This is a genomic window from Microbacterium sp. 10M-3C3, assembly GCF_003931875.1.
GTDB lineage: Bacteria > Actinomycetota > Actinomycetes > Actinomycetales > Microbacteriaceae > Microbacterium.
The window spans coordinates 1,415,065-1,470,915 of sequence record NZ_CP034245.1; the positions used below are offsets into that span (position 1 = coordinate 1,415,065).

The window sequence follows — 55,851 nt, forward strand, 5'->3', positions numbered from 1 at the left end:
CAACCGGTTCCTGGTCGCGTTGATCTTGTCGATCCCGATCACCTTGTGGTCTCCGATCGGGCGGGAGGTGATCGGATTCGAGGTGCCGGCCCCGTTCGGGCTGCGGGACGACGTGTTCATGCTGATCCTGTCGCTGCCGGTGATCTTCTACTCGGCGTGGATCTTCTTCGACGGCGCCTACCGAGCGCTGCGGGCGAAGACCCTGGACATGATGGTGCTCGTCGCGGTCGGAGTCGGTGCCGGCTGGCTCTACAGCCTGATCATCACCCTGACCGGCGGCGGCGAGGTGTTCTACGAGGCCGCGACCGTGCTGGCCACCTTCGTGCTCCTGGGCCATTGGGTGGAGATGCGGGCCCGCGGCGGGGCGAACGACGCGATCCGCCGACTGCTGGAGCTCGCGCCGGCCCGCGCCGTCGTGCTCCGCGACGGCAATGAGGTCGAGATCCCCACCTCCGACGTCGTCCCGGGCGATCTGATGCTGATCCGCCCCGGCGCGAAAGTCCCCACCGACGGCACCGTCGAGGAGGGCGAATCCGAGGTCGACGAGTCGATGGTCACCGGCGAATCCATGCCGGTAGACAAGGCCCCCGGCGCCGAGGTGATCGGCGCGACCGTGAACACCGTCGGCACCCTGCGGGTGCGGGCCACGAAGGTCGGCGCCGACACCGCGCTGGCGCAGATCGTGAAGCTCGTGCAGGAGGCGCAGAACTCCAAAGCCCCCGGCCAGCGCCTCGCCGACCGGGCCGCGTTCTGGCTGGTCCTGGTGGCCCTGATCGGTGGCACCCTCACCTTCCTGGTGTGGTTCCTCGCCGGGGCTGAACTGCCGATGGCGATCCTGTTCGCCATCACCGTCGTCGTCATCACCTGCCCCGACGCGCTCGGCCTCGCCACCCCGACGGCGATCATGGTCGGCACCGGGCTCGGTGCCAAGCGCGGGGTGCTGTTCAAGAACGCCTCCGGGATCGAGACCTCCGCCCACATCGACACGGTGGTGCTGGACAAGACCGGCACTCTTACCAAGGGGGAACCGGAGGTCACCGATTACCTCCCGGTCGGGATGGACGACCTCGAGCTGCTCTCCCTCGCCGCCGCACTCGAGCGGGAGTCCGAGCATCCGCTGGCCAAAGCGATCGTGCAGTACGCCGACCGCCGGGACATCCCCCGCCGCACCGCGACCGCCTTCCGCAACGTGACCGGCCAAGGCGCGACCGCCACCGTCGACGGCAAGCAGGTCGTGCTCGGCAACGCCCGCCTGATGGCCGCCGAAGGCATCGACATCTCCCCGGTCGCCGCGCAGCAGCAGGCCCTCGCCGACGGCGGACGCACCGCGATCATGTTCGCCGTCGACGGGCAGATCGCCGGCGTCATCGCCCTGGCCGACGCGCCGCGCGACACCGCCAAAGCCGCCATCGACGCCCTCCACGAACAGGGCATCGAGGTGGCCATGCTCACCGGCGACAACAAACCCACCGCCGACCGCATCGCCGCACTGCTGGGCATCGACACCGTGATCGCCGACGTGCTCCCCGAAGACAAATCCGCCAAGATCGCCGAGCTGCAGAAAACGGGCAAGAAGGTTGCGATGGTCGGCGACGGCGTCAACGACGCCCCCGCGCTGGCCCAAGCCGACCTCGGCATCGCGATCGGCGCCGGCACCGACGTCGCGATCGAGACCGCCGACGTCGTCCTGATGCGCTCCGACCCGCTGGACGTGGCCATCGCGCTCAAGATCGGCAAGGGCACGCTGCGGAAGATGCGGCAGAACCTCGGCTGGGCCGTCGGCTACAACGCGATCGCCCTCCCGATCGCCGCCGGCGTGTTCTACCCCGCGTTCGGGATCATGCTCACCCCCGAGATCGCGGCGATCAGCATGTCCGGCTCCTCCGTCATCGTCGCCGTCAACGCCCTCCTCCTCAAGCGACTGCGGCTCCCGGCACAACCCAGCGCAAGCGCCGCGCCAACCGCTGTGCTCGCGAACGAGGTGCAGCCGTGAGCACGAGTCGTCCTGTGCTCAGCGCGTCCCTCACCCGCCGCGGCTTCCTCGGCGTCAGCGTCGGCGCGCTCGCCACTGTCGCCCTAGCGTCCTGCGCGCCGGCAGCGACTTGGGTGCAACCGGACGGCACCGCGGTGAAGGATGCGGAGCGGCGACGTGGCGGCACCGGCAAGGTCACCACCGCGACCCTTGCCGCCGCCCCGCTCGTGCTGGACCTGGCCGGCAAGACAGCGGCCACCTGGGCGTTCGGCTCCACCCCGGCGCCCGTCATCCGCCTCGGCGCCGGAGACACCCTCCAGGCCACCGTCCGCAACCAGCTCGACACCGACACCTCCGTGCACTGGCACGGGATCGCGCTGCGCAACGACATGGACGGGGTGCCCCCCATCACGCAGAAGCCCATCGGCGCCGGCGCAGCCTTCGACTACGAGTTCATCGTCCCCGACCCTGGCACCTACTGGTTCCACCCCCACGTCGGCGTGCAACTGGACCGCGGCCTCTACGGCGCCCTGATCGTCGAGGACCCGGACGAACCGCTGGCCTACGACGACGAATGGGTGATCATTCTCGACGACTGGCTCGACGGCGTCACCGCCAACCCCGACCAGGTACTCGAAGAACTCTCCGCCGGGATGGGCGACATGGGCGGGATGGACGACATGTTCATGCGGATGGGCAACACGCTCATGGGCGCCACCTCCGACCTGCTCGGCGGCGATGCCGGCGATGTCTACTACCCCCTCTACCTCATCAACGGGAAGCCGGTCGACGACCCCACCCAGTTCACCGGCAAGCCCGGCAATCGAGTCCGATTGAGGATCATCAACGCCGGCAGCGACACCGCGTTCCGTCTCGCAGTCGGCGGCCACGGGTTGACCATCACCCACAGCGACGGGTTCCCCGTGACCCCGGTGGAGGTCGACAGCATCCTGATCGGGATGGGCGAACGCTACGACGCGACCATCACCCTGGGCGACGGGGCGTTCCCGCTCATCGCTCAAGCCGAGGGAAAGCGAGCTCGCGGATTCGCGGTCATCCGCACCGGCGCCGCGGCCGCAGCCCCGGCGGCCGACGTGAGCATCCCAGAGCTGACCAGCAGCCGAGTCGGGACCGCGCAGTTGCTGGCCGCCGACAGCCGTGCGGCGCTGTCCTCCCGGCAGCCCGACAGGTCCATCGCGATCGCCCTCACCGGAGGGATGGCCGACTACGACTGGGGCATCGACGGGCGCCGGTTCGACATGACCCAGCCCCTGAACGCAGCGCACGAGATCCGGGAAGGCGAACGCGTTCGGCTCACCATCACCAACGACACCGAGATGTGGCACCCGTTTCACCTGCACGGGCACACATACCAGCACCAGGGCGACGGCCCGCGGAAGGACACCTCAATCATCCTGCCGAAACAGACCCTCACCGTCGACTTCGACGCCGACAACCCCGGCCTCTGGATCGCGCACTGCCACAACGTCTACCACGCCGAAACCGGCATGACCACTGTCATCGGCTATCGGGCGTGACCACGGCGCAACCTTCCAGGGGCCACCCAGCTGGCCGCATCAATCAACGCGTGACGACGCCAGTGATCCGACGGGATGCGGCCGCACCCCTGCGGGATCTTGACGGCACCGGCGGCGGCTACGTTATTGGTAGGCCGGCCGGGCCGCCGTTGTCGGCGGTGGAGAGCGCGGACCCACGGTTCACCCTGCCGAGAGCAAGTTCCGCGTCGTGTACGGCGCTCTGAGCCGCGACACGACCCGCGTGGTACTCACCGCGGCTCAACATTCCTGCCCCGTAGTCACGGGCGAGGTCTTCCATCCGCTCGCGTGCGGCCAAGATACGTCCCATCGCCTCCGCGACCGCGCCGCCCGTCTCGGGAGTGTCGGCCGGGAGCGTGGTCGCGGCCAGCCGGGCGATCACCGCTTCCTTGACGACTGCTTCCAGACCGGAGGCGCTGACCGACGGCCCGCCTCGCTCCGGATGCCCTGGCACGGGCATGCAGCGATAGTAGTTCCGCTTCGCGTCCGATGGTCCGAGCTTGGCCTTGCCCGCGACGAGCCCGGAGCCACACTTGCCGCACGTCGCGATCGCCGACAGCAGGTTGATCGAAGATGCGCCGACCCGGCGGTCAGGGTTGGAAAGCATCGCCCGGATACGGGTCGTCTCCTCCGGGGTGATGATCGCCGGCCAGTTCCCCGGCCCGAGGATCTCCCGCCCGTTCGGGGCGTCTCCACGCTTACGGCCCGGCTCATACGCCCGCTGTCCGCTGATCCGCGCGGAAACCAAGATCGACTTCACGGTGGTCGCGTGCCACACCCCGAGCGTCTTCCCCGTCCCCGCTTGCGGTGCAGGGACCCCCGACTCCTCGTTCAGCCATGACGTGATCGACCGCAGCGACTGACCAGCCAGGAACCTGTCGGCCATCTCTCGGACCACCGCGGCCTGCTCGGAAATCAGCACGCCGCCAGTGCCGTAGCCGAACTTGGCCGCGCCGCGCCAGTCACCGCGCTCGGCCTTCTGTCGGTTCGCGCGGCGGATACGGTCGGCCTTGTGCCCGGACTCGTAAGCGGCCATCGCAACGAGCTGGCGAGCCATCAGCCGGCCCTCGTGGGTAATCAGGTCAAACGCACCGCCCATGACCGCCTCGATACGGATTGGCTGCGTCTCCACGAGGTCGATCAAGTCCTCGAGCTCACGGGGCCGCCGGTACAGGCGGTCGACGTGCCACACCACGACCCGTGAGGGGCCGAGCTTGATCCGGGCGAGCATCCGCGCGAAGTCCGGCCGCTTCTTGTCCAAGTAGGCCGACGTGTCGTTGTCCATAAACACGTCGCCCTCGGCGACGTCCAAGCCCAGCCGGGCGCACAACGCGAGGCAGTCGTCCCGCTGCCGTTCGACGCCGGCTTCTTCCCCGGTGCGGTCCTCGCTGATCCGCAGATACACCAGCACCTGCTCCGTGATCGTCCCGGTGCTGCTCGTCGTTGCCCTAGAGAGCATCACGATCAGCTCGATCGGAGCCCTGCTCCATCGACGCATCTAGCGCGAACTGAGCCCGCGCCCGGAGCATCTCCCTTGAGGAGCGATCGACAGTCAGGCGGGTCGTCCGCAGCGTCGCCGCAACGACTAGGTTATTCTCGCGGCAGTACCGCTCAATGTCTCGTCGCTGCGCCTCCGTGTCCCTGCCAACGTCTCGCACGCGGGCCACCCGCACGTACACCGCGACGTTCCTCTTGCGCTCGACATCCATGCCGATCACCTCCACTGACTAGGTGCGTCAGATGCACCAAGTGGAGAAGACGACACTCCTGCGCACCCTCCTCGGCCGCCGCAGGCTCGACGAGGGGACGGCGGCCCTCGGTGCGAGCGTCGAGATCGGCGAGATCGACCAGGCACGGTCGCTGCTGACCGGCGACGAGCCGCTCTCGGCGGCAGTCGAGCGACTCCTGCCGACGCTGGCGTCCGGGGAGGTGCGCACCCTGCTGGCCAAGTTCGGGCTGAAGGCCGACCACGTCACACGGCCGGTGGGCGCACTGTCGCCGGGCGAGCGCACGCGCGCGGCGATGGCGCTCTTACAGGCGCGCGGCGTCAACGTGCTCGTCCTGGACGAGCCGACCAACCACCTCGACCTGCCCGCGATCGAGCAGCTCGAGCAGGCGCTCGAGTCGTACGAGGGCACGCTGCTCCTCGTCAGCCACGACCGCCGGATGCTCGACGCGGTGCGTCTGGATCGGCGGTGGCGGGTCGAAGACGGCCGCGTGCGCGAGCTCTGACGACCGCGCGGCTACCGGCCCTGCCGCTTCCTGTACGGCTTCGGCTGCCCCTTCACGATCGGCGCCCTGCCCTGGCCCTTCGACGCCTTCGCCTTGCCGCCCGCCGACGCCGCGGGCTTGGCGACGGGCGCCGGCGCGGCGGCGATCCGCTCGCGCGCCTCGTCGAGGAGCAGCTCGCCGGCCGGCGTGAGACGCGTGCCGCCTTCCCGCCGGAAGAGCGGGTGGCCGACCTCGGCCTCGAGCTTGTCGATGGTGGAGTACAGCGATGCCAGAGGGATGCCGAGCGTCTGCGCCGCACGGGGGAAGTGCAGTTCGTCCGCGACGGCGACGAAGCGGCGTAGTGCCTCGAGCTTCATCCGTACAGCTCCCCGACCCGGACGGGCACGCCCAGCCGGTTGCCGAGCGGCGCGAGCGGGCACGCCCACGCCGGGTCGTACGCGCACGACGGGTTGTAGGCGAAGTTGAAATCCAGCACGATCGTGCCGGTCTCCGGGTCGGCGCCCAGGTCGGCGCCCTTGATGGTGTCGATGAGGTAGCGCCCGCCGCCGTAGGTGCCGCCGGGCGTGCCCGCCGACGCGTCGCGGAACGGGATGAAGATCCCGCCGCCGTAGGAGGTGAGGCGCCACACGTCGAGGCTGCCCGCATCCGGGACCTGGACGCGACCGACCCGTTCGAACGTCACGACGCCGTCCGTGCCGGTGGTGAAGTCGAACGACCCGGGCTCGGCGGGCTCGATCGCGCACGTGAAGCGCCAGGCGGCGTCGTAGGCGGCGACGGGCGCGCCTGCGAAACCCGGTCGGTCTCGGGGGAGGAGCGGGGTCGCCGGATGCTCCGAGAGCAGCCGATCCCGGCCGCGTCGCCAGAGCTCGTGTGCGGCCGCGGGCTCCGGCGTGTCACGCACCCGGTCGTAGAGCGCGAAGACGCTGCGGCGCCAATCGGCGACATGGAGAGCGGTGCGGGCGGCGTCGTCGATCACGCCGTGAGTCTAGGCGAGCGCCTGCACGCGCATGCGACACGCCCGGGCGCGCATCGGGGAGGGTCGGGAACGTGCCTTCCCCTTGCGGGCAGGCGGGAGGGGGAGGAGCGTCGGAGGTCACCAGCACGCGCGGTCCCCCCGGACCCCTCGCCTTCCGACCCTTCGGACATTCCGGTGGCCCGCGCGCGCACGGGAGGAGCCGATCATGGGCAAGTTCACCTTCGAGACCACGACCAAAGCCGAGTTCGAGGATCGTCTGCTCGCGCACCTGCAGCAGGTCATCACGTCCAAGCTCCGGCGCGACGAGTGCTTCCTGTTCACGTGGAAGGAGGACATCAGCGTCGGCGGCGGGCGCACGTCGGTGTGGGTCCACCGTGGCGCGAACCTGGTGTTCAAGTTCCACGGCGGCCGCACGCCGGCGATCAATCCGGCGTGGTTGCAGGCGTTGACCTACACCGCCAACGGCCCGCACGGCCTCTACGTCGTCCCTGAGCCCGACGCCCGCCAGGTGGAGCGCCTCCACGCCCCCCAGGAGTCTCTGAAGTTCGACATCGTCGAAGACCGCATGAGCACCGCCTGACGGCGCGCGGCAGCCGTCGCCCGCGCCCGCCGGCCTAAACCAAGCCCCTCAACAGCGACGCGGCCCACAGCGCGACGGCGAGGACGGCGCCGCCGGCCACGATCAGCATGCCGAACATCGCCGCCACCGTCGCGGCGATGGCGGCCAGGCCCGCGGCCGTGCGCGAGCGGGCGCGCTGAGGGAGATCGATGCTGTGCGTGGTCATGCTTCGACGCTACGGACCGAGCCGTCGCGGCGGATCCGCCCGCGGTCGTTGCGTCATCCGACTCCAGGATGACCTCGTCCCTCGTCGCGGCTGGCAGACTCGGCACAGTGGACGACGTCGAACTGGTCTCGCTCCCCGGAGGACGGGTGACACTGCACGACGCGCGGCGCCGCGTGCAGCGCACCGTCGAGCTCGCACCCTTCGACATCGCCGCGTTCCCGGTGACCGAAGCCCAGCTCGGCCAGATGCTCGGGCTCGGCGCGCCGCATCCGCGGCACCCCGCCGCATCCGTCAGCTGGCTGCGCGCCGTGCGCTTCTGCAACGCGCTGTCGGAGTGGGAGGGCCTTGATCCGGTGTACTCCCACGACGGCGAGGTCGTGACCTGGCATGCGGATGCGGACGGCTACCGACTGCCGACCGAGGCGGAGTGGGAGTTCGCGTGCCGGGCCGGGTCGACAGGCCCGCACTACGGCCCGCTGCCCGACGTCGCGTGGACCGCGCTGGACGGTGGTGATCGGCCGCACGACGTCGGCGGGAAGTTGCCGAACCTGTTCGGGCTCTTCGACACGCTCGGCAACGTGTGGGAGTGGTGCTGGGACCTGCTGGACCCCGCGCGCTACGCCGACTATCGCGTCTTCCGCGGCGGAGGATTCGCCGACGATCCCGCCAGCGTGCGCGCGGGTGTCCGCCGCGGCGGACCGCCCCGGGTCGAGCACGACGACGTCGGCTTCCGCGTCGCGCGCGGGCCGTCCGAGACCCCGGATGCGGCGCAGGGCTGGTCTGCGGAGGCCGATCGCGAGCGCGCCGAGGTGACCGGGCCGGTGCCGTTCGGATGGACACCCCTGCGCTGACACGCGGCCGCGGTCATGCGGTCGCGGCGAGGGCCTCCAGGGCGGCACCGCTCATGCGCTGCGTCGTCCATTCGTCCATCGGCTCGGCCCCGACCGACCGGTAGAACGCGATGGACGGCGCGTTCCAGTCGAGCACGGTCCACTCCAGTCGGGAGTAGCCGCGCTCGACGCACTCGGCGGCGAGGGAGGCAAGCAGCGCCTTGCCGTAGCCGCGACCGCGCTCGCTCTCGGCCACCCACAGGTCTTCGAGCCAGATGCCGTGTCGGCCCGTCCACGTCGAGTAGGTGAGGAACCAGATCGCGATGCCGAGGATGGCGCCGTCGCGCTCCACCACGTGAGCGAAGGCGCGCGGCGACGGGCCGAACAGCGACTCCCGCAGATCGGCCTCCGAGTTCTCGACGGCGTCCGGCTCGCGCTCGTAGACGGCCAGAGCGACGATGGCCGCGAGGATCCCCGCTTCGTCGCCGGGTCGTGCCGGTCGCAGGACGGTGCGGTCATCCAGGTCGCGGGGCTGCATCCGGGAAGCCTATCGACGTGCGGACTCCGCTTCCGCCACACCCGCCAGCAGGAGCCGCAGCCCGTGCGCCACCGACTGCTCGATGACCGCGGCGGGGTCACCGTCGAAGGAGTAGAGCTCGGCGCGCACGCCGGCATCCGTCGCCAGCGCGAAGTGCACCGTGCCGGGGGTGTGGCCGTCCTGCTCGTCGGGGCCGCCGACACCGGTCACCGAGACGGCGATGTCGGCGCCGAGGACCTCCCGCGCACCGGCCGCCATCTGCCGCGCGCACGCCTCCGAGCACGGATCCACATAGGGGTGGACCCCGAGCGCTCGCGTCTTGGACGCGAGCTGATACGCGACGACGCCGCCGCGGAACCATTCGCCCGCGCCGTCGCCCCGGCCGAGGGCGGAGCTCAGCGCGCCGCTCGTGAGCGACTCGGCGGCCGCGATCGTGACGCCCGCGTCCCGCGTGGCCCGCGACAGCTCGTCGACCAGTTCCATTCCGCCTCCGTCCATCGGCCCCGACGCTATGGCCCGGATCCCCTCGTGCCCGCCGGGATTGCGACGAGGGCCGGGCGTTTGCTAGCGGATGTGGATGGGTGGTCCGTAACATCGGAGGCACGTCCGACGATCGAGGGAGTCGCCATGCACGCGTCCGCTGCCCGGATGTCCATCGCCGTCGGTCTGATCGCGGCCGCGCTCGCCCTCGCCGGATGCGGCGGCGGGTCCACCGCGCCCAGCGCATCGCCGGCGCCGCAGGTCAGCACGATCCCGCCCGAGACGCCGAAGCCGACCCCCAGCCCCGTCGAGACCAACCTCCCGCAGTCCGATCCGCAGATCCCCACCGACTGCCAGACGCTCGCCTCACCCGAGACGCGCGCGGCCGCCATCGGCGACCTGACGCTGCAGAGCAACGGCGAGGGATTCGTGCGTCCGGTTCCGGAGGGCGCGACGCTGCGCCTCGGCTGCGACTGGTTCACGGGAGACACCACGGGCATCCTTCTGCTGATCAGCACGGCTGCGCCCGAGGCGGTGACGGCCGCGCTGCAGCAGCTTCCGGCCCAGGGCTACACGTGTCAGGCGGCGGAGGACTTCGGCGCGCAGTACTGCCAGCTGCCCGGCACCGGCCCCGACACCGAGGAGACGATCACGGCGCGCGACGGCGTCTGGATCTACATGTCGACCTCGAACCGCAACGGCCGCGCCTTCCTGTCCGAGATCGTCTCGGGCATCTTCGGCTGACCGTGCCCGAGTCTCCCGAGGTCGACGCCCTCACCGGATTCCTGCGCGACACGCTCGTCGGCGCCCGTGTCGCCGACACGGACCTCGCCGAGTTCCGCGCCCTGAAGACCCGCACGCGGCCGCTTGAGACGCTGGTCGGGACGACCGTCTCCGCCGTGGAGCGGCACGGCAAGCACATCGCCGTGCACACCGACGGCGGTGTCCTCGTCGTCAGCTTCGGCCGCGCGGGCTGGGCCACGTGGCGCGGTGCCGCGGAGGAGGTCCCCGCCGAGTCGCCCGCGCCCGTCATCGCGACGATCGGGTTCGCGGGACGCGGAGTGGTGGGGCTCACGGATGCGGGGGACTGGCTGTCGCTCGGCGTCTCGGTCGTCGACGCGCCCGCCGACGTCGCCGCGATCGCGAAGCTCGGGCCCGACCCGCTGGCCGCGTCGTGGACGGCCGACGACCTCGAACGCGCCGTGGTCGGACGGCGCAAGCAGCTGAAGGCGCTGCTGCAGGAGCAGGAGTCGATCGCGGGAATCGGCAACGCCTACTCCGACGAGATCCTGTACGACGCGGGCCTGTCACCCGTGGTCCACGCCGCCGCGCTCGACGAGGACGAGCGTGCCCGTCTCGCTGCATCCGTCGTCGGCGTGCTGCGCGGGGCGCAGGCCGCGCGCAGCGGTGTGCCGATCGCCGAGCAGAAGGCCGCCAAGGTCGCCTCGATGCGCGTGCACGGCCGCACTGGAGAGCCGTGCGGCACCGCGGGCACGGTGCTCGACGTGCCGGGGTCGAAGGGCCGCGCGCAGTACTGCCCGGAACGTCAGACCGGCGGTGTGCCCCTGCCGGAGTGACGCCGCCGAGCCGGTCGGACGGTGGGCCGGCTCAGCCGGCCAGCGCCCGATGCACCGAGGCGACGGCGCTCGACCCCTCGCCGACGGCGGCCGCGACGCGCTTCATCGATCCTCGGCGCACATCGCCGGCGGCGAAGACGCGCGGCACCGATGTCTCGAACGGCAGCGGCTCGCGCCCGAGCGCCTGCCACGGCTCGCCGAGGCGCTCGAGCGGGATGTCGGTGCCGGTGCGGAGGAAACCGTCACGGTCGCGGTCGAGATCCGGGAGCCAGCGCGTGGCGGGGTCGGCGCCGATGAAGCAGAACAGCCCGCGCGCGTCGACGTCGCCGACGGCGTCGATCCGTACGCGCTCGAGACTGCCGTCGCCGTCCAGCCCCGTCACGTTCGCACCTGTCAGCACCTCGACCCGGGCGTCTTCGTGCAGCCGGTCGACGAGATACGCCGACATGCGTGCGCTCAGGTCGTCGCCGCGTACGACGAGGCGCACCGGGCATCCGTTCGAGGAGAGGAAGAGCGCGGCCTGCCCGGCGGAGTTCGCGCCGCCCACGACGACGACGGGGTGCTCGAACACGTGGCGCAGCTCGAACTGCGTTGCGGCGTAGTAGATGCCCGCGCCCTCGAAGTCGTTCCAACGGTCGAGGGGCAGCCGGCGGTACGCCGCGCCCGAGGTGACGATCGCGGTGCGGGTGTGGATGACACGGCCGTCGGTGAGGGTCACCTCGAGGCCGTCATCCGTCGAGCGCAGCTGCGCGGCCTCGCACGGGGCGTAGACGCGCACGCCGAACTTCAGCGCCTGCAACGAGGCCTGGCCGATGAGGTCGCCGCCGCTGACGCCGAACGGGAAGCCGAGGAAGTTCTCGATGCGGGAGGTCGCCGCGGCCTGTCCGCCGGGCGCGACCGCGTCCAGCAGCACCGTGCTGAGACCCTCGGACGCGCCGTAGATCGCGGCCGCGAGTCCGGCGGGTCCGCCGCCGACCACGACGAGGTCCACGATCTCGTCGGACTGCCCGTTGTAGCTGAGCCCCAGCTTGTCGGCGACGAGCCCCGGCGTCGCGCGGTAGATGGGCTCCCCTTGCACGAACGCGATCGGCAGGTCCTCCGGTGCGACATTGTGGTGGTCGTACTGATACGTGTTGCCCGGATCGATTTCGAAGGCGGTGTGCACGAGGTCGAGCCGGTCGGCGAAGCGCTGCAGCGCCTCGAACTCCCGCGAGGATTCGGTGCCGACGAACTTCAGGGTGAGCGCGGCCGGGCCCTTGCGCAGGGCCTCGCGACGGTTCCACAGCATGCGCAGCAGCACGTCGCACAGCTCGTCGTCCTCGCTCATGACGCGGCGCAGCGCCTCGCGCGGAAGGCGGTACACGCGGCCGCTGCGCGAGACACGGGCCGAGAGGAAGGCGCCCTGCCCGTTGAGGACGCCGAGCTCGCCCGCGACGGCATGACGGCCGTTCACGACGAGCACGGACTCGCCGAGCGTCCACAGCGAATCCCGGACGATCTCGACCTCGGCGGTGTCGACGAGGATGAGGTCGTACGATGGATCGCCGGATCGGAAGACGTAATCGCCCTCGGACACGTCCTCGGGCGTGGCGTACGGAAGGATTCGGGCCCACTGGTCGTCGGTGAGCGGGGCGGACTGCGGCGGGTTTTCGGTGACGGACTCTGACGTTCCCACGGGGACAGGCTAGTGGCCCCCGCGGGAACGCCGGGCCGGCTCCGGTTCAGACGGTCTGGCCGGGGTGCTCGCCCTCGCCGATCTCCTCCACGAGCTTGTCGTTGAAGGCCGGCAGATCGTCCGGCGTCCGACTCGAGACCAGGCCGTTGTCGACGTGCACCTCTTCGTCCACCCACGTCGCGCCGGCGTTGCGCAGGTCTGTCTCCAGGCTCGGATAGCTCGTCAGCGTGCGGCCCGTCACGACGTCCGCCTCGGTGAGGATCCAGCCGCCGTGGCAGATGACGCCGACGGGCTTGTGCTGCGCGAAGAACTCCTTGGCGAACGCCACCGCCGACTCGTCCATGCGGATCTTGTCGGCGTTGACGACACCGCCGGGGAGGACGAGGGCGTCGTAGTCCGTCGCATCCGCCGCCGCCGGAGCGAGATCGACAGCCTGCTCGTGCCCGTTCTTGCCGGTGACCGTGCCGTCGGCGGGGGAGACCAGGACCGCGGTCGCGCCGGCGTCGGTCACCGCCTGCCAGGGGCTCGTCAGTTCGCTGTCCTCGAAGCCGTCCGTCAGCAGGAACGCCACACGCTTGCCGTTCAGATCGCTCATCTCTTCCTCCTCGTCCGTGGGTTCGCCCACGGTAGGCAGGCCGGGCTCGCACGCGCGGCGGGGTTGACGAGCGCCGACGAGGCCGTCAGCGGGCCGAAGCGGCGGTCAGCGTGGCAGTCCGGCGAGGAGGCGCTCGGCCAGCGCGGGATCGAGACGCGGGAGCGAGACGCGGGAGGTCGTCGACGGGCACCGCCAGCGCCTGCAGCGTGCGGCTGAAGAAGTTGCGTGCGCCGGCGATGATCGCGATGTCGACGATCTGACGGTCGGAGTACCCGTGCGCGCGCAGGTCGGCCGAGTCGTCGTCGGTCATGGCCGTCGGCTCGAGGGTCAGGCGCCGCGCGAAGACGACGCCGCCGTCCTCGAGGTCGTCGGCGTACATCGCCGCGACGGCGGGGTCGGGATCGTCCCGCGGAGGGGTTTCCACGATTATGGCCGTCATGATCCTCCGCGCTCCCGTGGCGCTGCGAGGTGCGTCGCGCTACGCCGCCGCGCCCTCGCGGGGCGGGCGGCGGACGTTCAGTGCACGGCGGGCGCGCCCTCGGGAGCGTCGGCGGGCTTGCGGATGAGGATCGCACCCACGATCAGCGGCAGCGAGATGATCGCGCCGACGACGAACGCGACCCGGATGCCGTCGGCGGTCACGCCGTCCGCACCCGCGGCGGCGCCCACCGACGACATGATCGTGACGAGCAGCGCGATGCCCGCCGCGCCCGCGACCTGCTGGATCGTGCCGACGACGGCCGAGCCGTACGAGTAGAGCCGGGGCTCGAGCGACCCGAGCGACGCCGTGAACAGCGGCGTGAACGACAGTGCGAGACCGAGGGACAGGACGGTCTGGAGCACGACGATCTCCCACACGGCGGTGTCGGGACCGACGGTCGTGTACAGCCACAGCATCGCGCTCGTGACGACGGCGCCGGGGATGAGGAGCACGCGCGTGCCCCAGCGGTCGTAGATGCGGCCGATGACGGGCCCCGCGAAGCCCATCGCGAGCGAACCGGGGAGCACGATGAGGCCCGTCTCCAGCGCCGACACCTCGCGGACGTTCTGCAGGTACAGCGGCAGCAGGGTGATCACGCCGAAGAAGGCGAGCGACATGACGCCCAGCTGCGCGACGGACAGCGAGAAGTTCGCACTGCGGAAGACGCGGAGGTCCAGCAGCGCCTTGTCAGCCCGCTGCAGGCGCAGCTGACGCCACCCGAACATCAGCAGCCCGACGCCGCCCACCACGAAGGCGATCACGAGGGTCGCCGTGGAGGCACCCGCGGCCGCCGCATCCGCCCCGTGTCCGCCGATCTGGCTGAGACCGAAGACGAGGCCGCCGAAGCCGAACGCCGAGAGGATGACGGAGGGGATGTCGATCGGGGCGTGGCGGGTGTCGCCGAGGTTCGTGATCCAGCGCGCGCCGATGAGGAGCGCGACGATCGCGATCGGCAGCACGATGCCGAAGATCCAGTGCCACCCGAGCGAGTCGAGGATGAGCCCCGACATGGTCGGGCCGATCGCCGGCGCCAGCGAGATGACGATGCTGACGCGGCCCATCATCCGTCCGCGCTGCGCGGGCGGGACGATCGTGATGATCGTCGTCATGAGCAGCGGCATCATGATCGCCGTGCCCGACGCCTGGATGACGCGCGCGGCGACGAGCAGCTCGAATCCGGGGGAGAGGAACGCCACGAGCGTGCCCGCGCAGAAGAGGGTCATCGCGGTGAGGAAGATCTGGCGCGTCGTGAAGCGCTGCAGCAGGAACCCCGAGATCGGGATCACGACGGCCATCGTCAGCATGAAGGCCGTGGTGAGCCACTGGGCGGCGACGGCGGTGATGCCGAGGCCGACGATGAGGTGCGGGATCGCGACGCCCATCGTGGTCTCGTTGAGGATCGCGACGAACGCGGCGATGAGCAGCAGCCAGATGACGCGGCTCTGCTGCGGCGACACACCGGGGGCGGTCGTCTGGGGGATCCGGACGGTGTCGGTGGCGGCCACGATGCTCCTCGGGATGTGCGGGGGTGCCAGGTCGCCACGCGATCGCATGGCCAGCCCCCACGATAACGGCCGGGTCCGACACTCTATTCCCGATCCCGGTAGGATCGCCCCGCCCTCGTGGTCCCCGCGCGGACGTAGGCTGACGCGCATGAGCATGGGCATGGGCGGCGGCCGCTTCCGCGGGGTCGACGCGGAGGCGCAGCGCAGGCTCAACGCGCAGGCGCCCCGCGTGCCGCACCTCGGCGCGCGCGTGATCGCGCTGTTCCGCCCGTACCGCGCGCGCATCGCGGTGACCGCGACGCTCGTCGTGGTCGGTGCGGCGGTCGCGGTCATCCCGCCGCTCATCGTGCAGCGCATCTTCGACGACGCGCTCTTCCCCGTCGCCGGCGGCGGGGTCGACCTCGGTCTGCTCGTGCGCCTCGTGACGGCGATGATCGCGCTCTTCCTCCTGTCGGCCGCTCTCGGCGTCGGGCAGACGTGGCTGACCGCGACCGTCGGCAACCGCGTCACCGGCGACCTGCGCGTACGGCTGTTCGACCACCTCCAGGCGATGGAGCTCGGCTTCTTCACCCGCACGAAGACCGGCGTCATCCAGTCCCGCCTGCAGAACGATGTCGGCGGCGTGTCGGGCGTGCTCACCAATACCGTCACGAGCGTGCTGGGCAACACCGTCACCGTCGCCGCGTCGCTCGTGGCGATGATCCTCATCGACTGGCGCCTGACGCTCATCGCGGTGATCATGATGCCCCTGCTCGTCCTCGTCCAGCGCCGCGTCGGGCAGCTGCGCGCGCGCATCGCGGGGCAGACCCAGGAGTCCCTGTCGGAGCTGACCTCGATCACCCAGGAGACCCTGAGCGTGTCGGGCATCCTGCTGTCGAAGTCGTTCAACCGCCAGCGCGCCGAATCGCAGCGCTTCGCGGCGGAGAACGCGAACCAGGTGCGGCTGCAGGTGCGCCAGGCGATGAGCGGGCAAGGCTTTTTCGCGGTCGTGCAGGTCATCATGTCGAGCGTCCCGGCGGTCATCTACCTCGTCGCCGGGTACCTCATCACCGGTGGCGCCGACTCGATCACCGCCGGCACGATCGTCGCGTTCACGACCGTGCAGGCCCGGCTCCTCATGCCGCTCATGGGGCTCATGCGCGTCGCGCTCGACCTGCAGACCTCCCGCGCGCTGTTCGCCCGCATCTTCGAGTACCTCGACCTCACGCCCGCGATCCGTGACGCGCCCGATGCCATCGACGTGGCCGACGCACCGGGTCCGCTCGGGCGCATCGAGTTCCGCGACGTCGAGTTCCGGTATCCGGATGCGTCGGCCCGGACCCGGCCGACGCTCGACGGGGTGTCGTTCACGGCCGAGCCGGGGTCGCACGTCGCATTCGTGGGGCCGTCCGGCGCGGGGAAGACGACGATCCTCTACCTCACGCCGCGGATGTACGAGGCGTCCGCGGGCGCGGTCCTGTTCGCCGGTGCCGACGTGCGACACCTCACGCAGGGGTCGATCATCGACCACATCGGCATCGTGTCGCAGGAGACGTACCTCTTCCACGCCAGCATCCGCGAGAACCTGCGGTACGCGCGCCCCGACGCGAGCGACGCCGAGATCGAGGAGGCGTGCCGGCGCGCGAACATCCATCACGTCATCGCGGGCTTCGAGAAGGGGTACGACACGATCGTCGGCGAGCGCGGGTACCGCCTCTCCGGAGGCGAGAAGCAGCGCATCGCGATCGCGCGCGTGCTGCTGAAGGACCCGCCCGTGCTGCTGCTGGACGAGGCGACGAGCGCGCTCGACACCGTGTCGGAGCGCATCGTGCAGGAGGCCCTCGACACCGCCGCCCACGGGCGGACGACCCTGACGATCGCGCATCGGCTGTCGACCGTCATCGGCGCCGACGTCATCCACGTCGTCGACGGCGGGCGGATCGTCGAATCGGGTACGCACGCCGAGCTGCTCGCCGCCGACGGGCTCTACGCGAGCCTCGCCGCCGAGCAGCTCGCCGCGAACCGCGTGCTCACCGAGGAGGAGTCCGCCCACCCCTGACGTGACGGGCGCGCCGAGAGTGCACCCTGGACGCGAGAGTGCACGACCGGGCGAGCGGTCTCGGCGCGTCGGTGCACTCTCGGCGGATTCGCCGTCACCAGAGCTCGGCGATTGCGACCTCGGGGGGCGTCGGGGCTCCGGTGTTGAGCGTGCGCAGGTCGCGCACGAACGCGCCGAGCGCGCGGCGGTACGCGTCGTCGGGGTGCGTGCGGGCGATCTGCACGAGCGGCGGCAGGTCCATCGCGAGGATGAGCGCGACGCGCGACGCGACCGCGGCGGAGGCGTCCACAGCGGCGAGCACGTCGATCCCGCCGCGCAGGGCCGCGAGGTACTCGCGCAGCACGGCGAGCTGCTCGCGATGCTGCGTGATCGACGAGCCGTCGGCGCGCTCGCGCCACTCCACCACGGTCTCGGGCACGACGTCGAAGGCGCGGGCGCGGGTGTACATCAGCTGCGCGACCACCTGGTCCTCGTACAGGCGTCCCTCGGGGAAGCGCAGGCCCGTCCGCGTCCAGAAGTCGGTGCGGCTCGCCTTGGACCACGCCACGATGTTTCCGGATGCGGCGGGGTGCGCCGCGAGCGTCGTCGCCCGCCGGGCCGGATCGGTCGCCGCCCGCACCCACGGCTGCACATCGCCTGCCGTGTATCCGCCGGCGCCGTCGGGCCGCAGCCGCACGTACGCGCCCACGGCGAAGTCGCTGCCGGACTCCTCGAGCGCACCGACGAGGGTCGCCAGAGCCTCGGGGCGGAACCGGTCGTCGGCGTCGAGGAAGCCGAGGTAGGGCGTGGCGACCCGGTCGAGTCCCGTGTTGCGCGCAGCCGAGAGGCCGCGGCGCACGTCGTGCTTCACGAGCGTGAAGCGCGGGTCGGCGGCCGCCGCGGCGGCGAAGACCGCGGCGGTCTCGTCCGTCGAGGCGTCGTCGACGAGGATCGCCCGCCACGCCGTCAGGCTCTGCGCGCGCAGCGACGCGAGCGCCTCGTCGGCCCACGGCGCGACGTCGAAGCCGGGCACGATGACCGTGATGACGGGCGCGTTCACCCGCCCGATCCTACGGTCGCCACCGCCTCCGCTACCGCGCGCGCGACGGGCGCGAGGGACGTGTCGAGCGACCGCGGCAGCGTGAAGCGCACCGCCGTCTGCGCGACCGCCGGGTCGACGCCGATCGCGACGAGCACGTGTGACGGCTCGTCGCTCCCGGCGGCGCACGCCGACCCGCTCGAAGAGACGACGCCCCGCCGTTCGAGCTCGAGCAGGATCGCCTCGCCGCTGGTCCCGGGAAAGACGAAGCTCGCCGTGCCGGGGAGGCGGTGCTGCGGATCGCCGGTCGCGCGGGCGGACGGCACGAGACGCAGCACGTGGGCCTCGAACGCGTCGCGGATCGCGCCCACGCGGGCCGCCGCATCCGCCCGCTCCGCCTCGGCGAGCTCGAGCGCCGTCGCGAACCCGACGGCGCCGGCGACGTCTTCGGTGCCCGAGCGGCGTCCGCGCTCCTGGCCGCCGCCGTGAAGGAGCGGCTCGAGGGGGATGCGGCCGCGGACCGCGAGCACGCCGGTGCCCTTGGGTGCGCCGATCTTGTGCCCGGCGATCGCGATCGCGTCGGCGCCGGTGCCCGCCAGCGGCAGCCAGCCCGCCGCCTGCACCGCGTCGAGGTGCAGCGGCACACCCGCGGCAGCGGTCACCGCGGCGATGCCGGCCACGTCCTGCACCGTACCGATCTCGTTGTTGGCGTAACCGACGCTCACGATCGCGGTGTCGTCCCGGAGCGCGGCGCGGACCGCGCCCGGGTCGACCCGTCCGGTCGGCCCGACCGGGAGGAGCTCGACGGCGAACCCGTGCACGCGGGAGAGGTAGCGGGCGGACTCGAGGATCGCCTCGTGCTCGATCGGCGTCGTCACCACATGCCGCGCGCCCCGCTGGAGAGCCGCCGCGATCGCGATGCCCTTCACGGCGAGGTTGTCGGCCTCGGTGCCGCCGCTTGTGAAGATCACGTCGCCCCGTCGCATGCCGAGCAGCGCGGCCACGCGTGTGCGGGCGTCGGCGAGGGCCGCGGCGGCCCGCTCGCCGACGGTGTGGTGACTCGAGGCGTTGCCGAACTCGCTCGTGAGGTAGGGCATCATCGCCTCGAGCACGTCGCGGCGCACGGGCGTGGTGGCGGCCGAGTCCAGGTACAGCACGTCAGTCCACGGCGATGCGGATGTCGAGACCGAGGTCGAGGGCCCGCGCCGAGTGCGTGAGCGCGCCGACGGAGATGACGTCGACGCCGGTCTCCGCGATCGCTCGCACCGTGTCGAGGTCGACGCCGCCGGATGCCTCGACGATGGCGCGGCCGGCGATGCGGGCCACGCCCGTGCGCAGGTCGTCGAGAGAGAAGTTGTCGAGCATGATCGTGCCGACACCGGCGGCGAGCACCGCGTCGATCTGATCCAGCCGGTCCACTTCGACCTCGACGTGCGTCGTGTGCGGCAGGCGGGCGATCGCGCCCTCGAGCGCGGCGGTCACCGACACCCCGCTCTGCAGCAGGACCGCGAGGTGGTTGTCCTTCGCCATCACCGCGTCCGAGAGTGAGAAGCGGTGGTTGTGCCCGCCGCCCATGCGCACCGCGTGACGCTCGAAGGCGCGCAGCCCCGGGGTCGTCTTGCGGGTGTCGGCGACGCGGGCGCCGGTGTGCACGACCTCGGCGACGTAGGCGGCGGTGAGGGTCGAGATGCCCGACATCCGCTGGGCGAAGTTGAGGCCGACACGCTCGGCGGTGAGCACGGCGCGCGCGGGTCCGATGACGGTCGCGAGCGCCGTGCCGCGCGTGAAGCGCTCGCCGTCGGCGACGTGGAGGTCGACCTCGCACCGAGGGTCGGTCAGCGCGAACGCCGTCGCGAACACGTCGCCGCCGCTGAACACGCCCGGCTCGCGGGCGACGAGCTCGGCCGAGGCCATCGCGGTCTCCGGGATGAGCGCCTCGCTCGTGATGTCGCCCCACGGCGCGTCTTCGACGAGCGCGGCGGCGACGACCCGCTCGAGCTCCGCGCGCGTCAGCATGCGACCGCCTCCGCGATCGTCGCGGCAGGGGCGGATGCGGCGGCGTCGGTGTCGGCGCGGTAGTGCGCGCCGACCGACGCGGTGCGGGCCAGCGCGGCGGCGACGACGGCGCGGGCGACGAGCACGAGGTCGGCGTCCTCGGCCCCGGCGACCGTCGCGGTGGGAAGACCGGCCTCGTGCCATGCGGCGAGGATCCGGGCCGCGTGCGCGAGCCCCTCCGCCGTCCGCTCGAGTCCGGCGTCCTCCCACATCAGTCGCTGGAGCGCGGCGCGGGAGAACGGCGGCGCGCCCGCCGCATCCGCGGCCGGTCCCGACGGCCCAGGTGCGGTCAGCGGCGCGGCTGCATCCGCGAAGGCGGCGTCATCGGGGCGGGGCCACGCTCCGGAGCTCGCGTCGGCGACGATCGCGTCGCCCGCACGGGCGCCGAAGACGGCACCCTCCAGGAGCGAGTTCGAGGCGAGCCGGTTGGCGCCGTGGACACCCGTGCGCGCGACCTCGCCCACCGCGTACAGGCCGGGGACGCTCGTGCGGCCGTGCAGGTCGGTCATCACCCCGCCCATGAGGTAGTGGGCGGCCGGGGTCACCGGCACGGGCTCGCGCGCCCAGTCCCATCCGGCGGCGCGGATCATGCCGTCGATCGTGGGGAAGCGGGCGGCGAGGAACTCCGCGCCGAGCGCCGTCGCGTCCAGCCGCACCGGGTGGCCGTCCTGCGCGCGCATGCGCCGCGCGATGGCGCGGGCCACGACGTCGCGGGGCGCCAGCTCGCCGTCGGGGTGCGCGTCGAACGCGAAGCGGCGGCCCTCGTCGTCGATGAGGACGGCGCCGTCGCCGCGGACGGCCTCCGAGACGAGGAACGCCCCGGATGGCAGCGTCAGCACCGTCGGGTGGAACTGCACGAACTCCAGGTCGGCGACGTGCGCGCCCGCGCGCAGCGCCGCGGCGATGCCGTCGCCGGTGGCGACCTCGGGGTTGGTCGTGTGGGCGTACAGCTGCCCCGCGCCGCCGGTGGCGAGCACGACGGCGTCGGCGGCGAGGCGGCGGGCGCCCGTCGCATCGCGGACCGCGACGCCGGCCGCGCGTCCGCCCTCGAGCACCACGTCGTCGAGGAAGGCGTGCTCGATCACCGGGATGCCGGCGGCGCGCACGTCGTCCACGAGCGCCCGCTCGATCTCCGCGCCGGTGGCGTCGCCGCCGGCGTGCAGGACGCGGGCGGCGGAGTGCGCGGCCTCGCGGCCGCGACGCAGCTCGCCGTGCGCGTCGCGGTCGAAGCGCACGCCGCGGGCGATGAGCTCCCGGATGCGGCCCGGGCCCTCGGTCGCGAGCACGCGCACGGCCTCCTCGTCGGCCAGGCCCCCCGCGGCCGAGAGCGTGTCGCGCACGTGATCCTCGACGCGGTCGTCCTCGCCGAGGGCCGCCGCCACGCCGCCCTGCGCGTAGCGCGTGTTGGACTGCGCGAGCGCGTTCTTCGTCACGATCGTGACGGCGCACCCGCTCTCGTGCGCGTGCAGGGCGGCGACCAGGCCCGCGATGCCGCTGCCGACGACCACAACGCGGGGCGCGCTCATGACGCGCTCTCCACGGGGGCGACCGGCGGCTTGGCCGCAAGCATCCGCTCGAGCGCGACCGTCGCGGGCACCGAGACGCTCTCGGGAACGGTGATGCGATTGACGACGCGCCCGGCGACGAGCTCCTCGAGCACCCACGCGAGGTAGCCCGGGTGAATGCGGTACATCGTCGAGCACGGGCACACCACCGGGTCGAGGCAGAAGATCTCGTGCTGCCGATACTGCGCCGCGAGGCGCTGCACGAGGTTGACCTCAGTGCCGATCGCGAAGGTCGTCGGCTCGGTGGCCGCGGCGATCGCCGTCCGGATGTAGTCGGTCGAGCCCGACTCGTCGGCGGCGTCGACGACATCCATGGGGCATTCGGGGTGCACGATGACCCGCACGCCCGGGTGCTCGGCTCGCGCCTTGTCGATCTGGTCGACGGAGAACCGGCGGTGCACCGAGCAGAAGCCGTGCCACAGGATGACGCGGCTGTCTTCGAGCGTCTGCGCGTCATTGCCGCCGAGGGGCGCGCGGGGGTTCCACATCGGCATCTGCGCGAGCGGCACGCCCATGGCCTTGGCGGTGTTGCGGCCGAGGTGCTGGTCGGGGAAGAACAGCACGCGGCGCCCGCGCTCGAACGCCCACTCGAGCACCGTGCGCGCGTTCGACGACGTGCACACGATGCCGCCGTGGCGGCCGACGAAGCCCTTGAGCGCCGCCGACGAGTTCATGTAGGTCACCGGGATGACGGGCACGCGGCCGTCCGCGTCGACCGCGCCCAGGTCGCCGAGCACGTCCTCCAGCTGCTCCCAGCACTCCTCGACCTGGTCGATGTCGGCCATGTCGGCCATCGAGCACCCCGCAGCGAGATTCGGGAGGATCACGGCCTGCTCGGGACGGGAGAGGAGATCGGCGGTCTCGGCCATGAAGTGCACGCCGCAGAAGACGATCGCCTCGGCCTCCGGCCGGCTCTTCGCGGCGTTGGCGAGCTGGAACGAGTCGCCCACGTAGTCGGCGTGCCGCACGACCTCTTCGCGCTGGTAGAAGTGGCCGAGCACGACGACGCGGTCGCCGAGTGTCGCCTTGGCGGCGCGGATGCGGGCGTCGAGCTCGTCGTCTGAGGCCTCGCGGTATTCGGCGGGGAGCGCTCCCTGACGCGGCGCGCTCGCGGGGATGACGTCTCCCATGGATGCGCCCGGGCCGTAGCCCGGTCGCGTGTCGAAGTCCCACGGGCCCACGGCCAGGTCGGTCGTGCACGTGGCGGACGTGGAGGCGCCCGAGACGATCGCCTGGATCTCGTGGTCGACCGACGGATCCAGCGGAGGGTGGTCGGCGGGGCGCGGCGCGAGGGTGATGCGGGTGGCGGGCATGACGGTTCCGATCAGGAGAGGGCTGCCGGGAGAGGAGCCGAGCGCAGCGGGCCGCGATCGGCGAGTTCGACGGCGCGGTTGTAGCGGTACAGCCGCGCGGGACGGTGGCTTCCGGTGCGGAAGCGGTCGGTGGGGATGAGCGTGTCGGAGCTCTCCACCTGGCGGCGGAAGTTCGCCGGGTCCAGGCGCCGGTCGAGAATCGCCTCGTACACCTCGCGCAGCTCCGCGAGGGTAAATGCCTCGGGGAGCAGCCCATGCGCGATGCGGCTGTAGCCGACCTTGTTGCGCAGCCGCCACAGGGCGTAGTCGACGATCTCGTTGTGGTCGAAGGCGAGCCGCGGGAGTACGGCGGCGTCGAACCATCGCACGTTCTCGGGGGCGTCGTCGGCGCGTGCGTGCGCGGCCACCTGGGCGTCGACATCGTCGGCGCGCAGCAGCGCCCAGTACACGATCGACACGACGCGGGTGGGGGAGCGGTCGACCGCTCCGAACGCGTAGAGCTGCTCGAGATAGCTCGGCGCCAGGCCCGTGGTCTCGGCGAGGGTGCGGGATGCGGCGGCCTCGAGCTCTTCGGCGGGGTCGAGCCAGCCGCCCGGCAGTGCCCACAGGTCGGCGAACGGGTCGCGCGTGCGGCGGACGAGCGGGAGGACGACGCGGGCGCGGTCGTCGGGCCGATCGCGTCGCAGGCTGAAGATCACCGTCGAGACGGCGATGCGGGCGTCGCTTCGTGTCATGGTGACCTTTACCTCCGTGACGATCATAGTGTCATTCCGACCTGAAGACGAACACGCCGCCGAGCGGCTCGGACGATCCTCAGCCGTGCGCTCTACGGTGGGGGCATGCTGCTGGTCGACGTCGTGCTGGTGATCCTGCTCGTCTTCGCCGTCATCGTCGGCGTGCAGCGGGGACTGCTCGCGAGCCTCGGGCTGTTCGCCGGGCTCGCCGTCGGCGCCGTCGCCGCGTACTGGGTGATGCCGCTCGTGGGACTGTGGGTGCCGTCGGCGGCGTGGCGCACTCCCGCGGTCGCCGCATCCGGGGTGATCCTCGTGCTGCTGGGTGCCGGCATCGGATCGGCGGTCGGACGCGCTCTCCGCCGCGGCGCCGACCGCATCAGGCTGCGCGTGCCCGAACGCCTGCTCGGCGGCGTGGTGAGCCTCGTCGCCGCGGTGCTCGCGGTGTCGTTCGTCGGCGGGGCCCTCATCAGCACGGGCACGCCCGTCGTCTCCAGTGCGCTGGCGTCCTCGACCGTGCTGCGCGCGATCGACAACGCCACACCGGCCGGGCTGCGCTCGGCGATGGCGGAGCTGCGCGGCACGGTGCTCGGCGAAGGGCTGCCGACCCTCGGACGGCTGCTCGAGCCCTCGGTGACGCCGTCGACGCCGCAGGTCTCGCTCGACGATCCTGCCCTCACGCGCGCGGCCCAGTCGGTCGCCAAGATCAGCGGGGTCGCCTACGCCTGCGGCATCACCGCGACGGGATCGGGCTTCGCGGTCGCGCCGGATCTCGTCGTCACGAACGCCCACGTCGTCGCGGGCGTCACGGAGCCCATCGTGGAGCTGCCCGGCCGGCCGGCGCGCGACGGTCGCGTGGTCTACTTCGACCCGACCGACGACATCGCCGTCGTGGCCGCCGACGGCCTCGACGCCGAACCGCTCGCCGTCGCCCCGACGCTGCCGGTCGGTGCCGCCGCCGTCGTGCAGGGATATCCGCACGGCGGTCCGTTCACCTCCGGCGCCGCGCAGGTGCTCTCGGTCGGCACTGTCGGCGTGCCCGACATCTACGACGACGCGACCGCGCCGCGGGAGATCTACGCGCTCGCCGCGACCGTGCAGCCCGGCAACTCCGGTGGTCCGCTCCTCACGCCCGACGGACAGGTCGCCGGCATCGTCTTCGCCCGCGCGGACGACGGCGACGACGTGGGGTACGCGATGACCCCGGCCGAGCTGCAGCCCGTCCTCGATCAGACAGGCGCTCTCGGCCCCGCAGTGTCGTCGGGCGACTGCACGCGCTGACCTCCGCTCGCGCGCGGCCGGAATCCCTGCGGGGCGACCCGCTATGCTGGCCGACGTCGGCACGCCCGGCGAAAATCGAATATCGGCCACGACCCTCGCGGGAGAGCCCCGATTCCCGGGCACCGAAGGAGCAAGCCTCCCCGCCAATCTCTCAGGTCCGCGTACCGCGCGGGTCACGGCCACTCTGGAAAGCGATCCGCTCCGGATCCGCCGACGGGGAAAGCCGGTGGGCGTCAGACCGGCGAAACTCTCAGGCCCATGAACAGAGGGGGAGTTCTCAGACGTCGACCGGCGTCTGACCGTCACCGCGAACGGCAGAACTCATGACCGACCCCCGTCCCTCGCCGCTCCACGAGCGGCACGCCGCCCTCGGCGCGGCCTTCACCGACTTCGGCGGCTGGCTCATGCCGGTGCGCTACTCGTCCGACCTCGCCGAGCACCACGCCGTGCGCACAGCCGCGGGCCTGTTCGACATCTCCCACATGGCGGAGATCTGGGTCCATGACGGGGACGCTGCGGGCTTCCTCGACTACGCCCTGGCCGGCACGGCGTCGGCGATGCCGGTCGGCAAGGCGAAGTACTCGCTCGTCCTGGCCGCGGACGGCGGCATCGTCGACGACGTGATCGTCTACCGCACCGGCGAGCAGTACTTCCTCGTCGTCGCGAACGCGGGCAACCGTGCCGCGGTCGTCGACGCGTTCGCGGAGCGCGCCGAGGCGTGGCGCGCCACCGAGCGGGACCGGATGTCCGCGCACGAAGGTGCATCCGGGTACCTGCTCGGCGGATCGGTGCCGCGCATCGAGGACGTCACCGACCAGACGGCACTCATCGCCGTGCAGGGCCCGCGCGCCGAGGAGATCGTCCGCGCCACGGCGGGCCTGGCCGTCGAGGACCTCGACGGCCTCGGCTACTACGCGTGGCGGCAGGGGGAGTTCGACGGTGCCTGGCTCTTCGTCGCGCGCACCGGCTACACCGGCGAGGACGGCTTCGAGCTCCTGGCGCCGGTCGACGCGGCCGCGGGCCTGTGGGACGCCCTGCTCACCGCGGGGGAGCCGCACGGCCTCGTCCCGGCCGGTCTCGCCGCGCGCGACACGCTGCGGCTGGAGGCGGGCATGCCGCTGTACGGCCACGAGCTCGGCCGCGAGATCCGCCCCGCCCAGGCCGGCCTTGGACGGGTCGTCGCGACCGGGAAGACCGCCTTCGTCGGCAAGGACGCACTCGACGCCGCCGCATCCGACCCCGCGGCATCCGACCGGCCCGTGCTGGTCGGGCTCGTCGCCGAGGGACGCCGCGCCGGCCGCGCCGGCTACGCCGTGCTCGACGCCGACGAGACCGTGGGAACCGTCACGAGCGGCGCCCTCAGCCCCACCCTCGGCCACCCGATCGCGATGGCCTACGTCGCGCCGCGCGTCGCCGCCGAGGGGACCGTGCTCGCCATCGACGTGCGCGGAACGCGCATCCCCGCCACCGTGACCGCCCTGCCCTTCTACCGGAGGAAGAAATGACCGACCGCGACGCCCTCAAGTACACCGCCGAGCACGAGTGGATCGCCGTCGACGGCGACATCGCCACCGTGGGCATCACCGACTACGCCGCCGACAAGCTCGGCGACGTGGTCTACGTCGACCTGCCGACCGTCGGCGCGACGGTCACCGCGGCGACCGTCGTCGGCGAGATCGAGTCGACGAAGTCGGTCGGCGAGCTCTTCGCGCCGCTGGACGGCGAGGTCGTCGAGGCGAACGACGCCGTGGTCGACGACCCGTCGCTCGTCAACTCCGACCCCTACGGCGACGGCTGGCTCGTCCGCATCCGCGTCTCCGGCGACACCGGCGACCTTCTCGACCGCGCCGCATACGACACCCTCATCGGCGGCGACGCATGATCGGCGCGCCCCTGCGCGCACTCGACGGGTTCGCCGCGCGCCACATCGGCACGGACGCCGCGGCGCAGCGCCGCATGCTCGACGTGCTCGGGTACGACAGCGTCGACGACCTCCTCGCCACCGCGGTCCCCGCATCCATCCACACGCGGGCGCGCGAGACGAGCGACATCCCCGCCGCCGCCTCCGAGGCCGAGGCGCTCGCCGAGCTGCGCGCGCTCGCTTCGCAGAACCGCGTCGCCCGCCCGATGATCGGCCTCGGCTACTACGACACCTTCACGCCGTCGGTGATCGCGCGGAACGTCCTCGAGAACCCGTCGTGGTACACCGCGTACACGCCGTACCAGCCGGAGATCTCGCAGGGGCGCCTCGAAGCGCTCATCAACTTCCAGACGATGGTCGGCGACCTCACCGGGCTCGACACCGCCAACGCGTCGATGCTCGACGAGGCCACCGCTGTCGTCGAAGGGATGCTGCTGGCCCGTCGCGCGTCGAAGTCGCGCTCGAACGTGTTCCTCGTGGACGCCGACGCGCTGCCGCAGACCACCGCGCTGCTCCGCCACCGCGCGGCCTCCGTCGGCATCGAGATCCGCGAGACCGACTTCGCCGGCGCCCCCGAAGAAGCCTTCGGCGCGTTCGTCCAGTACCCCGGTGCGTCCGGGCGCGTGTGGGACCCGACCGAGAGCATCCGCGCCGTGCACGAGGGCGGCGGCCTCGTCGTCGTCGCCGCAGACCTCCTCGCCCTCACCGTGCTGCGCTCGCCGGGCTCGTTCGGCGCCGATGTCGCCGTCGGCACGACACAGCGCTTCGGCGTGCCGCTCGGCTTCGGCGGACCCCACGCGGGGTACATGGCCGTGCGCGCGGGCCTCGAGCGCCAGCTCCCCGGACGCCTCGTGGGCGTGTCACAGGATGCGGCGGGCCACGCCGCGTACCGGCTGTCGCTGCAGACGCGCGAGCAGCACATCCGCCGCGAGAAGGCGACGTCGAACATCTGCACCGCGCAGGTGCTGCTGGCCGTCATGGCCGCGATGTACGCCGTCTACCACGGGCCGGAGGGGCTCGCCGGCATCGCGACCGACGTCGCCCGCAAGGCCGACGCGCTCGCCCAGGCGCTGCGCGACTACGGCCTGGCGCCGCAGCACGATGCGTTCTTCGACACGATCCGCGTCGCCGTGCCGGGGCGCGCCGAGGACGTCGTGACCCGGGCGCGCGAGCGCGGCTACCAGCTGCTGTGGGTCGACGACACGACGGTCGGGGTCTCGGTCGACGAGACGACGACCGCGGACGACCTCGCGGCCGTCGCCGCCGCGTTCGGGCTGCCGGAGACCGGCGACCGCGGACTCGCGTACGACGACGCCGTGGCCCTGCGCGCCGTCGACGCGGGGCTGCATCGCGTCGACGGGTATCTGCAGCATCCGGTGTTCTCCGCGCACCGCAGCGAGACCGCGATGATGCGCTACCTCAAGCAGCTCGCCGACCGCGACTACGCATTGGACCGCGGCATGATCCCGCTCGGCTCGTGCACGATGAAGCTCAACGCGGCCACCGAGATGGCGGCGGTGTCCTGGCCGGAGTTCTCCCGCGTGCATCCGTTCGCGCCCGAGGCCGACGTGCGCGGCTACCTCGCGATGATCGAGCAGCTCGAGCGCTGGCTCGCCGAGGTGACCGGCTACGACGCGGTCTCGCTGCAGCCCAACGCCGGATCGCAGGGCGAGCTCGCGGGGCTCCTCGCCATCCGCGGCTACCACCGCGCCAACGGCGACGACGCGCGCACCGTGTGCCTCATCCCCTCGTCCGCGCACGGCACGAACGCCGCATCCGCCGTCCTGGCCGGCATGCGCGTGGTCGTCGTCGCGTGCGACGAGGCCGGCAACGTCGACCTGGCCGACCTGCGCGCCAAGATCGCCGAGCACGCCGACGCGCTCGCGGCGCTCATGATCACGTACCCATCGACGCACGGCGTGTACGAGCACGACGTGCTCGAGATCACGCAGGCCGTGCACGACGCGGGCGGGCAGGTCTACGTCGACGGCGCGAACCTCAACGCGCTCCTCGGCTTCGCCCGCTTCGGCGAGCTCGGCGGCGACGTGTCGCACCTGAACCTCCACAAGACCTTCGCGATCCCGCACGGCGGCGGCGGCCCCGGCGTCGGCCCGGTCGCGGCCAAGGCCCACCTCGCGCCGTTCCTGCCGTCGCATCCGCTCTCGCAGCGCGCCGATCATGCGGGCGGGCGCTTCGACGGCGGACCGATCTCGGCCGCGCCCCACGGGTCGGCCGGCATCCTGCCGATCTCGTGGGCGTATGTCCGGATGATGGGCGCCGAGGGCCTGCGCGATGCCACCGCATCCGCCGTCCTCGCCGCGAACTACATCGCCGCCCGCCTGCGCGAGAACTACCCGGTGCTGTACGCGGGCGAGGGCGGGCTCGTCGCGCACGAGTGCATCCTCGACCTGCGGCCGCTGCGCGAGCAGACCGGAGTCACGGTCGACGACGTCGCCAAGCGGCTCATCGACTACGGCTTCCACGCGCCGACGATGTCGTTCCCGGTCGCGGGCACGCTCATGGTCGAGCCGACCGAGTCCGAGGACCTCGCCGAGCTCGACCGGTTCGTCGAGGCGATGATCGCGATCACGCACGAGGCCGAGCGTGTCGCGTCCGGCGAGTGGCCGGCCGACGACAACCCGCTCGTGAACGCGCCGCACACGGCCGAGTCGGTCGTGGCGGGGGAGTGGACGCATCCGTACTCCCGAGAGACGGCCGTGTACCCCGTGCCCGGCCAGGTGCGCACGAAGTACTGGCCTCCCGTGCGGCGCATCGACCAGGCCTACGGCGACCGCAACCTCGTGTGCGCGTGCCCCCCGATCGAGGCCTTCGCCTGACGCCGCTCCGCCCGTCCGCCGATCCGCGAGAACCCAACCGCGGCGCGAGAACACCGCTGATCGCGGAGTTCTCGTCGCGCGGTTGGGTTCTCACGAGGTGAGCCGGCGCAACGAATGCAGTGCGGCGTGGTCACGCGGTCGGATCTGGGGCAGGCCGGCGGACAGGAGGAGGGCAGCGAGGGGGTCAGCCGCCACTGTCTCCGCCCATCCCCAGTGGGGGACGGCACGCACGCCGGCCGCGATCAGGCGCGCGTCGCGGGCGTGTCGAGCCCTCAGGAGCTCGCGCGTGTCGCCGAAACGCCCGTCGTACTTGTGATCGCCGTCCCCTTCGCCGGCGATTCCGTACGCGCGCCAGAACTTGTCGACGCGGTCGGCGCCGATCCACACCTGCAGTTCGGGTTCCGGAAACCCCAGCCACTCGACCACCGCTCGGTCAACCGACTCCAGCACGGACCCAGGCGTCGCGGACGCGCGCGTGAGCCCATCGCGCATGTCGACGACCGCGACTGGACGCCCGGCTCTCGTTGCACGCGACGAGGTGCTCCACGCGGAGAGTCGGATCAAGGCGGAGCGCGGCATCCGCCACGGCCAGCCCCACCGCATGGTGGCGTGCGCGCGCGAGGTCGACCACGGTGTCTGTGAGGCTGGTCGCCGGGACCCCCTCCGCACGGACGAGCTCACGAGGCTCAGAAGTCGTGTGGACGCGTACTCCGCCGGACATTCGAGAGCGCGTGTCGTCACCGCCGAGCACGTGCACCTCGGATGGCTCGCCGAAGAGCGGAAGGCCGTGGAGCGCGGCGGCCGATTCCAGCGCATAGGTCGCATCGGGGTGGCGCATGCTGGCCGCATGCACACGAGCTCTGTACCGCTCCCACGGCGCGAGCGTCCGCCAGCGGTCGCGAGGCGCGTAGATGCCGCGCGTCACGCGGTGAAGGGCGCCGCCCTCGATCGCGCGCCCACTGTGCGCAACGGCGCCGACCGGGATGAGCGGCACCGGGGAGGACTGCATGTCGGGTGTGACCATTCGCCGAGCATGCGGGCGCTCGGTTGCGCGCGGCCGTGACCCCGACGCATCCGTGGATAACGGTCCCCTGTGGAGACATCCCCGTCCTCAGGCCGCGAGAGCCCATCCGCGGCGCCAGAACACCGCCGCCAACGGTGCTTTCGCGCCGCGATTGGGTTCTCGCCGTCAGGGGCTCGGGGTGGGGGCGGGGGCGGGGGCGAAGAGGCCGGGCCACCACGCGGCGGCGAGGGGGTAGCCGACGAACGCGATCACGTCGATAAGGGTGTGGGCGATCACGAGCGGCATCACGCGCCCCCAGCGCCGGTAGCACCAGCCGAACACGAGACCCATGGCGACGTTGCCGACGATCGATCCGAAGCCCTGGTACGCGTGGTAGGCGCCGCGCAGGAGCGCCGTCGCGGCGATGATCCACCACCAGCCCCACCCGAGGCGACGGAGGCGGTCGAACAGGTAGCCGAGGAAGATCACCTCCTCCGTCAGTCCCGCCCGCACCGCCGCGAGCAGCAGGAGCGGGATCGTCCACACGGACGGATCCAGCGGTGCGGTGTCCACGAGCCGCGTGATGCCGAGCGCGCGCCCGAGGGCGTACAGGCCGAGCCCGGGGATGCCGATCACCGCGAGGAGCGCGACCGCCCGGCCGACGTCGCCACCGAAGCGGCGGAAGTCGAGCCCGATGCGCCGGAACGCCGCCTGGCCGGGCTCCCACAGCAGCAGGATCACCAGGGCGATCGGCGCGAACGCGAACAGCTGCGACAGGAACTGGCCGAGCACGTCCCAGAACTCGGCGGCGGATGCGCCGGGGTTGAGGGAGGTCTGCTGGTCGCCCAGGGCTACCTCGCTCTGCAGCGCCTGGATCAGCGAGAGCACGGAGGAGACCGCCGAACGGCCCACCGACAGGGCCAGGACGATCGCGATCTCGCACCACAACCGGATGCGGCGCCCGCGATCCGCGGGCGGCAGCGCTGGAGGAAAACTCACACCCTTGCGGGCCCCCAGGAACGACACCTTGTCAGATTGCCACACGCCCCGGCGGACGAGTTAAGGGTATGTAACGTTTCCCCCAGGGGTTTTGACCAACCCTGAACGGATACTTATCGTTTCCCTAACCGCGCCCCCCCGGACGGGTGATCCCTGCTGGGCGGGCGCATAACCCCTGCACAGGAGGAATCAGTGAAAGCAACGCGCATCTCGGCCGCGGTCGCTCTGACCGCGGTGGGTGCACTCGCGATCTCGGGTTGTTCGGCCGCCGGCGGCGGCAACAACGACGACTCGGGTCTCGTCGAGGGCTCCTCGATCACGGCCGCGTGGAACCAGGCGTTCTACTCCATGAACGGCAACACGTCGTATGGAAACGCCACCGCCAACAACAACATCAACTACCTGGTGCTGGGCGGATTCAACTACTACAACAACACGCCCGAGCTCGTGAAGGACACCTCCTTCGGCTCGTACGAAGTGGTCAGCGAAGACCCGCTCACCGTGACCTACACGGTCAAGGACGGCGTCAAGTGGTCGGACGGCACCCCCGTCGACGCGGCCGACCTCCTCCTGAACTGGGCCGCGCTCTCGCGCGCGCTCGACACCCCCGACTTCGACCCGGCGGAGTTCACCGACCCCGAGACGGGCGAGTTCACCGACGCGTTCCCGAAGGACGTCGTCTACTTCGACTCCGGCGCCGTCCCCGGCACGCGCTTCGGCCTCGTCTCGCAGACGCCGGAGATCGGCGACGACGGTCGCTCGATCACGATGACCTACGACTCGCCGTACGTCGACTGGGAGCTCGCGTTCGCGTCGCCCCTGCCGGCGCACATCGTCGCGGAGAAGGCCCTCAACATCGACAACGCCGAGGACGCCAAGAAGGCGGTCATCGACGCGATCGACAACAAGGACCAGGCCGCGCTGGCTTCGCTCTCGGCGTTCTGGAACTCGGGCTTCAACTTCACCGCGATGCCCGAGGACAAGGACCTCGTCACCGCGAGCGGCCCGTACATGATCTCCGACTTCGTCGCCGACCAGTACGTGACCCTCACGGCGAACCCCGAGTACAACGGCGACAACAAGCCGAACGTCGAGGAGATCACCATCCGGTTCATCCCCGACCCGCTGGCCGCCGTCCAGGCGCTCCAGAACGGCGAGGTGGACATCATCTCCCCGCAGGCGACCGCTGACATCACCACGGCGCTCAACGGCATCGACGGCATCACCGTCGACACCGGCCTCGAGGGCACGTACGAGCACGTCGACCTGCAGTTCAACAACGGCAAGAACCCCGAGAACATCTTCTCGAAGCCGGAGGTCCGTCAGGCGTTCCTGAAGACCATCCCGCGTCAGGAGATCCTCGACACGCTCATCAAGCCGATCATCGGCGACGACGCGACCCTGCGCGACTCGCAGATCTTCGTGCCGGGCGCCGAGGGCTACGACGACTCCGTCGCCGACAACGGCTCGTCCGCGTATGCCGAGCCGGACATCGAGGGCGCGAAGCAGCTGCTGGCCCAGTCGGGCGTCACCGACACGTCGGTGTGCCTCCTGTACGCGAGCAACAACCCGCGTCGTGTCAACGAGTTCTCCCTCATCCAGCAGTCCGCCGCGCAGGCCGGCTTCAACGTGACCGACTGCGGCTCCACCGAGTGGAGCGGTCTGCTGGGCACGCCGGGCGCGTACGACGCATCGCTGTTCGGATGGCAGTCGACGAGCCTCGGCGTCACCGACTGGACGGCCACGTTCCAGACCGGCGGCATCAACAACCTGAACTTCTACTCGAACTCGCGGATCGATGAGATCAGCGAGGAGATCTCGAAGGAGTTCGACGCCGACAAGCAGATCGCTCTGCAGCAGGAGGCGGACAAGATCCTGTGGGAGGACGGTTACGGCGTGACCATCTTCCAGTTCCCGAACGTGACGGCCACGAGCGACCGGGTCGAGGGTGTCGACCCGTCGATCCTCGCGCCGACCATCTTCTGGAACGCCTGGGATTGGAAGGTCGCGGGCGGCAGCGAGTAATCGCTCACGCTGACGGTGGCGTCGGCGGGTCCTCCGGGTCCTGCCGGCGCCGCCGCTGGGAACGGGGAGAGAACGCTCCTCGAGACCGCGCGTACACTTTCTCAGTCGGATGCGCTGCCGTGGGCAGAACCCGCGGCAGCGCATCTTGCTGACCCGAACCGATTGGCAGGCAGCCTACCCATGGCTTCATTCATCGTTCGGCGGCTGATCGCATCGATCTTCGTGCTCTTTGCCGCCACGTACCTGATGTACATCCTCACGGCGTACTCAGGTGACCCCCTCGAGGACCTCAAACAGAGCAACTCCCCGAACAAGCAGGCGCTCATCGATGCGCGCATCAAACTCCTCGATCTCGACATCCCGCCGTTCCTGCGCTACTTCCTGTGGCTGGGACGGCTCTTCCAGGGCAACTTCGGCATCAGCGTCCAGAACCAGCCCGTCAACGCCCTCCTCCAGAACGCGATCACGTCGACGCTGACGCTGGTCACGATCGCGACGGTGCTCGCGATCATCCTGGGTCTCATCGTCGGCATCGTCTCGGCCTTGCGCCAGTACAGCGGCTTCGACTACTCGGTGACGCTCGTCGCCTTCCTGTTCTTCTCGCTGCCGATCTTCTGGGTCGCGGTGCTGCTCAAGCAGTACGGCGCGATCCAGATCAACGACTGGCTCGACGATCCGGTGATCCCGCTGCCGGCCCTGCTGCTGATCTCCGTCGTGGCCGGCCTGCTGTGGATGTCGATCATCGGCGGCTCGTGGAAGCGCCGCCTGATCGTCCTGGGCGTCTCGGCGGTCGCGACCGGCGCCGTGCTCGGCGTGCTCTCGGCCACGCGCTGGTTCGCCGACCCGAGCATCGGCATCGTCGTGCTGGCGATCCTCGCGATCGGACTGGCGTTCGGCATCACCGCCATCGTCGCGGGCCTGAAGAACCGCCGCGCGCTGTATGCGGCGCTCGCGACCGCGGTGCTGGGCATCGCGCTGTACTACCCCGCCGTGTCGTTCTTCCTCAACGGCATCGAGCTGCCGCTGTTCCTCGGCCTCGCGGTGCTGACGGTGCTCGTCAGCGGCGCGATCGGCTTCGCGTTCGGCGGCGCCGACCGGGGTCCCGTCATCCGCTCGGCCATCTTCACCGGCGTGCTCGTGGCGGGCCTCATCGCGCTCGACAAGTACATGTCGTACTGGGCGGCCTACGCGAACTCGTCGCGTGTGCGCGGGCGTCCGATCGCCACGGTGGGCGCGCAGACGCCCGGCCTCGGCGGCAACTTCTGGGTGCAGGGCATCGACCTCTACACGCACCTGATCCTGCCGACGATCGCGATCATCCTGATCTCGTTCGCCAGCTACACGCGGTACTCGCGCGCGAGCCTGCTCGAGGTGCTGAACCAGGACTACATCCGCACCGCGCGCGCGAAGGGCCTCACGCAGCGCACGGTGATCGTGCGCCACGCGTTCCGCAACGCGCTCATCCCCATCACGACGATCATCGCGTTCGACGTGGGCGCGATCGTCGGCGGCGCGGTCGTCACCGAGACGGTCTTCGGCTGGACGGGCATGGGACGCCTGTTCGTCGACGGCTTGCGCGTGGCCGACCTGAACCCCGTCATGGCGTTCTTCGTCGTCACCGGCGCCCTCGCGGTGCTGTTCAACCTGATCGCCGACCTGCTGTACGCGGCGCTCGACCCCCGGATCAAGGTGTCCTGATGACCACGACTGAAAACCCCACCGACGAGCGCGAGGCGCTCGCACAGGCCGAGGTCTCCATCGAGCAGAAGGAGACCGAAGGCCTCAGCCAGGGACAGATCGTCCGCCGGCGGTTCTTCCGCCACCGTGGCGCGGTCGTCGGCATGATCGTGCTGGCGTTCATCGTCGTGCTGTCCTTCTCGTCCGTGGGTGTGAACCTGTGGGGACTGCGCATCACGGGCTGGTGGCCGTACAGCTGGGACCAGATCCCGCCGAAGGTCAACAACGGCGTGCCGACCCTCAGCCTCATCCCCGAGTTCCTCGGCGGCGCGGGCATCCGCTTCGGCGACCACCCGTTCGGCCAGGACGAGGTCGGCCGCGACATCTTCGCGGTCGTCATGCGCGGCGCGCAGCAGTCGCTCATGGTGATGGTGATCGCCGGCGTCGTCGCCACGATCATCGGCGTCGTGATCGGCGCGCTCTCGGGCTACTACCGCAAGAGCGTGGATGCGGTCCTCATGCGCTTCACGGACATCGTCATCACCATCCCGCTCATCGTCATCGGCGCGGTGCTCGGCAACGCGCTCGGCTCGCTGGGTGCGGCGGTGCTGGGTGTCGTGATCGGACTCTTCGCGTGGACCGCCATGGCGCGGCTCGTGCGCGGCGAGTTCCTCTCGCTGCGCGAGCGCGAGTTCGTGGATGCGGCGCGGGTGTCGGGCGCGCGGGACCGCCGGATCATCTTCCGGCACATCCTGCCCAACGCCGTCGGCGTCATCGTCGTGAACGCGACGCTGCTGATGGCCGGTGCGATTCTTCTGGAGTCCGCGCTGAGCTACCTCGGCTTCGGCGTCGTGAACCCCGACACCTCGCTCGGGAAGATCGTGTCCGACAACCAGGCGGCGTTCTCGACGCGTCCGTGGCTGTTCTGGTGGCCCGGCATCTTCATCATCGCGATCGCGCTGTGCGTCAACTTCATCGGCGACGGCCTGCGCGACGCGTTCGACCCGCGTCAGAAGAAGATGCCGAGCGAGCGCGCGATGCGTCGTGCGGGCCGCGGGGGCGGACCGGTGCCGGTGGCCCTCGCGGAGGCGGGCGCCGAGACGGAGCCGCGCGCGTCGACGGTCACGGTCGGGGGAGAGGCCGCCTTCACGGGCGACGTCACCAACTACCACGACCCGCGTCCCGAGGAGCCCGGCGACCGGCGGCATGAGCCGCTCGATCCGGAGCGGTAGCAGTGTTGCTACGGGACGAGCAGACCCGCGAGCGTCGCGGCGGCCAGCACCGCCAGCGTCGCGATGGTCGCGACGTGCCACGTCGTGCGGGTCGCCCCGGGCTCCACGCCGCTGTCGAACAGGCCCGCGTCGCGCAGCTGCTCCCAGTGGGAGCGGATGACGTGCGCGAGCCCGCCCGACGTGGTCGACAGGGCGTCGCTCGGGCGCAGGCTCCCGTGCTCGCCGGCGGCCGACTCGGCGACTCCGTCGAAGTCGGCGCGGGCGAGCCCGAACGCGCGATGGCGGCCCGGCGCGGGGCTGACCCACACGGGCACGCGGCCGTTCGTCGTGAACAGCGTCAGGGCATAGCGCGTGTCGACGCGCTGGATCGCCGGCCACGACACGAACGTCGTGCGCAGCACGTTCACGACCGTGACGCCGTGCTCCTGCACGGCCAGGCGCGGGCGCCAGAACAGCGCCCAGGCCGCGAATCCGACGAAGACCAGGGCCCACGCGTATCGCAGCGCGGACGACGGGTCCTGCCACACCATGACGCCGACACCGACGGCGCACACACCGATGGTCACGACAGCGAGAACCCGACTGGGGATGGGCCGGAAGGTCACCTCTTGGAACGCCACGACCTCAAGCTTCTCAGGGATGGGAACCTCACATGACTGACACCACCGATATCGACCCGACGATCGCGCGCGAGCACGACCAGCTGCCCGAGACGATCCTCGAGGTCTCGAACCTCGGCGTGGAGTTCTGGGTCGACGGGCAGTTCTACCCGGCCGCGATCGACATGAGCTACGTCGTGCGTCGCGGCGAGGTGCTCGCGATCGTCGGCGAGTCCGGCTCGGGCAAGAGCACCAGCTCGATGGCGCTGCTGGGCCTCTTGCCCGACAACGCGCGCGTGACCGGCTCGATCAAGCTCCTCGGCCGCGAGCTGCGCGGCGTCGACGACGCGACGATGCGGAGCCTGCGCGGCAACGACATCGCGGTGATCTTCCAGGAGCCGATGACGGCGTTGAACCCCGTTTACACGGTGGGCTTCCAGATCAGCGAGGCGCTGCGCTCGCACGACCGGATGATGCCGCCGGCCGTGGCGAAGGAGAAGGCGATCGAGCTGCTGCGGCTGGTCGAGATGCCCAATCCTGAGCAGACGTTCCACAAGTACCCCCACCAGCTCTCGGGCGGCCAGCGTCAGCGCGCGATGATCGCGCAGTCGATCTCGTGCGACCCGCTGCTGCTGATCGCCGACGAGCCGACCACGGCGCTCGACGTCACCGTCCAGGCGGAGATCCTCGATCTGCTCCGCAACCTCCACAAGCGCCTCGACTCGGCGATCATCCTCATCACGCACGACATGGGCGTGGTCGCCGACCTCGCCGACCGCATCATGGTGATGAAGAACGGCGTCGTGGTCGAATCCGGCTCGGTGGACGCGATCTTCCATGCGCCGCAGCATCCGTACACGCAGCAGCTCCTCGCCGCCGTCCCGCACCTCGGCCAGGGCGTCGCCGACGCGGAGGACCTCGTCGCCGCGGTGGAGGGCCTCGGTGAGGTGCCCGTCGAGGTGACCGAGCGCGAGCCGGAGCGGGTCGCCGAGCGCGAGCCCGTGCTGAGCTTCCGCGACGTCGCGATCGAGTACCCCAAGCGTGGACGCATCCCCGCCTTCCGGGCCGCGGAGAACATCAGCCTCGACATCTACCCCGGCGAGATCATGGGTCTGGTGGGGGAGTCCGGCTCGGGCAAGACCACCCTCGGTCGTGCCGCGATCGGTCTGCTGCCGATCGCGGAGGGGACCCTCCGCACCGTCGGCGTCGACATCTCGAACGCCCGGCCGAAGGACCTGTTCCCGATCCGTCGCCGCACCGGCATCGTGTTCCAGGATCCGGCGTCGTCGCTGAACCCCCGCATGCCGATCGGCCAGTCGATCGGCGAGCCGATCCTCCTGGCCGGGGAGGCGAAGGGCAAGGACCTGGATCGCCGCGTCGAGTCGCTCCTGTCGCAGGTGGAGCTGCCGGCCTCGTACCGCAACCGCTTCCCGCACGAGCTGTCCGGCGGCCAGCGTCAGCGCGTCGGCATCGCGCGCGCCCTCGCCCTCGCGCCCGAGCTGCTCATCGCGGATGAGCCCACCTCGGCGCTGGACGTCTCGGTGCAGGCGCGCTTCCTCGACCTTCTGCAGGACCTGCAGGAGAAGCTGCAGTTCGCGTGCCTGTTCGTCAGCCACGACCTCGCCGTCGTCGACATCCTCGCCCACCGCATCTCCGTGATGCACCGCGGCCACATCGTCGAGCAGGGTACGCGCGAGGAGATCCTCCGCGCCCCGCGCGAGGCGTACACGCGACGCCTCATCGCCGCCGTGCCGGTGCCCGACCCCGAGGAGCAGGCGCTGCGCCGCGAAGCGCGCCGCCTCGTGCTCGCCGGCGGCGCCGACGAGGCGAGCGCGGCGGATGCCGAGGTCACCCCCGCCGCGGGCGGTGCGACCGTCGCCGACCAGCGTCGCGACGGCGGCAGCAGCGCGATCGGCGGCTGACCCGCTGCCGGGAGCCGGCGCGCCGCCGGTAGAATGGGTGGCGCCCGGCTCCGGGCGCACTCCCGAAACCAAGGATTCCTTCATGGCGCACGCCCTCCGCCCGGACCTCCGCAACGTCGCGATCGTCGCGCACGTCGACCACGGCAAGACGACCCTCGTCGACGCGATGCTCCGGCAGACCGGCTCGTTCGGCGAGCACGCGCACGTCGAAGAGCGTGCGATGGACTCGAACGATCTCGAGCGCGAGAAGGGCATCACGATCCTCGCCAAGAACACGGCGATCACCTACAACGGTGCCCACACCGACGAGCCGGTGACGATCAACGTCATCGACACCCCCGGTCACGCCGATTTCGGCGGCGAGGTCGAGCGCGGCCTGTCGATGGTGGACGGCGTCGTGCTGCTCGTGGACGCTTCGGAGGGCCCGCTCCCGCAGACGCGCTTCGTGCTCCGCAAGGCGCTCGAGGCGAAGCTCCCCGTCATCCTGCTCGTCAACAAGACCGACCGGCCCGACGCGCGCATCGCTGAGGTCGAGGAGGAGAGCCACGATCTGCTGCTCGGCCTCGCCTCCGACCTGCAGGACGACGTGCCAGACCTCGACGTGGACGCCCTGCTGGACGTCCCTGTCGTCTACGCGTCCGGCCGCGCCGGCGCCGCGTCGCGCAACCGTCCCGCCAACGGCGAGCTGCCCGACAACGACGACCTCGAGCCGCTGTTCGAGGCCATCCTCGAGCACGTGCCCGCGCCGTGGTACGACGACGACGCGCCGCTGCAGGCGTGGGTGACGAACCTTGACTCGAGCCCCTTCCTCGGCCGCCTCGCGCTGCTGCGCGTGTTCAACGGGAAGCTGAAGAAGGGCCAGACGGTGGCGTGGGTGCGCTCCGACGGCTCCACGAGCACCGCTCGCATCACCGAACTCCTGAAGACCCGCGCGCTCGAGCGCTATCCGGCGGAGGACGCCGGCCCCGGCGACATCGTCGCGATCGCGGGCTTCCCCGACATCACGATCGGCGAGACGATCGCCGACCCCGAGGACATCCGGCCGCTCCCGGCGATCACGGTCGACGACCCCGCCATCTCGATGACGATCGGCACGAACACGTCGCCGCTGGTCGGGAAGGTGAAGGGGCACAAGCTCACCGCGCGCATGGTGAAGGACCGTCTCGACCGCGAGCTCATCGGAAACGTCTCGCTCAAGGTCGTCGACATCGGTCGTCCCGACGCGTGGGAGGTGCAGGGCCGCGGCGAGCTGGCGCTGGCGATCCTCGTGGAGAACATGCGTCGCGAAGGCTTCGAGCTCACCGTCGGCAAGCCGCAGGTGGTCACGAAGAAGATCGACGGCAAGACCTACGAGCCCTTCGAGCACCTCACGATCGATGCGCCCGAGGAGTACCTCGGCGCCATCACGCAGCTGCTCGCCGCCCGCAAGGGCCGCATGGACAACATGACGAACCACGGCACCGGCTGGGTGCGGATGGAGTTCGTCGTCCCGTCGCGCGGCCTGATCGGGTTCCGCACCGAGTTCCTCACCACGACCCGCGGCACAGGCATCGCCAACGCGATCTCGCACGGCTACGAGCCGTGGGCGGGCCACATCGTCACGCGCCAGAACGGCTCGATCGTCGCCGACCGCTCGGGCGTCGTCACGCCGTTCGCGATCATCGCCCTGCAGGAGCGCATGTCGTTCTTCGTGCAGCCGGGCGACGAGGTCTACGAGGGCATGGTCATCGGCGAGAACTCGCGCGCGGACGACATGGACGTCAACATCACCAAGGAGAAGAAGCTCACCAACATGCGCTCCTCCACGGCCGACACGTTCGAGTCGATGACCCCGCCGCGCCAGCTCTCGCTCGAGGAGAGCCTGGAGTTCGCGCGCGAGGACGAGTGCGTCGAGGTGACGCCCGAGAAGGTGCGCATCCGCAAGGTCGTGCTCGACGCGACCGAGCGGGGCCGCGCGACCGCCCGGCTCAAGCGCCAGGACGCCAACGCCTGAGCGCGGGGGCGTGCCGGATGCAGCGCGTCAGCGCAGCTCGGAGACGAGTACGGCGCGCGTGCCGGGCGTGAGCGCCTCGAACACGTGCGGCGCGTCGCCGGGGTAGGAGAGGTAGTCGCCGGGGCCGAGCTCGTACGGCGCGTCCTCCGGGCCGACGCGCGCGCGCCCCGCGATGAGCACAACGTGCTCCGTGGTGCCGGCGCCGTGCGGGCGGGACGCGCGCGGTGCGCCGGGCTCGGCGCTGATGAGGTAGATGTCGCGCCGCACGTGCGGCGGGCTCGCCGACAGCAGGGCGGCCGCATACGGCGCGTCGGCCGCGGCGACGGCGGTCGCCGCATCCGCCCGCACGAGGCGCGGCGCGGCCGAGCCCTCGTCGACCAGTGCGGCGAACGGGATGCCCATCGCGGTGGCGAGCGCCCACAGCGTCTCGACGCTCGGGTTCGCCCGGCCGGTCTCGAGCTGCGACACGGTGGCCTTCGACACCCCCGAGCGCCGCGCGAGCTCCGACGCGGACAGTCCGGCGCGCTCGCGCTCCCTGCGGAGGGCGGCGGCGATGCGCTCAGGCAGCGTGCTCATCGGTTCAGTATGGCGAACGATCGTTCGACTTGACAAACGATGGAGCGCGCGCGGACGATGGCCGCATGCCCCCCGCCGATCCGTCCGCGCGTGCGGCGGTGCGCCAGGGCCTCGCCGTCGCCCTGGCGACGAGCGCGTACGGCATCTCGTTCGGCGCACTCGCGACGGCCTCCGGGCTCGACGTGTGGCAGACGTGCGTGCTGAGCCTGCTCATGTTCACGGGCGGCTCGCAGTTCGCGTTCGTCGGGGTGATCGGCGCGGGCGGCCTCGCCGCCGCACCGGCCGCGATCGCCTCAGCCGCGCTCCTGGGCGTGCGCAACGCCGCCTACGCGATGCGGATGTCGCCGGTGCTCGGCGGCGGCCCATGGCGCCGCCTGCTGGCGGCGCCGTTCACGATCGACGAATCCACCGCGGTGTCTCTCGCGCAGTCCTCTCCGAGGGCGCGACGCATCGGCTTCTGGGTGACCGGGGTCGCGATCTACGTCGGATGGAACCTCTCGACGCTCGTCGGTGCGCTCGTCGGCGACCTGCTCGGCGACCCCCGCCGGTACGGCCTGGACGCGGCCGCGGCCGCGGCCTTCCTCGCGCTGCTGTGGCCGAGGCTCCGCGGCCGGCAGGCGATCGCCGTGGGCGCCGGTGCGGCCGTCGTCGCGGTCGTGCTCACGCCGGCCCTGATGCCGGGGCTTCCCGTCGTGGTTGCGGCGACGGTCGCCCTCGTCGTCGGCTGGACGAACCTCCTCGGCGCTCGCGGGCGAGCAGGTGACGCGCTCGACGTGCCCGAGCGGGAGGGGCTGCCGTGACCCTGTGGACCGCCGTGCTCCTCGCCTCGGTCGTATGCCTCGCGGTGAAGGCCGTCGGCTACGCCGTCCCGCCGCGGGTGCTCGAGGCGCCCCGGCCCGCGCGCATCGCCGACCTGCTCACCGTCGCGCTCCTGGCCGCGCTCGTGGCCGTGCAGACCGTGGCCGCGGGGCAGGCGCTGGCGGTGGATGCCCGCATCCCCGCCGTCCTCGTCGCCGGCGGGCTGCTCGCCCTGCGGGCGCCGTTCCTGGTCGTGGTGATGGCCGCGGCGCTCGTGGCCGCGGGACTGCGGTGGGTCGGCTGGGCGGCCTGACAGCTGCGCGCGCCTAGACTGTCGCGGTGACATCCCCGGCTCTGCGCCTGATCGCGGCCCGTCTGCTCACGTGGGCGATCTCCCTCGTGGTGGGCGCCGTCTACGGCACGGCCGCGACCGTCGCGCACGCCTTCACCGTGATCGGCCTGCCGCTGGGCCTCGTGCTCGCGATCGTCGGCACGGGCGGGCTGCTCGTCGCGTTCCGCGCCTTGACGGGCGACCGGTGGACGGCGCTCGCGGGCGGCCTCGGCGTCCTGCTGGCGACCTTCGTCTTCAGCAACGTCGGCCCCGGCGGCTCGGCCATCGTGGCGCCGGCGACGGATGCGACGGCCTGGATCCCCGTCGCATGGACCATCGCGGTGCCGATCCTCGTCGCCCTCGTCGTGGCGTGGCCCGACCTGCGGCCCCGCGCGACCGACGATCGCGGCGCGCGCGCATAGACTGGAGGGCGTGACGTATGTGATCGCCCTCCCGTGCGTGGACGTCAAGGACCGCGCCTGCATCGACGAGTGCCCGGTCGACTGCATCTACGAGGGCGAGCGATCGCTCTACATCCATCCCGACGAGTGCGTCGACTGCGGGGCGTGCGAGCCGGTGTGCCCCGTCGAGGCGATCTACTACGAGGACGACCTGCCCGACGAGTGGCAGGACTACTACAAGGCCAACGTCGAGTTCTTCGACGACATCGGCTCGCCGGGCGGTGCGGCCAAGGTCGGTGTCATCGCGAAGGACCACCCGCTCATCGCCGCGCTGCCGCCGCAGGGCGAGTGACCCCGCGCTGATGGGCGTCGCCGATCTCGCCGACTATCCGTGGGACGCGGTCGCGCCGTACGCCGAGCGCGCCCGACGGCATCCCGACGGGATCGTCGACCTGTCCGTCGGCTCGCCCGTCGACCCCACGCCGGGCGTCGTGGCCGACGCGCTGCGTGCGGCGACCGACGCGCACGCATACCCGCTGACCGCGGGCACCCCGGCGCTGCGCGAGGCGATCGCGGCATGGTACGCGCGTCGGCGCGGCGTGCCCGGCCTCACGCCGGCGCACGTGCTGCCGACCGTGGGCTCGAAGGAGCTCGTGGCTCTGCTGCCGCTGCTCCTCGGCCTCGGCGCCGGCGACCTCGTCGTGCACCCGCGGGCGGCGTACCCGACCTACGACGTCGGCGCGCGGCTGGTCGACGCGGAGCCGCTCGCGGTCGACGACCCGGCGCAGTGGCCGGCCGGCACGCGGCTGGTGTGGATCAACTCGCCCGGCAATCCCGACGGGCGCGTGCTCGACCGAGCGCAGCTGCGTGCCGCCGTCGAGCGCGCGCGCGAGCTCGGGGCCGTGCTGGCGTCCGACGAGTGCTACGCCGAGCTCGGCTGGGATGGGCCGTGGGCGGATGCGGCCGTGCCGAGCGTGCTCGATCCCGCCGTCACCGACGGCGACACGGCGGGGCTGCTCTCGGTGTACTCGCTGAGCAAGCAGTCCAACCTCGCCGGCTACCGAGCCGCGTTCATCGCGGGCGACCCGGCGATCGTGTCGCGCGTGCTGACCGCCCGCCGTCACCTGGGCCTCATGCCGCCGGCGCCGGTGCAGGCGGCCATGGCCGTCGCGCTCGGCGACGACGCGCACGTCGCAGCGCAGAAGGAGCGCTACCGCACGCGCCGCGCCGTGCTCAAGCCCGCCGTCGAGGCCGCGGGCTTCCGCATCGACGAGAGCGAGGCCGGTCTCTACCTGTGGGCGACCGAGGGTCGTGACGCGTGGGACAGCCTGTCGCGCCTGGCCGATCTCGGCATCCTGGCCGGTCCGGGCCACTTCTACGGTCCGCACCATCCGCAGCACATCCGGCTGTCGCTGACCGCGACGGACGAGCGCATCGCCGCCGCCGCGGCGCGGCTGCGCGCGACCGCCGGCTGATCTTTGGCGTCCTTCTCCAGCGACTCCCCAGGTCCTTTGTCCGTGTCCGAGATACCGCTGGCCGCCTACTAGGCTGTAAAGGCACGGGGACAGGACACTATCCGCGTCGACGTGCCGGCCGGCGCGTACGGACGCGCCTTCGGCCGCCAGGCGAGCGATCACGGATCGCAGCGATCGGACATCGCAAGGAGGCGCAGTGAGCGACAGCGGAACGCAGCAGGAGACGGCGACCCTCACGGTCGGCGGCCGCACCGCCGAATTCCCGGTGATCCCGGGCACCGACGGCGTCCCCAGCGTCGACATCGCGTCGTTCATGCGCCAGACCGGCCACACGACGCTCGACTACGGCTTCGTGAACACCGCCTCCACGAAGTCCGCCATCACCTTCATCGACGGCGACCAGGGCATCCTGCGCTACCGCGGATACCCGATCGCGCAGCTCGCGAAGAACAGCACGTACCTCGAGGTGGCGTGGCTGCTCATCTACGGCGAGCTGCCGACGCCCGACGAGCTCGCAGCCTTCGACGAGCGCATCCGGCGCCACACCCTCCTGCACGAGGACCTCAAGCGCTTCTTCTCCGCGCTGCCGCACACGGCGCACCCCATGTCGGTGCTGTCGGCGGCCACCGCGGCCCTCTCGACCTACTACGAGCGCGAGTCCGACCCGCACAACCCGGAGCACGTCGAGCTGAACACCGTCCGGATGCTCGCGAAGCTGCCCGTCATCGCGGCGTACGCGCACAAGAAGAGCGTCGGCCAGGCGTTCCTGTACCCCGACAACTCGCTCGGCTTCGTCGACAACTTCCTGAAGCTCAACTTCGGTGTGCTGAGCGAGATCTACGAGGTCAACCCGGTCATGTCGCGGGCCCTCGAGCGGCTGCTCATCCTCCACGAGGACCACGAGCAGAACGCGTCGACCTCGACCGTGCGCCTGGTCGGCTCGACCGGCGCGAACCAGTTCTCTTCCATCTCCGCCGGCATCAACGCGCTCTACGGTCCGCTGCACGGCGGCGCCAACGAGGCGGTCCTGGAGATGCTCGGTCGCATCCGCGACTCCGGTGAGAGCGTCGAGCGCTTCGTCGAGCGCGTGAAGAACAAGGAGGACGGGGTCAAGCTCATGGGCTTCGGCCACCGCGTCTACAAGAACTACGACCCGCGGGCGAAGCTCGTGAAGGAGTCGGCCGACGAGGTGCTCGAGGCGCTCGGCGTGAGCGATCCGCTGCTCGACCTCGCGAAGCAGCTCGAGGAGATCGCCCTCAACGACGACTACTTCAAGGAGCGCCGTCTCTACCCGAACGTCGACTTCTACACGGGCGTGATCTATAAGGCCATGGGCTTCCCGACGCGCATGTTCACGGTGCTGTTCGCGATCGGCCGGCTGCCCGGATGGCTCGCGCACTGGCGCGAGATGCAGAGCGACCCGCAGACCAAGATCGGCCGCCCCCAGCAGCTGTACATCGGCGCCTCGGAGCGGAACTACCCCGGCGTCGGTTGATGCCGCGCCTGCTCGTCCGCAAGCCGTCGCCGCACCTGGCCGACGGCGAGCTCACCCACCTCGAGCGCGTCCCCGTGGACGCCGCGCTCGCGCGCTCGCAGTGGGAGGCGTACGTCGACGTCTTCCGTGCGCGCGGCTGGGACGTCGTGCCTGTGCCGGCCGACGACGCGCATCCCGACGGCGTGTTCGTGGAGGATGCGGTGGTCGTCTTCGACGACGTGGCGGTCGTCTGCCGTGCCGGCGCGCTGTCGCGGCGCGGCGAGGCGGCCACGGTCGCGCCCGTCCTCGCGACGCTCGGTCTGCCGGTGGCGGAGATCACGGCGCCCGGCACGCTCGACGGGGGAGACGTCCTGAAGATCGGGCGCACCGCCTACGTCGGTCTGTCGGCGCGCACGAACACCGTCGCCGTCGATCAGCTGCGTGCGCTGCTCGAGCCGCGCGGCTGGAGCGTCGTCGCCGTGCCGGTGACGCGCGTGCTCCACCTGAAGAGCGCCGTCACGGCGCTCCCGGACGGCACGGTCATCGGCTACCCGCCGCTCGTGGACGACCCGGGAGTGTTCGACCGTTTCCTTCCGGTGCCCGAGGAGCACGGCACGGCCGTCGTCGTCCTGGACTCGCGGACGGTGCTGATGTCGGCGGACGCACCGGCGACCGCCGAGCTCTTCCGTGCGCGCGGGCTGAACGTGGTGACGGTGCCGGTGAGCGAGTTCGAGAAGCTCGAGGGCTGCGTCACCTGCCTGTCGGTGCGCGTCCGCGATCTCGCTCGCTGACGCGCACCGACAGGTTGCGGTGACTCAGGCGGCGTCGGCGAGAGCCGTCGCCTCCCGGGCGGCGCCCTCTTCGCGACGACGCGCCTCGGCGGTCTCGGACGAGCGGCGGCCCGTGCGCACCGTGCCGACGACGACGGCGGCGGCGAGGGCGAGGGAGGCGACCACGATCCATGCCACGTCGTATCCGAGCTCGCGCGGTGCGCCCGAGCGGTCGACCTGGCCGAAGACGATCGCGGAGGTCACGGCCGACCCCATCGCGGAGCCGATGGTTCGCAGGTTCGCGTTCATCCCGGTCGCGACGCCGACGCGGTCGGCCGGCACGCTCTGGACGATGATGCTCGCGGATGCGGCGTAGGCGAGGCCGATGCCCACGCCGAACACGCCGCCCGCCACCGCCAGCTGCCACACCTGCGCGTGCGCGACGACGGCTGCCACCACCGCGAGGCCCATCGCGCCGGCGCCGAGCCCGAGCAGGGCGCGCAGCGGGAGGAGGCGCGACAGGGCGCCGGTCGCGAAGCCGACCGCGCTCATGCCGACGAGGAGGGGCAGCAGGACGAGCCCGGCGGCTCCGGCGCTCAGGCCGAGCCCCCAGCCGGTGGTCTCGGCGACCTGCAGGAACTGCGGCAGGTAGCCCCAGAACCCGAAGGCGGCGGCCCCGACGAGGATGCCCGCGAGGTTCGTCGGCCAGATCGCTCGGTCCAGCAGCATCCGGATGTCCACGAGCGGCTCGGCCGCCCGCAGCTCGGCGACGACCCAGGCCGCGAGGAGCACCGCGGCGGCGACGAAGAGTCCGATCGTCGGGGGCGCGCCCCAGCCCCAGCGGCTGCCGGAGCTCAGCGGCACGAGCAGGGCGATGAGCCACGCCGACAGCAGCGCGGCCGACACGAGGTTGACGCGGCCGCGGGCGCGGCTGCCGGCGGCGGGGACCACGAGCCGGGTCGCCGCGAACCCGAGCGCGCCGATGACGAGGGGCAGCGCGAACAGCGTGCGCCAGCCGAAGGCGTCGGCGAGGGGACCGGCGAGCACGCTGCCCGCCGCGCCGCCGATGCCGATGACCGCGCTCGTCGCGCCGATCGCGCCGGTGACCCGGTGCGGCGGCAGCGTGTCGCGCACGAGGCCGAAGGCGAGCGGGAACAGCGCGCCGCCGACGCCCTGCAGCACACGGCCGACGAGCAGCGTCGTGAGGTCGGGAGCAACCAGGGCGACCACGTCGCCGAGTGCGACGACGGCGAGGACGGCGAGGAACGTGCGTCGCCGGCCGGCGAGGTCGCCGACCCGGCCGAGCAAGGGTGTGGCCACGGCCGCGGCGATCAGCCACGCGGTCATGGTCCACGAGGCCGCGTCGGCGCTCGCACCGAGATCGGTCTGGATGAGGGGGATGACGGGGATGACGAGGTTCTGCAGCAGCGCGATCGAGGCGACGCTCACGGCGATCGCGGCGAATCGGATGCCGGAGGGGGTGGATACGGACATGTCGACCTTCCCACGCGCGAGTCGGCGCGTATGATGGTGGGAGTGGAGGAAGCCTCCGCTTAAAGATTAGCGGAGGCGCCCTCCGTTTACAACCGGAGTTCACCGTGTCCGATTCCGTCGCCGACATCACGCTGCGTCGACCGCGTCGCGCCGACGCCGCGCGCAACTACGACGCGCTCGTCGCCGCGGCGCGTGAGGCGTTCGCCGCGCACGGCGCGTCCGCGTCGCTCGAGGACATCGCGCGGCGCGCGGGTGTGGGGATCGGCACGCTGTACCGGAACTTCCCGACGCGCGACGACCTCATCGAATCGGTCTACGTGTCCGAGGTGCTCGCGCTCGTCGAGGCCGCCGACGAGGTGCGCGACCGCGAGCCGTGGGCGGCGCTCGAGGCGTGGCTCGCGCGATTCGTGCAGTACGTCGGCACGAAGCGAGCCCTCGTCGAGGGCCTCACGCGCGAGTCGGACGTGCTCGCGCAATGCCGCGCGATCATGTACGGCGCCGGCGAGCCGCTCCTCGTGCGGGCGCAGGACAGCGGCGACGTCGATCCCGCGCTCACGATCCGCGACGTGGTGCGGCTCATCGCCGGGGTGACCGCCGTCAGCACGTACGAGGACGACGCGCAGCGCGACCGCGTCCTCGCCGCCGCGGTGCGCGGGCTCCGGGCCTGACGCGATCGGTCAGGTGTGCAGCGCCTCGTTGAGCGTGACGCCCACGCCCGCGCGCGGCACGGCCTCCACGGCGCCCGTCAGCGAGTTGCGCCGGAACAGCAGTCCGTCCCGGCCGGACAGCGCCGCGCCCTTCACCGACGGCGGCGAGCCGTCGGCGCGCGGCGGCTCGCCCGGCAGCACGATCTTCGTGCCGGCCGTCACGTACAGCCCCGCCTCGACCACGCAGTCGTCGCCGAGCGAGATGCCGATGCCGGCGTTGGCGCCGAGCAGTGTGCGCGCGCCGATCGAGATGCGGTGCGTGCCACCGCCCGAGAGCGTCCCCATGATGGAGGCGCCGCCACCGATGTCGGAGCCGTCGCCGACGACGACGCCCTGGGAGATGCGGCCCTCGACCATCGAGGCGCCGAGCGTTCCGGCGTTGAAGTTCACGAATCCCTCGTGCATGACCGTCGTGCCGGGGGAGAGGTAGGCGCCCAGCCTGACGCGCGACGCGTCCGCGATGCGCACGCCCGGGGGCGTGACGTAGTCGAGCAGGCGCGGGAACTTGTCCAGGCCCTGCACCTGGACGCCTTCGCGGAGCAGCGTCGGTCGGAGGCGCGTGGCCGCATCCGGATGCATCGGGCCCGCCGTCGTCCATGCGACGTTCGGGAGGTGGCCGAAGACGCCCTCGAGGGAGAGCTCGTTCGGCGCGACGAGGCGGTGCGACAGCGCGTGCAGCCGCAGATACGCGTCGGCGGTGCCGGCCGGCGGCGCGTCGAGGTCGATCTCGACGGCGACGACCTCGACGTCGACGGCGCGCCGGGGATCGGGCACCGCGAGCTGCTCGAGGGCGGCGGGCGGGAGCGCCGGGTCGAGGCCGAGCGGCAGTCGGCCGGGCGCCGGTTCGGGGTACCACGTGTCCAGGACCGTGCCGTCCTCGGCCACCGTCTGAAGCCCCCAGCCCCACACCCATCGCGCGTCGCTCATGCCCTCTACGGTAGCGGCTCGCCTCGGGGCCGTCCGACCGCCGCCGGTAGGATCGTGCCGTGCCCCTCCTCGATCCCACCCAGTCCTCCGTCGAGCTGACCCGCGCGATCTGCGACATCCCGTCGGTGTCGGGCGAGGAGAAGACGCTCGCCGACGCGATCGAGGAGATCGTGGCGCCGCTGGAGCATCTCGACGTCTTCCGTGACGGCGACACGATCGTCGCGCGCACGCAGCTCGGCCGCGAGCGCCGTGTCGTGATCGCGGGGCACATCGACACGGTGCCGATCAACGGCAATGTCCCGACACGCGACATCGAGATGGATGGCGTGCCGTACCTGTGGGGGCGCGGCACGGTGGATATGAAGGCCGGCGTCGCGGTGCAGCTCAAGCTCGCCGTCGAGCTCACCGATCCCCGCGTCGACATCACGTGGATGTGGTACGACCACGAGGAGGTCGACGCCGACCTCAACGGGCTCACACGGCTCTCGCGCACCCGCCCCGATCTGTTCGCGGGCGACTTCGCGATCCTCGGCGAACCGTCGGACGGCGAGGTCGAGGGCGGATGCAACGGCAACCTCCGCGCGCTCGTGCGCACGAGCGGCGTGCGCGCGCACAGTGCGCGCGCGTGGATCGGCGAGAACGCGATCCACAAGGCCGCGCCGATCCTCATGCGTCTGGCGGAGTACCGCCCGCGCGACGTCGAGGTGGAGGGGCTCGTCTATCGCGAGGGTCTGAACGCGGTGCGGATCTCGGGCGGTGTGGCCGGCAACGTCATCCCCGACGAGTGCGTCGTCGAGGTCAACTACCGCTTCGCGCCGAGTCGCGACGCCGACGAGGCCTCGCGCCACGTGCGGGACGTGTTCGCGGGTTTCGACGTCGAGGTCGTCGACATCGCGCCCGGCGCGCGTCCGGGGCTCGACGCGGCGCTCGCCCAGGAGTTCGTCACCGCCGTCGGAGCGGCCCCGCGCCCCAAGTACGGCTGGACCGACGTCGCGCGCTTCTCGGCGATGGGCGTGCCCGCGGTGAACTACGGCCCCGGCGATCCGCACCTCGCCCACCACGACGAGGAGCGCGTGCCGCTCCACCAGATCGACGCCGTCGAGCGCGGGCTGCGCGCGTGGCTGACGTCGTCCTGACGCGCCTGCGGCGCCTGCCCGCGCCGGTCCCGATCGCGCTGGTCTACGTCGCCGCCCGGGTCGTCACGACCCTGTTCCTGATCGCGGCCGCCGACCTCTCCGGCCCGGCGTCTCGGTTCGGACCGGACGCCGACCTCGGCACCCTCGTGCTCGGCTGGGACGCGCAGTGGTACTGGTACGTCGCTGTGAACGGCTACCCGACGACGCTGCCGCTCACGGCGACCGGCGCCGTCGCCGAGAACCAGTGGGCGTTCCTCCCGGTGTACCCGTACCTCTCGGCCGCCGTGGGTGCGGTGATCGGCTCGTGGGGCGCCGGCGCGGTGGTCGTCTCGCTCGCGGCGGGCTACGGCGCGTGCCTCGCCCTGCATCGGCTGCTGCGCCGGCGCCTGGACCCCGCGGCGGCGATGTGGGCGGTCGCCTTCTTCGCCGCCGGACCGCTCGGTGCGCTCTTCCAGGTCGGGTACGCCGAGATGCTGTTCCTCTTCCTGCTGCTGGTCGCGCTCGAGCGCGTCCTCGCGCGTCGGTACGCGTGGCTGTACGTCCTGATCCCCGTCATGGGGTTCACGCGGCCGGGCATCCTCGCGTTCGCGCTGTTCCTCGGCCTCTACGGGCTGTGGCGGCTGCGGCGCCGCCGCGTCGAGCCGCTCCCGCCGCGGGAGATCGTCCACATCGTCGCGCTGGGCGCGCTCGCGACGGTGGTGGGGTTCGCGTGGCAGGTGATCGCGGCGGTGGTCACGGGTGACCCGGGGGCCTACCTCGCGACCGAGCTGGCCTGGCGGCGCAACTGGCTGCCGGATGCGCACGGCGGGTTCATCCCGTTCGAAGGGTTCGTGACGGCCTCGCAGTTCTGGTTCCGCACGTGGGGGCTGCCCTCGGCGCTCGGGCCGATCGCGCTCGTGGGGCTCGTCGCGGCGACCGCGGCCGTGCTGCTGCGGGAGCGGCATGTGCGGCGCCTCGGCGTCGAGGTGCGGCTGTGGTCGGCGAGCTACCTGCTGTATCTGCTGGCGGTGTTCTTCCCGCAGTCGAGCACGTTCCGCCTGCTGTTGCCGCTCACCCCGCTCGCCGGCGCCGTGGCGGCGCCGCGCTCGACGGCGTGGCGCGTGGCTGTGCTCGTCGTGGGCGTGACGCTGCAGTGGTGGTGGATCTACAACGTCTACGCGCTCGCGCAGACCTTCTGGCAGATCCCGTGACCTGTGGGCGGGCGCCGAGACAGGTGCGCCGCACGATAAACTGAAAAAGACCTATGACGAAAGGGAGCCCGCGATGGCAGCCATGAAGCCGCGAACCGGTGACGGACCGATGGAGGCCGTGAAGGAGGGACGTCTGATCATCGTCCGCGTTCCTCTCGAGGGCGGCGGCCGCCTGGTCGTCTCGGTGAACGACGCCGAGGCGAAGGAGCTCTACGACGTGCTCGGCGAGGTGGTCAGCGCCTGACGCTCCGTCACGCTCACGACGGCCGGTCCTGCGGGGCCGGCCGTCGGCGTCTGCGCGGCGTGCGCGTCGCGCGCAGTGCGGTGCTCAGCGGGGCTCGGTGACTGTCGTCAGCTGCAGGAGGCCCTCACCCGACGTCGAGAGGGCGCCGATGACAGCGGGGGAGGCCTGGGTCTCCTGGATGAGCGAGCGGTAGGCGGTGGTCTGCGAGTCGCGGCGCACCGGGTCGGCGACCGCGCCGCCGGCGAGGACCCGGGGGACGAGCACGGTTCCGCCCGCGCGCACGAGGCGCAGGCCGTGCTCGACGTACTCGATCACGCCGTCGGGGTCGGCGTCGACGAGCACGATGTCGTACGAGGCCTCGTTCATGCGCGGCAGGACGTCGGCGGCGCGGCCGGTGATGAAGCGTGCGCGGGCCGCGGGGATGCGGGCGTCGGCGAACGCGGAGCGCGCGACGCCGAGGTGCTCGGGCTCGTTGTCGATCGTCGTCAGGGTCGCGCGCGGCGAGCCGTGCAGCAGCCACAGCCCCGACACGCCGCCCCCCGTCCCGATCTCGACGATGTTCAACGCGCGGGATGCGGCGGCCAGCACCGCGATCTGCGCGCCGACGGGCGCGCTCACGGGGTCCGCGCCGATCTCGAGCGCGTGGGCGCGCGCACGGGCGATGTGCTCCGGCTCCACCGTCGCCTCGAGCACGAACCGCTGATTCGCGTCAGAACCGCTCATCCCGACCTCCCTCGCTCACCCTACGTCGGCGTCGGCGGGCCCCCGCTCAGGCGCGGCGAGTAACCTGAATCCATGTTCAACGGCATCACGATCGAGAAGCTTCTGCTGATCGGTGTGATCGCCGCGCTCCTGATCGGACCCGAGCGCCTGCCGCGCTACGCGGAGTCGCTCGCGCGGCTCGCGAACCGTGCGCGGGAGATGATGCAGGGCGCGCGCACGCGTATGCGCGACGAGATGGGACCCGACTTCGACGAAGTCGACTGGCGCAAGCTCGACCCGCGTCAGTACGACCCGCGCCGCATCATCCGCGAGGCGCTGCTCGACGACGCCCCGACCGCCACGGTGCGCACGATGGCCGCCGCGGGCGCCGCTGCCGCCGCCACGGCAGCCGCGCCGCCGCCGGTGACACCCGCCTTCCGGGCCGGCGACGAGCCGCCGTTCGACTCCGAGGCGACCTGACTCAGCGCGGTCGCACGGGGAGCGCGCGCCCCGCGAGACCCCGACCGCCCGCGACGAGCGCGGCCGCGATCGCGTCGATCGCCGCGGCCGCGGCATCCGCGGGGTCGGCGACGACGACCGGCAGCCCGGTGTCGCCGCCCGCGCGCAGCGCCGGGCTGAGCGGGATCGAGCCCAGCAGTGGCACCGGTGCGTCGCCGGCGGACAGGCTCGCCGCGACGGCCGCGCCGCCGCCCGCGCCGAAAAGGTCGAGCGTCGTTCCGTCGGGGAGGGTCATCGCGGCCATGTTCTCGATGACCCCCACGACGCGCTGACCGCTCTGACGGGCGACCCGGCCGCTGCGGACGGCGACATCGGATGCGGCGGCCTGCGGCGTCGTCACGACGAGCACGTCGGCGTGGGGCAGCAGCTGCCCCACCGAGATCGCGACGTCGCCGGTGCCGGGCGGCATGTCCAGCAGGAGCACGTCGAGGTCGCCGAAGTGCACGTCGGTGAGGAACTGCTGCACGGTGCGGTGCAGCATCGGGCCGCGCCACGCGACCGCATCGGTCGCCTGCGCGCCCGGGCGCCGCAGGAACATGCCGATCGAGATCGTCTTCACGTCGTAGGCGACCGGGGGCAGCATGAGGTCGTCGATGCGCGTGGGGGAGGGCGGGAGCCCGTCGGCGTCGACGAGGCCCAGCAGGCCCGGGATCGAGAAGCCGTGTACGTCGGCGTCGACGAGGCCGACCCGCAGCCCGCGGCGGGCGAGGGCCACGGCGAGGTTCGCCGTGACGGTCGACTTGCCGACGCCCCCCTTGCCGCTCGTGACCGCGATCACCCGGGTGAGCGAGTCGGGACCGAACGGCATCGTGCGGGCGGCACGACCGCCGCGCAGGCGATCGGTCAGCGCGTGCCGCTCGTCGGGGGTCATGACGCCGACCTCGAGTCGCACGTCGCGCACGCGAGGGTCGGCGGCGGCGGCGCGCACGTCGCGCTCGATGCGGTCGGCCGCGGGGCAGCCCACGATCGTGAGCGCGATCTCGACGTGCGCGACCCCGTCCGCGACGCGCACGTCGCGGACCATGCCGAGGTCGCCGAGGGGCCGGCGCAGCTCCGGGTCGGTGACGGCGTCGACGCGCGCGCGGACGGCCTGCGCGACCGCCGCGTCGTCCTCGGAGCTCACGAGCCCGGCGCCTCGCGCTCGGACTGGTCGAGCTCCTTCAGCAGGGCCTTCAGCTCGCCCCGCAGCGTCTCCTTCGTGAGCACGCCATCGGTGAGGTCGCGCACCGCCATGCGCAGCGCCACGATCTCGCGCGCGAGGTACTCGGTGTCGGCGAGATTGCGTTCGGCGCGCTGGCGGTCCTGCTCGATCTGCACGCGGTCGCGGTCGTCCTGACGGTTCTGCGCGAGGAGGATGAGCGGCGCGGCGTAGGAGGCCTGGAGGGAGAGCACGAGAGTGAGCACCGTGAACCCGAACTCCTGCGAGTCGAAGCGCAGGATCTCCGGGGCGAGGGTGTTCCACGCGATCCATCCGACGCAGAACAGCGTGAGCCCCAGGAGGAACGCCGGGGTGCCCATGTTGCGGGCGACCCACTCGGTGAAGCGGCCGAACCGGTCGCGCGAGGGCTGGGGCGTGCGCAGCGGCGTGCGCATGCCGCCGCGGCCGCGGGGCGCGTCGAGGGCGACGGACGGGCGGCGGTTCGTACGGGCCATCAGCGCCTCCTCGGGATCGTCGTCGGGATGCTCGCCGTGTTCA

Annotated in this window: 55 protein-coding genes, 1 pseudogene and 1 riboswitch (2 of these 57 cut by a window edge); of the genes and pseudogenes, 29 read left to right on the forward strand and 27 right to left on the reverse strand. The window is 71.8% G+C overall.

The window, feature by feature from the left end; genetic code table 11:
- A protein-coding gene (locus EI169_RS06785; RefSeq protein ID WP_125131654.1) for a heavy metal translocating P-type ATPase crosses the window boundary here: on the forward strand, positions 1–1,993 show its 3' portion. The gene continues 515 nt to the left of window position 1, outside the view; the window shows 1,993 of its 2,508 coding nt (coding positions 516–2,508); its start codon lies beyond the left edge, outside the window; the stop codon is at positions 1,991–1,993.
- A 14-nt stretch (positions 1,994–2,007) separates the two neighbouring features.
- Positions 2,008–3,510, forward strand: coding sequence for a multicopper oxidase family protein (locus EI169_RS06790; protein WP_205783892.1), 1,503 nt, complete (start codon positions 2,008–2,010; stop codon positions 3,508–3,510).
- Positions 3,511–3,628: 118 nt separating this feature from the next.
- Here EI169_RS06790 and EI169_RS06795 read toward each other — a convergent pair whose 3' ends face one another.
- Positions 3,629–4,933, reverse strand: coding sequence for a recombinase family protein (locus EI169_RS06795; RefSeq protein ID WP_205783893.1), 1,305 nt, complete (start codon positions 4,931–4,933; stop codon positions 3,629–3,631).
- A 43-nt stretch (positions 4,934–4,976) separates the two neighbouring features.
- On the reverse strand, positions 4,977–5,237 hold the full coding sequence (locus EI169_RS16555; protein ID WP_164515386.1) for a hypothetical protein: 261 nt from the start codon (positions 5,235–5,237) through the stop codon (positions 4,977–4,979).
- Positions 5,238–5,283: 46 nt separating this feature from the next.
- On the opposite strand from EI169_RS16555, the pseudogene EI169_RS06800 reads away from it, so the two are divergent.
- A pseudogene (locus EI169_RS06800) lies at positions 5,284–5,760 on the forward strand (ATP-binding cassette domain-containing protein); the annotation flags it as partial.
- Between the two features lie 11 nt (positions 5,761–5,771).
- Here EI169_RS06800 and EI169_RS06805 read toward each other — a convergent pair.
- Both EI169_RS06805 and EI169_RS06810 read right to left on the reverse strand, forming a co-directional pair.
- Entirely contained in the window at positions 5,772–6,116 is a 345-nt protein-coding gene (locus EI169_RS06805) for a LysR family transcriptional regulator (protein ID WP_125131657.1), read from the reverse strand.
- Positions 6,113–6,736 (reverse strand): DUF1684 domain-containing protein, encoded by a 624-nt coding sequence (locus EI169_RS06810; protein ID WP_125131658.1) that lies wholly within the window; start codon positions 6,734–6,736, stop codon positions 6,113–6,115. The genes EI169_RS06805 and EI169_RS06810 overlap by 4 nt, the downstream gene beginning before the upstream one ends.
- Before the next feature lie 205 nt (positions 6,737–6,941).
- Between EI169_RS06810 and EI169_RS06815 the strand changes: the two genes are divergently transcribed.
- Positions 6,942–7,316 carry an ATP-dependent DNA ligase gene (locus EI169_RS06815; RefSeq protein WP_240640693.1) on the forward strand — a complete coding sequence of 125 codons (375 nt, stop codon included), beginning with the start codon at positions 6,942–6,944 and terminating at the stop codon, positions 7,314–7,316.
- Positions 7,317–7,350: 34 nt separating this feature from the next.
- Here EI169_RS06815 and EI169_RS16560 read toward each other — a convergent pair whose 3' ends face one another.
- Positions 7,351–7,521: a hypothetical protein gene (locus tag EI169_RS16560; RefSeq protein ID WP_164515457.1), complete on the reverse strand. Its 171-nt coding sequence runs from the start codon at positions 7,519–7,521 to the stop codon at positions 7,351–7,353.
- A 107-nt stretch (positions 7,522–7,628) separates the two neighbouring features.
- Between EI169_RS16560 and EI169_RS06820 the strand changes: the two genes are divergently transcribed.
- A complete protein-coding gene (locus tag EI169_RS06820; protein WP_240640694.1) occupies positions 7,629–8,372 on the forward strand; it encodes an SUMF1/EgtB/PvdO family nonheme iron enzyme in 744 nt (247 codons plus the stop codon).
- A 13-nt stretch (positions 8,373–8,385) separates the two neighbouring features.
- Here EI169_RS06820 and EI169_RS06825 read toward each other — a convergent pair whose 3' ends face one another.
- Both EI169_RS06825 and EI169_RS06830 read right to left on the reverse strand, forming a co-directional pair.
- Positions 8,386–8,889, reverse strand: a complete 504-nt coding sequence (locus tag EI169_RS06825; protein ID WP_125131660.1) for a GNAT family N-acetyltransferase — start codon at positions 8,887–8,889, stop codon at positions 8,386–8,388.
- A gap of 9 nt (positions 8,890–8,898) precedes the next feature.
- Entirely contained in the window at positions 8,899–9,372 is a 474-nt protein-coding gene (locus EI169_RS06830; RefSeq protein WP_164515458.1) for a CinA family protein, read from the reverse strand.
- Between the two features lie 165 nt (positions 9,373–9,537).
- Here EI169_RS06830 and EI169_RS06835 point away from each other — a divergent pair, with 165 nt between their 5' ends.
- Together EI169_RS06835 and EI169_RS06840 are read left to right on the forward strand one after the other, a co-directional pair.
- Entirely contained in the window at positions 9,538–10,113 is a 576-nt protein-coding gene (locus tag EI169_RS06835; protein WP_125131662.1) for a hypothetical protein, read from the forward strand.
- 2 nt (positions 10,114–10,115) lie between these two features.
- Positions 10,116–10,946 carry a DNA-formamidopyrimidine glycosylase family protein gene (locus tag EI169_RS06840; RefSeq protein ID WP_125131663.1) on the forward strand — a complete coding sequence of 277 codons (831 nt, stop codon included), beginning with the start codon at positions 10,116–10,118 and terminating at the stop codon, positions 10,944–10,946.
- Between the two features lie 31 nt (positions 10,947–10,977).
- Here the strand turns inward: EI169_RS06840 and EI169_RS06845 are convergent, their stop codons facing one another.
- From EI169_RS06845 to EI169_RS06860, 4 genes are all read right to left on the reverse strand, one after another.
- The gene (locus EI169_RS06845) at positions 10,978–12,621 is read right to left on the reverse strand and encodes a cyclic nucleotide-binding domain-containing thioredoxin-disulfide reductase (protein WP_125131664.1); all 1,644 of its coding nucleotides are present in this window, start codon (positions 12,619–12,621) and stop codon (positions 10,978–10,980) included.
- Between the two features lie 46 nt (positions 12,622–12,667).
- On the reverse strand, positions 12,668–13,216 hold the full coding sequence (locus tag EI169_RS06850) for a type 1 glutamine amidotransferase domain-containing protein (protein WP_125131665.1): 549 nt from the start codon (positions 13,214–13,216) through the stop codon (positions 12,668–12,670).
- 85 nt (positions 13,217–13,301) lie between these two features.
- Entirely contained in the window at positions 13,302–13,655 is a 354-nt protein-coding gene (locus EI169_RS06855) for a hypothetical protein (RefSeq protein WP_125131666.1), read from the reverse strand.
- 77 nt (positions 13,656–13,732) lie between these two features.
- Positions 13,733–15,202: an MDR family MFS transporter gene (locus tag EI169_RS06860; protein ID WP_240640695.1), complete on the reverse strand. Its 1,470-nt coding sequence runs from the start codon at positions 15,200–15,202 to the stop codon at positions 13,733–13,735.
- A gap of 148 nt (positions 15,203–15,350) precedes the next feature.
- Here EI169_RS06860 and EI169_RS06865 point away from each other — a divergent pair, with 148 nt between their 5' ends.
- A complete protein-coding gene (locus EI169_RS06865; RefSeq protein WP_125131668.1) occupies positions 15,351–17,240 on the forward strand; it encodes an ABC transporter ATP-binding protein in 1,890 nt (629 codons plus the stop codon).
- Positions 17,241–17,334: 94 nt separating this feature from the next.
- Here EI169_RS06865 and EI169_RS06870 read toward each other — a convergent pair whose 3' ends face one another.
- From EI169_RS06870 to EI169_RS06895, 6 genes are read right to left on the reverse strand one after another with little or no spacing between them, the layout of a single operon-like run.
- Entirely contained in the window at positions 17,335–18,279 is a 945-nt protein-coding gene (locus EI169_RS06870) for a glycosyltransferase family 2 protein (protein ID WP_125131669.1), read from the reverse strand.
- Positions 18,276–19,415, reverse strand: coding sequence for a cysteine desulfurase family protein (locus EI169_RS06875; RefSeq protein ID WP_125131670.1), 1,140 nt, complete (start codon positions 19,413–19,415; stop codon positions 18,276–18,278). The genes EI169_RS06870 and EI169_RS06875 overlap by 4 nt, the downstream gene beginning before the upstream one ends.
- A gap of 1 nt (position 19,416) precedes the next feature.
- Positions 19,417–20,274, reverse strand: a complete 858-nt coding sequence (gene nadC / locus EI169_RS06880) for a carboxylating nicotinate-nucleotide diphosphorylase (RefSeq protein ID WP_125131671.1) — start codon at positions 20,272–20,274, stop codon at positions 19,417–19,419.
- A complete protein-coding gene (gene nadB, locus EI169_RS06885; RefSeq protein WP_125131672.1) occupies positions 20,268–21,839 on the reverse strand; it encodes an L-aspartate oxidase in 1,572 nt (523 codons plus the stop codon). The genes nadC and nadB overlap by 7 nt, the downstream gene beginning before the upstream one ends.
- Positions 21,836–23,191, reverse strand: coding sequence for a quinolinate synthase NadA (gene nadA / locus EI169_RS06890; protein WP_125131673.1), 1,356 nt, complete (start codon positions 23,189–23,191; stop codon positions 21,836–21,838). The genes nadB and nadA overlap by 4 nt, the downstream gene beginning before the upstream one ends.
- An 11-nt stretch (positions 23,192–23,202) precedes the next feature.
- Complete coding sequence (locus tag EI169_RS06895) at positions 23,203–23,925, reverse strand: NUDIX domain-containing protein (protein ID WP_125131674.1); 723 nt, start codon at positions 23,923–23,925, stop codon at positions 23,203–23,205.
- Between the two features lie 105 nt (positions 23,926–24,030).
- Between EI169_RS06895 and EI169_RS06900 the strand changes: the two genes are divergently transcribed.
- The 4 genes from EI169_RS06900 (at position 24,031) to gcvP (ending at position 29,961) form a co-directional block, all read left to right on the forward strand.
- Positions 24,031–25,203 (forward strand): MarP family serine protease, encoded by a 1,173-nt coding sequence (locus EI169_RS06900; protein ID WP_125131675.1) that lies wholly within the window; start codon positions 24,031–24,033, stop codon positions 25,201–25,203.
- An 88-nt stretch (positions 25,204–25,291) separates the two neighbouring features.
- Positions 25,292–25,380, forward strand: a riboswitch (glycine riboswitch).
- A 146-nt stretch (positions 25,381–25,526) separates the two neighbouring features.
- The gene (gene gcvT / locus EI169_RS06905; protein WP_125131676.1) at positions 25,527–26,708 is read left to right on the forward strand and encodes a glycine cleavage system aminomethyltransferase GcvT; all 1,182 of its coding nucleotides are present in this window, start codon (positions 25,527–25,529) and stop codon (positions 26,706–26,708) included.
- Positions 26,705–27,085, forward strand: coding sequence for a glycine cleavage system protein GcvH (gcvH, locus tag EI169_RS06910; RefSeq protein WP_125131677.1), 381 nt, complete (start codon positions 26,705–26,707; stop codon positions 27,083–27,085). Before gcvT ends, gcvH begins: the two co-directional genes overlap by 4 nt.
- Positions 27,082–29,961, forward strand: a complete 2,880-nt coding sequence (gene gcvP / locus EI169_RS06915) for an aminomethyl-transferring glycine dehydrogenase (RefSeq protein ID WP_125131678.1) — start codon at positions 27,082–27,084, stop codon at positions 29,959–29,961. The genes gcvH and gcvP overlap by 4 nt, the downstream gene beginning before the upstream one ends.
- Positions 29,962–30,051: 90 nt before the next feature.
- Here gcvP and EI169_RS16780 read toward each other — a convergent pair whose 3' ends face one another.
- Both EI169_RS16780 and EI169_RS06925 read right to left on the reverse strand, forming a co-directional pair.
- Positions 30,052–30,411 carry a hypothetical protein gene (locus EI169_RS16780; protein ID WP_240640696.1) on the reverse strand — a complete coding sequence of 120 codons (360 nt, stop codon included), beginning with the start codon at positions 30,409–30,411 and terminating at the stop codon, positions 30,052–30,054.
- Positions 30,412–31,150: 739 nt separating this feature from the next.
- Positions 31,151–31,981, reverse strand: a complete 831-nt coding sequence (locus EI169_RS06925; protein ID WP_240640724.1) for a CPBP family intramembrane glutamic endopeptidase — start codon at positions 31,979–31,981, stop codon at positions 31,151–31,153.
- Between the two features lie 174 nt (positions 31,982–32,155).
- On the opposite strand from EI169_RS06925, the gene EI169_RS06930 reads away from it, so the two are divergent.
- The 3 genes from EI169_RS06930 (at position 32,156) to EI169_RS06940 (ending at position 36,897) form a co-directional block, all read left to right on the forward strand.
- On the forward strand, positions 32,156–33,988 hold the full coding sequence (locus EI169_RS06930) for an ABC transporter family substrate-binding protein (protein WP_125131680.1): 1,833 nt from the start codon (positions 32,156–32,158) through the stop codon (positions 33,986–33,988).
- A 180-nt stretch (positions 33,989–34,168) separates the two neighbouring features.
- Positions 34,169–35,686: an ABC transporter permease gene (locus EI169_RS06935; RefSeq protein ID WP_125131681.1), complete on the forward strand. Its 1,518-nt coding sequence runs from the start codon at positions 34,169–34,171 to the stop codon at positions 35,684–35,686.
- Positions 35,686–36,897: an ABC transporter permease gene (locus EI169_RS06940; RefSeq protein WP_125131682.1), complete on the forward strand. Its 1,212-nt coding sequence runs from the start codon at positions 35,686–35,688 to the stop codon at positions 36,895–36,897. The genes EI169_RS06935 and EI169_RS06940 overlap by 1 nt, the downstream gene beginning before the upstream one ends.
- 8 nt (positions 36,898–36,905) lie before the next feature.
- Here the strand turns inward: EI169_RS06940 and EI169_RS06945 are convergent, their stop codons facing one another.
- Positions 36,906–37,517 (reverse strand): PH domain-containing protein, encoded by a 612-nt coding sequence (locus tag EI169_RS06945; RefSeq protein ID WP_125131683.1) that lies wholly within the window; start codon positions 37,515–37,517, stop codon positions 36,906–36,908.
- A gap of 32 nt (positions 37,518–37,549) precedes the next feature.
- On the opposite strand from EI169_RS06945, the gene EI169_RS06950 reads away from it, so the two are divergent.
- Together EI169_RS06950 and typA are read left to right on the forward strand one after the other, a co-directional pair.
- On the forward strand, positions 37,550–39,418 hold the full coding sequence (locus tag EI169_RS06950) for an ABC transporter ATP-binding protein (RefSeq protein WP_125131684.1): 1,869 nt from the start codon (positions 37,550–37,552) through the stop codon (positions 39,416–39,418).
- Positions 39,419–39,500: 82 nt separating this feature from the next.
- Complete coding sequence (gene typA / locus EI169_RS06955; protein WP_125131685.1) at positions 39,501–41,411, forward strand: translational GTPase TypA; 1,911 nt, start codon at positions 39,501–39,503, stop codon at positions 41,409–41,411.
- A 27-nt stretch (positions 41,412–41,438) separates the two neighbouring features.
- Here the strand turns inward: typA and EI169_RS06960 are convergent, their stop codons facing one another.
- Complete coding sequence (locus EI169_RS06960) at positions 41,439–41,987, reverse strand: XRE family transcriptional regulator (protein WP_125131686.1); 549 nt, start codon at positions 41,985–41,987, stop codon at positions 41,439–41,441.
- A gap of 65 nt (positions 41,988–42,052) precedes the next feature.
- Here EI169_RS06960 and EI169_RS06965 point away from each other — a divergent pair, with 65 nt between their 5' ends.
- The 7 genes from EI169_RS06965 to ddaH all read left to right on the forward strand — a co-directional run bounded on the left by EI169_RS06965 (position 42,053) and on the right by ddaH (position 47,257).
- Positions 42,053–42,787, forward strand: a complete 735-nt coding sequence (locus EI169_RS06965; RefSeq protein WP_125131687.1) for an AzlC family ABC transporter permease — start codon at positions 42,053–42,055, stop codon at positions 42,785–42,787.
- Positions 42,784–43,098 carry an AzlD domain-containing protein gene (locus EI169_RS06970; protein WP_125131688.1) on the forward strand — a complete coding sequence of 105 codons (315 nt, stop codon included), beginning with the start codon at positions 42,784–42,786 and terminating at the stop codon, positions 43,096–43,098. The genes EI169_RS06965 and EI169_RS06970 overlap by 4 nt, the downstream gene beginning before the upstream one ends.
- Before the next feature lie 26 nt (positions 43,099–43,124).
- A complete protein-coding gene (locus tag EI169_RS06975; protein WP_240640697.1) occupies positions 43,125–43,538 on the forward strand; it encodes a histidinol dehydrogenase in 414 nt (137 codons plus the stop codon).
- A gap of 10 nt (positions 43,539–43,548) precedes the next feature.
- Complete coding sequence (gene fdxA, locus EI169_RS06980; RefSeq protein ID WP_125131689.1) at positions 43,549–43,869, forward strand: ferredoxin; 321 nt, start codon at positions 43,549–43,551, stop codon at positions 43,867–43,869.
- Between the two features lie 10 nt (positions 43,870–43,879).
- Positions 43,880–44,992, forward strand: coding sequence for a succinyldiaminopimelate transaminase (gene dapC / locus EI169_RS06985; RefSeq protein ID WP_125131690.1), 1,113 nt, complete (start codon positions 43,880–43,882; stop codon positions 44,990–44,992).
- A gap of 196 nt (positions 44,993–45,188) precedes the next feature.
- A complete protein-coding gene (locus EI169_RS06990) occupies positions 45,189–46,487 on the forward strand; it encodes a citrate synthase (RefSeq protein WP_125131691.1) in 1,299 nt (432 codons plus the stop codon).
- The gene (ddaH, locus tag EI169_RS06995) at positions 46,487–47,257 is read left to right on the forward strand and encodes a dimethylargininase (RefSeq protein WP_125131692.1); all 771 of its coding nucleotides are present in this window, start codon (positions 46,487–46,489) and stop codon (positions 47,255–47,257) included. Before EI169_RS06990 ends, ddaH begins: the two co-directional genes overlap by 1 nt.
- A gap of 24 nt (positions 47,258–47,281) precedes the next feature.
- Here ddaH and EI169_RS07000 read toward each other — a convergent pair whose 3' ends face one another.
- Entirely contained in the window at positions 47,282–48,730 is a 1,449-nt protein-coding gene (locus EI169_RS07000; protein ID WP_125131693.1) for an MFS transporter, read from the reverse strand.
- A 104-nt stretch (positions 48,731–48,834) separates the two neighbouring features.
- Between EI169_RS07000 and EI169_RS07005 the strand changes: the two genes are divergently transcribed.
- Positions 48,835–49,398: a TetR/AcrR family transcriptional regulator gene (locus EI169_RS07005; RefSeq protein WP_125131694.1), complete on the forward strand. Its 564-nt coding sequence runs from the start codon at positions 48,835–48,837 to the stop codon at positions 49,396–49,398.
- 9 nt (positions 49,399–49,407) lie between these two features.
- Here the strand turns inward: EI169_RS07005 and dapD are convergent, their stop codons facing one another.
- Positions 49,408–50,364 (reverse strand): 2,3,4,5-tetrahydropyridine-2,6-dicarboxylate N-succinyltransferase, encoded by a 957-nt coding sequence (gene dapD / locus EI169_RS07010; protein WP_125131695.1) that lies wholly within the window; start codon positions 50,362–50,364, stop codon positions 49,408–49,410.
- Between the two features lie 59 nt (positions 50,365–50,423).
- On the opposite strand from dapD, the gene dapE reads away from it, so the two are divergent.
- The 3 genes from dapE (at position 50,424) to EI169_RS07025 (ending at position 52,934) form a co-directional block, all read left to right on the forward strand.
- Entirely contained in the window at positions 50,424–51,500 is a 1,077-nt protein-coding gene (gene dapE, locus EI169_RS07015; protein WP_125131696.1) for a succinyl-diaminopimelate desuccinylase, read from the forward strand.
- The gene (locus tag EI169_RS07020; protein WP_125131697.1) at positions 51,482–52,690 is read left to right on the forward strand and encodes a hypothetical protein; all 1,209 of its coding nucleotides are present in this window, start codon (positions 51,482–51,484) and stop codon (positions 52,688–52,690) included. Before dapE ends, EI169_RS07020 begins: the two co-directional genes overlap by 19 nt.
- Positions 52,691–52,763: 73 nt before the next feature.
- On the forward strand, positions 52,764–52,934 hold the full coding sequence (locus EI169_RS07025; RefSeq protein WP_125131698.1) for a DUF3117 domain-containing protein: 171 nt from the start codon (positions 52,764–52,766) through the stop codon (positions 52,932–52,934).
- An 84-nt stretch (positions 52,935–53,018) separates the two neighbouring features.
- Here EI169_RS07025 and EI169_RS07030 read toward each other — a convergent pair whose 3' ends face one another.
- Positions 53,019–53,657: a class I SAM-dependent methyltransferase gene (locus tag EI169_RS07030; RefSeq protein ID WP_125131699.1), complete on the reverse strand. Its 639-nt coding sequence runs from the start codon at positions 53,655–53,657 to the stop codon at positions 53,019–53,021.
- A gap of 72 nt (positions 53,658–53,729) precedes the next feature.
- Between EI169_RS07030 and EI169_RS07035 the strand changes: the two genes are divergently transcribed.
- Positions 53,730–54,116, forward strand: coding sequence for a Sec-independent protein translocase TatB (locus tag EI169_RS07035; protein WP_125131700.1), 387 nt, complete (start codon positions 53,730–53,732; stop codon positions 54,114–54,116).
- 1 nt (position 54,117) lies between these two features.
- On the opposite strand, the gene EI169_RS07040 is transcribed toward EI169_RS07035, so the two are convergent.
- The 3 genes in view from EI169_RS07040 to EI169_RS07050 are tightly spaced (each overlapping or abutting the next) and all read right to left on the reverse strand, a layout consistent with a single transcriptional unit that may run on beyond the window.
- On the reverse strand, positions 54,118–55,278 hold the full coding sequence (locus EI169_RS07040) for a P-loop NTPase (protein WP_240640698.1): 1,161 nt from the start codon (positions 55,276–55,278) through the stop codon (positions 54,118–54,120).
- Positions 55,275–55,808 (reverse strand): DUF1003 domain-containing protein, encoded by a 534-nt coding sequence (locus EI169_RS07045; RefSeq protein WP_125131701.1) that lies wholly within the window; start codon positions 55,806–55,808, stop codon positions 55,275–55,277. Before EI169_RS07045 ends, EI169_RS07040 begins: the two co-directional genes overlap by 4 nt.
- Positions 55,808–55,851, reverse strand: partial view of a CBS domain-containing protein gene (locus EI169_RS07050; protein ID WP_240640699.1) — the 3' end only. The gene runs 1,267 nt beyond the window's last position; 44 of the gene's 1,311 nt are visible here — the last part of the coding sequence; the start codon falls outside the window, past its right edge; the stop codon is at positions 55,808–55,810. Before EI169_RS07050 ends, EI169_RS07045 begins: the two co-directional genes overlap by 1 nt.

Excerpts from the sequence above, each read along its gene's own strand:
- EI169_RS16555 (WP_164515386.1), bottom strand. The coding sequence starts at position 5,237 with ATGGATGTCGAGCGCAAGAGGAACGTCGCGGTGTACGTGCGGGTGGCC.
- EI169_RS06805 (WP_125131657.1), bottom strand. The coding sequence starts at position 6,116 with ATGAAGCTCGAGGCACTACGCCGCTTCGTCGCCGTCGCGGACGAACTG.
- EI169_RS06815 (WP_240640693.1), top strand. The coding sequence starts at position 6,942 with ATGGGCAAGTTCACCTTCGAGACCACGACCAAAGCCGAGTTCGAGGAT.
- EI169_RS16560 (WP_164515457.1), bottom strand. The coding sequence starts at position 7,521 with ATGACCACGCACAGCATCGATCTCCCTCAGCGCGCCCGCTCGCGCACG.
- EI169_RS06825 (WP_125131660.1), bottom strand. The coding sequence starts at position 8,889 with ATGCAGCCCCGCGACCTGGATGACCGCACCGTCCTGCGACCGGCACGA.
- EI169_RS06830 (WP_164515458.1), bottom strand. The coding sequence starts at position 9,372 with ATGGAACTGGTCGACGAGCTGTCGCGGGCCACGCGGGACGCGGGCGTC.
- EI169_RS06835 (WP_125131662.1), top strand. The coding sequence starts at position 9,538 with ATGTCCATCGCCGTCGGTCTGATCGCGGCCGCGCTCGCCCTCGCCGGA.
- EI169_RS06850 (WP_125131665.1), bottom strand. The coding sequence starts at position 13,216 with ATGAGCGATCTGAACGGCAAGCGTGTGGCGTTCCTGCTGACGGACGGC.
- EI169_RS06855 (WP_125131666.1), bottom strand. The coding sequence starts at position 13,655 with ATGACGGCCATAATCGTGGAAACCCCTCCGCGGGACGATCCCGACCCC.
- EI169_RS06865 (WP_125131668.1), top strand. The coding sequence starts at position 15,351 with ATGAGCATGGGCATGGGCGGCGGCCGCTTCCGCGGGGTCGACGCGGAG.
- nadC (WP_125131671.1), bottom strand. The coding sequence starts at position 20,274 with ATGCTGACGCGCGCGGAGCTCGAGCGGGTCGTCGCCGCCGCGCTCGTC.
- nadB (WP_125131672.1), bottom strand. The coding sequence starts at position 21,839 with ATGAGCGCGCCCCGCGTTGTGGTCGTCGGCAGCGGCATCGCGGGCCTG.
- nadA (WP_125131673.1), bottom strand. The coding sequence starts at position 23,191 with ATGCCCGCCACCCGCATCACCCTCGCGCCGCGCCCCGCCGACCACCCT.
- EI169_RS06895 (WP_125131674.1), bottom strand. The coding sequence starts at position 23,925 with ATGACACGAAGCGACGCCCGCATCGCCGTCTCGACGGTGATCTTCAGC.
- EI169_RS06900 (WP_125131675.1), top strand. The coding sequence starts at position 24,031 with ATGCTGCTGGTCGACGTCGTGCTGGTGATCCTGCTCGTCTTCGCCGTC.
- gcvT (WP_125131676.1), top strand. The coding sequence starts at position 25,527 with ATGACCGACCCCCGTCCCTCGCCGCTCCACGAGCGGCACGCCGCCCTC.
- gcvH (WP_125131677.1), top strand. The coding sequence starts at position 26,705 with ATGACCGACCGCGACGCCCTCAAGTACACCGCCGAGCACGAGTGGATC.
- gcvP (WP_125131678.1), top strand. The coding sequence starts at position 27,082 with ATGATCGGCGCGCCCCTGCGCGCACTCGACGGGTTCGCCGCGCGCCAC.
- EI169_RS06935 (WP_125131681.1), top strand. The coding sequence starts at position 34,169 with ATGGCTTCATTCATCGTTCGGCGGCTGATCGCATCGATCTTCGTGCTC.
- EI169_RS06940 (WP_125131682.1), top strand. The coding sequence starts at position 35,686 with ATGACCACGACTGAAAACCCCACCGACGAGCGCGAGGCGCTCGCACAG.
- EI169_RS06950 (WP_125131684.1), top strand. The coding sequence starts at position 37,550 with ATGACTGACACCACCGATATCGACCCGACGATCGCGCGCGAGCACGAC.
- typA (WP_125131685.1), top strand. The coding sequence starts at position 39,501 with ATGGCGCACGCCCTCCGCCCGGACCTCCGCAACGTCGCGATCGTCGCG.
- EI169_RS06960 (WP_125131686.1), bottom strand. The coding sequence starts at position 41,987 with ATGAGCACGCTGCCTGAGCGCATCGCCGCCGCCCTCCGCAGGGAGCGC.
- EI169_RS06965 (WP_125131687.1), top strand. The coding sequence starts at position 42,053 with ATGCCCCCCGCCGATCCGTCCGCGCGTGCGGCGGTGCGCCAGGGCCTC.
- dapC (WP_125131690.1), top strand. The coding sequence starts at position 43,880 with ATGGGCGTCGCCGATCTCGCCGACTATCCGTGGGACGCGGTCGCGCCG.
- ddaH (WP_125131692.1), top strand. The coding sequence starts at position 46,487 with ATGCCGCGCCTGCTCGTCCGCAAGCCGTCGCCGCACCTGGCCGACGGC.
- EI169_RS07000 (WP_125131693.1), bottom strand. The coding sequence starts at position 48,730 with ATGTCCGTATCCACCCCCTCCGGCATCCGATTCGCCGCGATCGCCGTG.
- dapD (WP_125131695.1), bottom strand. The coding sequence starts at position 50,364 with ATGAGCGACGCGCGATGGGTGTGGGGCTGGGGGCTTCAGACGGTGGCC.
- EI169_RS07025 (WP_125131698.1), top strand. The coding sequence starts at position 52,764 with ATGGCAGCCATGAAGCCGCGAACCGGTGACGGACCGATGGAGGCCGTG.
- EI169_RS07030 (WP_125131699.1), bottom strand. The coding sequence starts at position 53,657 with ATGAGCGGTTCTGACGCGAATCAGCGGTTCGTGCTCGAGGCGACGGTG.
- EI169_RS07035 (WP_125131700.1), top strand. The coding sequence starts at position 53,730 with ATGTTCAACGGCATCACGATCGAGAAGCTTCTGCTGATCGGTGTGATC.
- EI169_RS07045 (WP_125131701.1), bottom strand. The coding sequence starts at position 55,808 with ATGGCCCGTACGAACCGCCGCCCGTCCGTCGCCCTCGACGCGCCCCGC.